Raw genomic sequence first — 56,216 nt, 5'->3', positions numbered from 1 at the left:
GCGCCCTGTCACCCGCGGAGTGGTGGCGATTGGGATCGATGCTCGCGGTGATCGTCGCCCTGCATCTGGTGGGCTGGGCCACCCTGGTGTTCGTCGTTGATCCGGCGCGACTCAGCGTGGGCGGCAAAGCGTTTGGCAACGCATTCGGCATGGGTGTCGGGATCACGGCCTACACCCTTGGCATGCGGCACGCCTTCGACGCCGACCACATTGCCGCGATCGACAACACCACCCGCAAGCTGATGAGCGACGGACGCCGCCCCCTTGCCGTTGGATTCTTCTTCTCGCTGGGCCACTCCACGGTGGTGTTCGTGCTGGCGCTGCTGTTGGCGACCGGCGTGCAGGCCGTCGCGGGGCCGGTCGAGGATGATTCCTCGGCGCTGCACCACTACACCGGGCTGATCGGCACAGGCGTCTCGGGCGTATTCCTGTATCTGATCGCGATACTCAACGTCGTCGTGCTGGTCGGCATCGTGCGGGTGTTCGCGCGTTTGCGCCGCGGGGACTACGGCCCCGAAAGCGGCCCACAGAAGATCGAAGCGGAACTGGAACGGCATTTGCAGAACCGCGGGCTGCTCAACCGGCTGCTGGGCCGCTTCACCAAGTCCATCACGAAGTCCTCGCACATGTACCCGGTCGGATTGTTGTTCGGCCTCGGGTTCGACACCGCCACCGAGATCGCACTGCTGGTGCTGGCGGGCACCAGCGCGGCCGCCGGACTGCCCTGGTATGCCATCCTGTGCCTGCCAGTGTTGTTCACCGCCGGCATGTGTCTGCTGGACACCCTCGACGGCTCGTTCATGAACTTCACCTACGGCTGGGCCTTTTCGCGACCGGCGCGCAAGATCTACTACAACATCACCGTCACCGGGCTGTCGGTCGCTGTCGCGCTGCTGATCGGCAGCATCGAACTGCTCGGTCTGTTCGCGGGCCAGCTGGGCTGGCGGGGCCCGTTCTGGGAATGGCTGGGCAGCCTCGACCTCAACACCGTCGGCTTCGTCGTCGCCGGCATGTTCGTGCTCACCTGGGCCGGCGCCGTGCTCGTCTGGCGCTACGGCCGCCTCGAAGAGAAGTGGGCATAGAGAAATGGGTGTAAACGTGCGCGGTTCGATCTGCGACGTCATGCCCGCCGCGGCCGCAGTGCTTGGGGTGCCAGAGGGGATCGACCGGTTGGGTCTCGCCGAATCCGTCGGCCCCGTCGATCGCGTGGCGCTCCTGCTGGTGGACGGGATGGGATGGCACCTGCTACCCGACTTGGCCGGCAGTGCACCGCTGCTCGCCTCGGTAGTCGCCGGCGGCGCTGGACTGCTGAGCGAGCTCGCGTGCACCTTCCCGTCGACCACGCCGAGCAGCCTGGTATCGCTCGGCACCGGCGCGCAGCCGGGCGAACACGGCATCCTGGGCTTCACACTCAACGTCCCGGGCACGGATCGGGTGCTCAACCACATCCGCTGGCGCGACGACCCGCCGCACACCGAATGGCAGCCGCTGCCGACCTGGTTCGAGCGGCTGCGACGATCCGGCGTCAGCGCCCGGGCGGTGCTGCCGGCGCCGTTCCTGGGCAGCGGCCTGACCGACGCCGCGTACGGCGGCGCCGATTTCCGGCCGACACAGCCGTCCGACGACTACGCCGGGCGGCTGGGCGACGAACTGGCGGCGGCGCCCGGGCTGGTCTACGGCTACACCGCCGACCTGGACACCGCGGCCCACGTGTTCGGCATCGGCTCGCCCCAATGGCACGAGGCGGCCGTGCGTGTCGACGCGCTGCTGACCCGCCTGGTCGAGACGCTGCCCCCCGACGCGGCGCTGCTGGTGACCGCCGACCACGGCGGCCTCAACGTCCCGCCGGAAGCGCGTGTCGACCTCGACACCGATCCGCGGCTGGGCGAGGGGGTGCGGGTTGTCGCCGGCGAGCCGCGGGTGCGCTACCTGCACACCGTGCCCGGCGCGGCGGACGACGTGCGGTCCGCCTGGTGCGAAGTGCTGGATAGCTGGGCCCAGGTGTACAGCCGCGAGGAGGCGGTGGCGACGGGGATGTTCGGCCCGGTCAACCCGGCGCACCTGCCGCGAATCGGCGACGTCGTCGTCGTCTGCACCGGCAATACCGCGGTGCTGGCCACCGGGCACGAGCCGCTGGAAACGGCACGCCTCATCGGTTTTCACGGCGGCCCAACACAGGCCGAAACGGCGATTCCGCTGATCACCTTCACAACCGACTAGCTGTCGGTGGCCAGTGCTAGACCGTAGGAATGGATAGCACCGAGCGCGGCGAACGATTCCGACAACTGCACACCGGCGACGAGGTGCTCGTGCTCCCGAATCCCTGGGACATCGGCACCGCTCGATTGTTCGCCAACCTCGGATTCCACGCGCTGGCGACGACCAGTGCCGGCCTCGCGTTCTCGTTGGGACGGCGCGACGGCGACGGCGCGGTCAGCCGGGACGAGACGCTCGAGCACGTGCGCACGATCGTCGATGCGACACCCCTGCCCGTGACCGCGGATCTGGAGAACGGCTTCGGGGAATCGCCCGAGACAGTCGCGGAGACGGTCCGGCTGGCGGGAGAGATCGGCCTGGCCGGGGCGTCCATCGAAGACGCGACATACAACCGTGACGAGCCCATCTTCACCCGCGGACTGGCGATCGAACGAATACAGGCCGCCGCGGAGGCCGCCCGCGCGCTGCCCTATCCCTTTACGTTGACCGCTCGTTCGGAGAACTTCATCCGGGGCCGTCCCGACCTCGACGACACTCTGTCGAGGCTGCGGGCATTCGAGGCCGCCGGCGCCGACGTGTTGTACGCGCCGGGCCTGCCCGACGAATCGGCGCTCCGCGCGGCGTGCAGCAGCGTCACGAAACCGTTGAACTACGTGGCCGGCTTCGGGTCGACCCGATTCACCCTGGCCCAGCTCAAGGACTTCGGGGTGCGCAGGGTGAGCATCGGCACCTCGTTTTGCCGCGCCGGGCTGAGCGCCGTCGTTCGAGCCGCGCGTGAGGTGCTGGAGCAAGGCTCCTTCGGCTATGTCGAGGGCATTGGTTCCGTGGCCGATTTCAACGAGCTCATCGACCCCGCCTAGAGCGGCGTGACGTAGGCGGAGCTGATGCCGCCGTCGACCAAGAACGTCGACGCGGTGATGAACGACGCGTCGTCACTGGCCAAAAACGCTACCGCGGAAGCGATTTCGTCGGGTTCGGCGAAGCGGCCCAACGGCACGTGCACCAGCCGGCGCGCGGCGCGGTCGGGATCCTTGGCGAAAAGCTCGGCCAGCAGCGGGGTGTTGACCGGTCCCGGGCACAGCGCGTTGACGCGGATGCCCTGCCGGGCGAATTGCACGCCCAGCTCCCGCGACATCGCCAGCACCCCGCCCTTGGAGGCGGTATAGGAGATCTGCGAAGTCGCCGAGCCCAGCACCGCGACGAACGACGCGGTGTTGATGATCGAACCGCTGCCCGCGGGCACCATGTGACGCAACGCCGCCCGGCAGCACAGGTACACCGATTTGAGGTTGACGTCTTGGACTCGTTGCCACGCCGGCAGCTCGGTGTTCTCGATCAGGTCGTCCTCGGGCGGCGAGATGCCCGCGTTGTTGAACGCGATGTCGACCGAGCCGTAGGTCGCCGCCGCGGTGTCGAACAGCGCGCTGACGTCGTCCTCGTCGGAAACGTCAACGGCCACAAACAAACCCGAAACCTCCTCGGCGGCAGCGGCGCCGGCGTCGCGGTCGACGTCGCCCACGACGATGGTCGCGCCCTCGGCGTGCATCCGGCGCGCCGCGGCCAAGCCGATCCCGCCGCCACCGCCCGTGATGACTGCGACCCGGCCCGCCAGCCGTCGGGTCAGGTCCATCAGCTCTCCTCCTTGATCGCGATGAATACGTTTTTGGTTTCGGTGAAGTGCAGCGGCGCGTCCGGGCCGAGCTCGCGCCCCAGCCCCGACTGCTTGAATCCGCCGAACGGGGTGTTGTAGCGCACCGACGAGTGCGAATTCACCGACAGGTTGCCGGATTCGACCGCGCGCGACACGCGCAGCGCGCGGGACAGGTCGTCGGTCCAGATCGATCCCGACAGGCCGTATGCCGTGTCGTTGGCCAGCGTGATGGCGTCGTGCTCGTCGTCGAAAGCCTGCACGGTGACGACCGGGCCGAAGATCTCGTCGGTGACGCTGCGGTCGGTGCGCTGCGGGGTCAGAACCGTTGGCGGAAACCAGAATCCGCGCCCGGTGGGTGCGCTGCCACGAAAAGCGACGGGGGCGTCGTCGGGGACATAGGAGGCGACCTTGTCGCGGTGCGCCGCCGACACCAGCGGGCCCATCTCGGTGTCGCGGGACGTCGGGTCCCCGACCACCACGCCTTGCACCGCGGGCTCGAGCAGCCCCATGAACCGGTCATAAATGCTGCGCTGCACCAGGATTCGGCTGCGGGCACAGCAGTCCTGGCCGGCGTTGTCGAACACCCCGGCCGGCGCGGTCGCCGCGGCGCGCTCCAGGTCGCAGTCGGCGAAGACGATGTTCGCGCTTTTCCCACCGAGTTCCAGCGTCACCCGCTTGACGTGGGCAGCCGCGGCGGCCATCACCCTTTTGCCGACCTCGGTGGACCCGGTGAACACGATCTTGCGAATGTCGGGATGAGTGACGAACCGCTCCCCGACCACCGCGCCCTTCCCCGGCAGCACCTGCAGCAGGTCTTCGTCCAACCCGGCCTCCACCGCCAGCTCACCGAGCCGGATCGTCGTCAGCGGCGTCCACTCCGCGGGTTTGACCAGAACGGCGTTGCCCGCGGCCAACGCCGGCGCGATGCCCCAGGACGCGATCATCATCGGGAAGTTCCACGGCGTGATCACCCCGACGACGCCCAGCGGTTCGTTGAAGGTGACGTCGAGCCCTCCGGCCACGGGAATCTGCTTGCCCGACAACCGCTCCGGGCTGGCGGCATAGTACGTCAACACGTCGCGAACATGGGCGGCTTCCCATTCGGCCGACGCGATGGGGTGACCGGAATTGGCGACCTCGAGCGCGGCCAGCTCGTCGAGATGGGCGTCGACCGCGGCGGCGAAGGCGCGCAGGCCGGCCGCCCGTTCCGCCGGCGACAGCCGCGCCCACCGCCGCTGGGCCCCCCGCGCCCGGCCCACCGCGTCGTCGACCGCAGCCGCATCGGCGTGCTGCACCGAGCGCAGCACTTCCTCGGTGGCGGGGTTGATCAGTTGAGTCATCTGCCGTCCGCGTAGGACCGCGCGGCGTCGACGACCGCCTTGAACAGCCGCAGGTCGCCCAGGGTCTGCTCCGGATGCCACTGCACCGCAAGGACGAAGTGATCGCCGGGCAACTCCAACCCCTCGACGACACCGTCGGCGTCCCACGCGCTGACCACCAGAGGATCACCCACCTTGTCGATGGCTTGATGGTGATAACACGACGCGTCGGTGGACTCCCCCATCAGCGCGGCCAGCCGAGTCCCCGGCACGGTCCGCACCGGCAGCGTGGTGAACACGGCGTTGCCGGCCCGATGCCGGGAATGGCCGAGCACGTCGGGCAGGTGCTGGTGCAGCGTGCCCCCGAACGCGACATTGAGCACCTGCGCGCCGCGGCAGATGCCCAGCACCGGGAGCCGTCGGTCCAGCGCGCCCCGCAACAGCGCGAGCTCCCAAGCGTCGCGCACGCTGCGCGGCGGGTCGGTGGTCGGATGCGGCGGCTGGCCGTAGGCGGCTGGGTCGAGATCGTAGCCCCCGGTGATCACCAAGGCGTCCAGGCTGTCCAGCGCCGCGCTCACGGCGTCGCCGTCGGCCGGCTGCGGCGGCAGCAACACCGCGACGCCTCCCGCATCGATGACGCCCTGAAAGTAGTCCGCGGGCAGATAGCCGGCCGGAACGTCCCAGATTCCCGCCTGCACCCGCTCCAGGTAGGTGGTCAGGCCCACCACCGGTCGCCTGGAGGCGGGTCGCTTAGAGGCGTTCAAAACCGCGCACCCTCTCCCAGTCGGTGACCGCCGCGTTGAACGCCGCCACCTCCACGCGGGCGTTGTTGAGGTAGTGCGTCACCACTTCGTCGCCGAACGCCTCGCGCGCCAGCGCCGAGGCCTCGAACAACGCGGCGGCCTCGGCCAGCGTCGCGGGCAGCCGGTGCAGGGCCTGGTCCTCGTAGGCGTTGCCCGCGCACGGCTCGGGTAGCTCCAGCCCTCGTTCGATGCCGGACAGCCCACCGGCTATCAGCGCCGCCACCGCGAGGTATTGGTTGACGTCGCCGCCCGCGACCCGGCATTCGACCCGGATGTTGCGGCCGTGGCCGACGACCCGCAGCGCGCAGGTGCGGTTGTCCAGCCCCCACGCCAGCGCGGTGGGCGCGAAACTGCCGTCGGCAAATCGCTTGTAGGAATTGATGTTCGGGGCGAAGAACAGGGTGAGTTCGCGCAGCGTGGCCAACTGGCCGGCGACGAAACTGCGAAACGTCGACGACATGCCGTGCGGCCCGGATTCGTCGGCGAACACCGCTTTACCTTTTTCAGGGCCGTCGTCGGCTCGCAGCGAAAGGTGGATGTGGCAGCTATTGCCTTCGCGCTCATCGTATTTCGCCATGAACGTCAGGCTCTTGGAGTGCTGGTCGGCGATTTCCTTGGCGCCGTTCTTGTAGACGGCGTGGTTGTCGCAGGTCACCAGCGCCTCGTCGTAGCGGAAGCCGATCTCCTGCTGTCCCTTGTTGCATTCGCCTTTGACGGCCTCGAAGCGTAGGCCCGCCCCCTGCATGCCCGACCGAATGTCGTGCAGCAGCGGCTCCATCCGCGATGAGGCCAATATCGAGTAGTCGATGTTGTAATCGCTGGCCGGGGTCAGCCCGCGGTAGCCGCCGGCCCAGGCCTCGCGATACGACTGGTCGAACACGATGAACTCCAGCTCGGTCGCGACGTCCGCGGCCAGTCCGCGCTTTCCCAGCCGGTCCAGCTGACGGCGCAGCACGGCGCGCGGCGAGGCGGCGACCGCGCCGCCGTCTGCCCAACACAGGTCCGCGAGGACCAGCGCCGTGGCGGGCAGCCAGGGCACCAGCCGCAGTGTGGTCAGGTCGGGCATCATCACCATGTCGCCGTATCCGGTGTCCCAGCTCGACATCGCGTAACCGGGCACGGTGTTCATTTCGACGTCGACGGCCAGCAGGTAGCTGCAGCACTCGGCGCCGTGGGCGGCGACCTCGTCGAGAAAGAGCCGGGCCGAGATCCGCTTGCCGACGAGCCGGCCCTGCATGTCGGTGAAGGCCACGATGACGGTGTCCACCTCATCGATCCCGACCAGTTGGTCCAGCGCGGCCAAGGACAACATGCGCGAGTCCGGACCGGCTACCAGGTGCTGGCGCGCAACACGATCTCGGCGGCCAACTGCGCGGTCGACTCCTGCGCGTTGCGCCGCCCGAGCAGATCCACGGTGCGGTATTCGGCGTACACGAAGCGCTGGCTGTTGCGGGCGACAGACCGCCCGCCAGGGGAGCTGACCAGAACGGTGGTGCCGATCTCCACCGGCGGGCAGTGTTCGTCGCGAATGACTCCGCTGGGGTCGGGCACCCGTGGATGCCCACGGTCGATGACGACCAGACCGGTGAACCGGCCCAACTTGGTCGCCGCGAGTTCCCAAGCCAGGTCGGCACCGGCGCGGTCGCCGACCACCACGGCCCACCCGATGCCCAGCGCGTCGAGGATGCCGACCACCGACTTGGGCGTCAGCCGAGGATCGAGGCCGACGACGACCGTGCGCAGCGAAGCGGTGTGCAGGCGCTCGCACACGGCGTCATACGCGGCGGGCGCCCGCTGTGCGTCGCCGAGTATGACGACGACGACGCCCTTGTCGGGACCGGCTACGCCAACAGGAACGGGAAACCCGTCGAGTGTGGTCATCATCGAGGGCACTCCCGCACGCTACAGGGAATCGGCCGGTATGCGCGAGGCTTGTACGGCGCTACGGCCGCAATGCGCTTGCGATGTGCGGTCGTCTCGGCGGGGGGCCGTCGAGCAGGCTGAGGACGGCATCGACGTCGAGATGCGATGCCAGCAGCCCGGCGATCAGATCCAGTTGGGCGTCGCGGCGTGCGGTGACGTCGGTGTCGGGGCAGACCGCGAATCCGCCGCGGCCGGCCGCGTCGGCGACGCGGGTAAGCCACGCGCGCCGGAAGTCGTCGTTGTCGAGCAGGCCGTGCCAGTGCGTGCCGAAGACCGCGCCGCGCACGATGCCCTGCGGTTCGCCGTCTTGCGCGAACCACGCGTCCTCGGCGCACCGGGACAGCCGCCCGTGATGAATCTCGTATCCGGTCAGCGGCCGTTGCCAGCGGCGCAGCGTCTTGGTCGGGGCGAACGCGACGTCGGCGTCCAGCAGCCCCAGCCCGGCGACCTCCCCGGCGCCGGACTCCACCGTGTCCTCGATGCACCGGCACAGCATCTGCAGGCCGCCGCAGATGCCCAGCACCGGCTTGCCGGCCCCGGCGTGGCGGGTGATCGCGGCGGCCAGGCCGCGATCGTGCAGCCAGGTCAGGTCGGCGACGGTGGCCTTGCTGCCCGGCAGCACGATCAGGTCGGTGTCCGCCAGGTCGGCGGGGTCGGTGACCCAGCGCACCAGCACGCCGGGCTCACACGCCAGGGCCTCGACGTCGGTGGAGTTGGAGATCCGGGGCAGCCGGACGGCGGCCACCCGCAGCCACTGGCCGCCGTGGGGCGGCGCGGGCGTGCCGACGACGCGATGGGCGACCACCGACAGCGAGTCCTCGGCGTCGAGCCAGAGCTCGTCGGTGTAGGGCAGCACCCCGTAGGTCGGGCGGCCGGTCAGGGCCAGCAGCTGCCGCAGCCCGGGTTCCAGCAGCGCCGGGTCGCCGCGGAATTTGTTGACCACGAACCCGGCGATCAGCGCCTGGTCGTCCGGTTCGAGCACGGCGACCGTGCCGAACAGATGGGCCAGTAACCCGCCGCGGTCGATGTCGCCGACCAGGATCACCGGCAGGTTCGCGGCCCTGGCCAGGCCCATGTTGGCCAAATCCGTTGTGCGCAGGTTAATTTCGGCCGGCGAACCGGCGCCCTCGCAGATCACCGCGTCGAATTCGTCGCGCAGGCAGGACAATTCGTCGAGCACGATGCCGGCGAGCCGGTCGCGATGCTCGATGTAGCCGGCCGCGCTGACGGATTCGGCCACCTGCCCGCGGATCACCAGCTGCGACGTGCGGTCGCCGCCCGGTTTGAGCAGGATCGGGTTGAACCGCACGCTGGGCTCCAGCCCCGCCGCCCGCGCCTGGATCGCCTGAGCCCGGCCGATCTCGCCGCCCTCGACGGTGACGACCGAGTTGTTGGACATGTTCTGCGCCTTGAACGGCGCGACCCGGATGCCCTTGCCCGCCAGCAGCCGGCACAGGCCCGCGACCACCACGGATTTCCCGGCGTCGGAGCTGGTGCCCGCGACGAGCAGCGCGCCGTTCAACGGGTCCTTACACCTGGGTCAGGATTTCGGCGCCGGTGTCGGTGACCAGCAGAGTGTGCTCGAACTGCGCGGTCCACTTGCGGTCCTTGGTGACCACCGTCCAGCCGTCGTCCCAGATCTCGTAGTCCAGGCCGCCGAGGTTGATCATCGGTTCGATCGTGAACGTCATGCCCTGCTGGATTTCCGTCGTGATCGAGGGTTGGTCGTAGTGCAGCACCACCAGGCCGTTGTGAAACGTGGTGCCGATGCCATGCCCGGTGAAGTCGCGAACCACGTTGTACCCGAACCGATTTGCGTAGGCCTCGATGACACGGCCGACGACCGACAGCGCGCGCCCCGGCTTGACGGCGTTGATCGCCCGCATCGTCGCCTCCTTGGTGCGCTCGACGAGCAGCCGGTGCTCCTCGGAGACGTCGCCGGCCAGGAACGTCGCGTTGGTGTCGCCGTGCACACCGTCGATGTAGGCGGTGACATCGATGTTGACGATGTCGCCGTCGGCGATCACGGTCGAGTCGGGGATGCCGTGGCAGATGACCTCGTTGAGCGACGTGCAGCACGACTTCGGGAATCCCTTGTAGCCCAGAGTCGATGGGTAGGCGCCGTTGTCGACCATGTACTCGTGCGCGATGCGGTCCAGCTCGTCGGTCGTCACCCCGGGCGCGACCGCCTTACCCGCCTCGGCGAGCGCGCCGGCCGCGATCCGGCCCGCGACGCGCATCTTCTCGATGACTTCCGGCGTCTGCACCCACGGCTCGGTGCCCTCCTTGGCGGTCGCCTTACCGACGTACTCCGGACGCGGGATGCGGTTGGGCACCGGCAGCGTCGGGGACAACACTCCGGGGGAAAGCGCGGTGCGAGCGGGCATGCAGCCAGCTTAACGATGCGCTTTCGGAGGTGCGTTCAACGAGCCGCCTGCAAATAAGCACTCTCGGCGAATTCGGCTCGCTAACGACGCCGCAGCAGGGAACGGCGCGGTCCGCGGATGATCACCGAACCGCATGTCACCCGGCCGGTCAGCACCACGTGCGGCGACCCCTCGGCCGGCGCGTCCCTGCGCCGGTCGGCGGCGCTGCCCACGTAGACCTCGACGTCGTCGATCGAGGCGCTGGCGCCGTCGGGCAGCCGCAGGTCCAGGGAGCCGAACTTCATGTCGAGTTCGATGACCACCACCGGCCCGGCGAACCGGGCCCGGGTGAGGTCGAGGTCGATCGATCCCAGGCGGCGCACCAGCGCCAGGCGGGTGGGCACCATCCATTCGCCGTGGCGCTTCAGGGAACCGGCCCAGCCCCGCAGCTCCACCCGGTCGGCCGCGGAGGTGACGATGGCACCCGGCCCGGGCAGGTCGCCGACCAGCTCGTCGAGCTCATGCTGGGTGCGCGCATAGGACACCCGCGACGAGCGCTGCTCGAACTCGCCGATGTCGATCAGCCCGAGCGCGACGGCGTTGTGCAGGCGCCGCATGGTGCCGTTGCGGTCGGCGTCGGACACGCGCAACGTGACCGTGTCGGGGCCGGTATCCGTCATGTTCGCAATTTACCGCTGTTGCGGCGGCGCGGACCCGGCGCGGGTGGCGATCGCAAGCGCGGCGTAGCGGGGCGCAGTGGGTCGCCACCATCGGATTAGGCGAGGAAGTCCCTCGGCAGCGACTCGAACATCACCTTGGTCATCCGGACCGCGTATTCGGAGCTGCCGCCCCCGACGATCAGCGAGGCGAACGCCAGATCGCCGCGGTACCCGGCGAACCAGGAATGCGATCCGCCCGGAAATTCGGCTTCACCGGTCTTGCCGTACACCTCGCCGCAACAGCCGGCGATCTCCTTGGCGGTCCCGTTGGTCACCACCAGCCGCATCATGGGCCGCAGCGCGTCGACCATCTTCGGGCTGATCGGGGTGTTGTCGCCGTCGACCGCCGTCTGCCGCCCGGCAATCAGCTGCGGCACGGGCGTCTTGCCGGCGGCGACCGTGGCCGCGACCAGGGCCATGCCGAATGGACTGGCCAGCACCTTGCCCTGGCCGAACCCGTCCTCGGTGCGCTCGGCCAGGTCCACCGTCGGCGGCACCGACCCGGTGACCGTGGTGATGCCGTCGACCTGGTAGTCGAGCCCGATCCCGTAGCGGGTGGCCGCCTGCGTCAGGCCCCGGGGCGGCATCCTGCTGCTCAGCTCGGCGAAGGTGGTGTTGCAGGAACTGGCGAATGCTCGCGACATCGGCACCACGCCGAGATCGAAGCCGCCGTAGTTGGGGATGGTGCGGTGCCCGATATCGATGTGGCCGGGGCAGCCCAGCATCGTGTTGGGGGTGGCCATGTCGCGCTCGATGGCCGCCCCGGCGGTGACCATCTTGAATGTCGACCCGGGCGGGAACAGGCCGGTGGTGGCGATCAGGCCGTCGGCGTCGGCCGCGCCGTTCTGCGCGATCGCGAGGATCTCTCCCGTCGACGGCTTGATCACGACCATCATCGCTTTGCCGCCGCGGGTGTCGACCGCGTGCTGGGCCGCGTTCTGCACCGCCCGGTCCAGGGTGATCGACACCGACGGCGCCGGCGTGCCTTCAACCTCGTGCAGCACGGCGACGTCGACATTGTTCTGGTTGACGCTGACCACCCGCCAGCCCGCCTGCCCGTCGAGCTGGTCGATGACCGCCTTCTTCACCTGGCTGATCACGGCCGGCGCGAAATGCGGGTCGGTGGGCAGCATGTCGGCCTGCGGCGTGATCACGATTCCGGGCAGCTTGCCGATCAGCGGGAAGATCTTGTCGTTGTCGGCGGGTTGCAGCGTCACCAGGTCGACCGGCTGGGTTGCCGAGCTGGCTTGCTCGGCCAGCAACTGCGGGTCGGTCAGCGAATTGTTCAGGGGCCGTAGCACATCGACGATCGCGTGCGCCGTCCCGATGAGGCCGGGCCCGGCCTGGGTGGCGTCCAGGGTGTAGTGGTACAGGTAGCCCGGCGCCAGCACGTCGCTGCCGCCGAGTTCGTTCACCGACGCGCGCCGCGGCGCATCGGCGCGCAGGGCGAACGTCTGATGCTCACCCAGCTTGGGATGCAGCCCGTTGGCGGCCCAGCGAACCTCCCAGCGACCTTCGTCGCGAGCCATTTTCAACTGGCCGTCGTACGCCCAGCTGCGATTCTTGGGCAGGTGCCAGGTGAACCGGTAGTCGACCGTGCCGGTGTCCTCGGCGTACTTCGAGGACAGCACCTGCGCGTCCAGGTGCGTCGCCTGCAGCCCGGCCCACGCGGCGTTCAGCGCTTCACGGGCTTCGTTGGGGTTGTCGCTGAGCTGGGCGGCCGACGCGGTGTCCCCGATGGCCAGCGCGCGGAAGAACTTCTCGGCGGCCGGGCCCGGGCCGTCGGGCCGCGGGGTGCATCCGGACATGGCGATCACCGCGACGAGCAGCACGCCTGCAACCAATGATGTCAGTGTGGTTTTTGTTGCCATCGGTACAGATGTTAAAGCGACGGCCTCCACACCGTCGCCGACACACCGAGACCCAACCGTTACGGGCCGCTCGGCGCCAGGTCCCCATGCCGAACGTGCGGCCAGCCGCACGTTGGGTGCCGAGCGTGCGGCCAGCCGCACGCTCGCATACAGCTAGTCCAGCAGCACGGTCGCGAAGGTGCCGACCTCGGCGAACCCCACCCTGGCGTAGGCGGCACGGGCCACCGCGTTGAAGTTGTTCACGTAGAGGCTGGCGATCCGCCCGCCGCCGACGATCACGGCGGCCACCATCGCGGTGCCGGCGGTGCCTATCCCCAGGCCGCGCCACTCCGGGTGCACCCACACCCCCTGAATCTGGCCGACCCCCGGGGACTGCGATCCCACTTCGGCCTTGAAGACGACCTCCCCGTGCTCGAAGCGGGCCCACGCGCGTCCCGCCGCGATCAGGCTCGCCACCCGACGGCGGTAGCCGCGACCGCCGTCACCGAGCCGCGGGTCGACGCCCACTTCGCCGATGAACATGTCGACGGCCGCCACCAGATACGCGTCCAGCTCCTCCGGGCGGACCTGGCGCACCTCGGTGTCGATCTCGCAGCTCGGGTGCGTCGTCAAGGCCATCAGCGGTTGGTGGTCGCGCACATCCCGCGCGGGACCCCATGCCGACTCGAGCCGCTCCCACATCGGCATTACCAGGCCGGCCCTGCCGACCAGCGACGAACACCGCCGCGTCCCGCTCATCGCCTCGTCGGCGAACGCCGCGAGGTCGGCCGGCCCGCCGCGCAGCGGGATCAGGTTGGCCCCGGCGAAGCACAGCGACTCCTCCACGCCGCGGCGGGTCCACAGCTCGCCACCTATCGAGTTGGGGTCGATGCCGTGATCCGCCACGCGCGCCGCGACCATGCACGACCCGACCGGGTCCTCTTCGAAGACCCGCCACACTGCGGCGGCGTCACGCACCACGGACACCCGCCGGTCGCCGATGAGGCGAAAGATGGGCGGAGCCGACATCTGGCGAACTCTCTGTGGTGCGGACCGAAGGCCGGTAAAGGCCCCTATCAGCTTACGGTCACAATAGGCGAACCGCTCGCGGTTGTGTCCGGTCCGTGATCGCTGTTGTTCTCGGACGCGAGCCGCATGGCCTCTTCGATCAGCGTCTCGACGATCTGCGCTTCGGGCACGGTCTTGATGACTTCGCCGCGAACGAAGATCTGGCCCTTGCCATTTCCCGACGCGACGCCGAGGTCGGCTTCGCGGGCCTCCCCTGGGCCGTTGACGACACAGCCCATCACGGCGACCCGCAACGGCACGTCGAGACCGTCCAAACCGGCGGTGACTTCGTTGGCCAGGGTGTAGACGTCGACCTGCGCGCGACCGCACGACGGGCACGACACGATCTCCAGCGAACGCGGCCGCAGGTTCAGCGACTCGAGAATCTGGATGCCGACCTTGACTTCCTCCACGGGCGGCGCCGACAGCGACACCCGGATGGTGTCGCCGATGCCCCGCGACAGCAGCGCGCCGAAGGCGACCGCGGACTTGATGGTGCCCTGGAAGGCGGGGCCGGCCTCGGTGACCCCGAGGTGCAGCGGGTAGTCGCACTGCGCGGCCAGCTGCTCGTACGCGGCGACCATCACGACCGGGTCGTTGTGCTTGACGCTGATCTTGATGTCGCCGAAACCGTGCTCCTCGAACAGGGAGGCCTCCCACAACGCCGACTCGACCAGCGCCTCGGGCGTGGCCTTGCCGTACTTCTCCATGAACCGCTTGTCCAGCGAGCCGGCGTTGACCCCGATGCGGATCGGGATGCCCGCCGCGCCGGCGGCCTTGGCGACCTCGCCCACCCGGCCGTCGAATTCCTTGATATTGCCCGGGTTTACCCGCACCGCGGCACATCCCGCGTCGATGGCGGCGAAGATGTACTTCGGCTGGAAGTGGATGTCGGCGATCACCGGGATCTGGCTGTGCCGCGCGATCTCGGCCAGCGCGTCGGCATCCTCTTGACGCGGGCAGGCCACCCTGACGATGTCGCAGCCCGCCGCGGTCAACTCGGCGATCTGCTGCAGGGTGGTGTTGACGTCATGGGTCTTGGTGGTGCACATCGACTGCACCGAAATCGGATTGTCACTGCCGACCCCGACGTCGCCCACCATCAGTTGCCGCGTCTTGCGCCGGGGGGCGAGCGTGGGCGCCGGCGCGTCCGGCATGCCCAGGCCAACGGTCACTTGTATGCCTTCTCTCTACTGGAAGATCCGGATCGGGTTCACGACATCGGCCGTCACCGTCAGCAGCATGTAGCCGACCACGAACACCAGGACCACGTATGTCGCCGGCATCAGCTTGAGATAGTTCACCGGCGCGGCCGCGACCATGCCGCGGGCGGATCGGATGCTGTTGCGGATCTTTTCGAACACTGCGATCGCGATGTGGCCGCCATCGAAGGGCAGCAGTGGCACCAGGTTGATTGCGCCCAGGATGAGGTTCAGCTGAGCCAGGAAGAACCAGAACGCCACCCACAGCCCGTGGTCGACGGTGTCGCCGCCGACGATGCTGGCACCCACGACGCTCATCGGTGTCTGCGGGTCACGCTGTCCGCCGCCGATGGCGTGCACCAGCGCACCGACTTTCGTGGGTATCGCGGCCAGCGCCTTGCCGACCTCTACGGTCAGGTCGCCGGTGAAGGTGAAGGTGGCGGGGATCGCGGAGATCACTCCGTAGTGCATGGGCGCGGACTTGACGGCGCCCACCCCGATCGCGCCCACCGTCGACGCCTGAGGTTGACCGCCCTGCCCGTTGGTCAAGAAGCGTTGAGTGGGCGTCACGTCGACGTAGGTGGTAATCGTGGTGCCGCCACGGTCGACGACGACCGGAACGGTGCCATGCAATTTCCGCACCGCGGCGGCCATGTCCTCGAAGTTGGCCACCGGGGTGTCGCCGACCTTGACGACGACGTCGCCGGCGCGAATGCCGGCCAGCGCCGCCGGCCCGGGCCCGGTGCAGGCGCCGATCTTGCCCGGCGCCGTTTCCGGTGCGACACAAGCGGTTTCGCCGACGACGGCCCGGGTGGGCGGGTGCAGGTTCGGCAGCCCCCACACCAGTGCGATGCCGTAGATCAGCACCATGCAGATGACGAAGTTCATGCCCGGGCCGGCGAACAGCACCGCGACACGCTTCCAGGTCGCCTGCTTGTACATGGCGCGGTCGGCTTCGTCTGGTGCGAGATCCTCGACCGGGGTCATGCCGGCGATGTCGCAGAAGCCGCCCAGCGGAGCGGCCTTGACGCCGTACTGGGTTTCGCCGCGCCGCGTCGACCACAAGGTGGGGCCGAAGCCGACGAAAAACCGGCGCACCTTCATGCCGGTGGCGCGCGCCACCCACATGTGGCCGCATTCGTGCAGGGCCACCGAGATCAGGATGGCGAGCGCGAACAGCGCAATGCCGATTGCGAACATCATCGGGCTGCTAGGACCTTTCTGACTGCGCGCTGCGCTCGCTCACGTGCCCAGCGCTGCGCGTCTAGTACGTCATCCACGGTAGCGGGTGCCTCGCCCAAGTGGGGGGCCCATTGGTCCGCGGCGTGTAGCACGTCGGCGATCGTTCGCACGATCGCGGGGAATCCGATCCGGCCGTCGAGGAACGCCTCCGCGGCCTCTTCGTTGGCCGCGTTGTAGACGGCGGTCATGCAGCCGCCGGTCACCCCGGCGTGCCGGGCCAGCTCGACGGCCGGGAAAACGTCGCTGTCCAGCGGCTCGAATTCCCAGGTCGAAGCGGTGGTGAAATCGCAGGCGGGCGCGGCGCCGCCGACCCGCCGGGGCCAGCCCAACGCCAGCGAAATCGGCAGCTTCATGTCCGGGGGGCTGGCCTGGGCGATCGTCGAGCCGTCGACGAACGTGACCATCGAATGCACGATCGACTGGGGGTGCACCACGACCTCGATGCGGTCGTATGGGATGCCGAACAGCAGGTGAGTCTCGATGAGTTCGAGCCCCTTGTTGACCAGCGACGCCGAGTTCAGGGTGTTCATCGGTCCCATCGACCAGGTCGGGTGGGCGCCGGCCTGCTCGGGGGTGACGGCCTCGAGCTCGGCGGCGGCCCAGCCGCGAAACGGCCCACCCGAGGCCGTGAGCACCAGCTTGGCGACCTCGTCGGGGTCGCCCCCGCGCAGGCACTGGGCCAGCGCGGAATGCTCGGAGTCGACGGGCACGATCTGACCCGGTCGGGCCGCCCGCACGACCAGCGGCCCGCCCGCGACCAGCGATTCCTTGTTGGCCAGTGCCAGGCGCGCGCCCGATGCCAGGGCGGCCAAGGTCGGACGCAGACCCAAGGCCCCGACCAGCGCGTTGAGCACGACGTCGGCCTCGGTCTCCTCGACCAGCCGGGTGACCGCCTCGGGACCGCTGTACGGGATGTCACCGGCGCGCTGCGCCACGCGATCGTCGGCGATGGCGATGTTGGTGACCCCGGTCTCGGCGCGCTGGCGCAGCAGGGTGTCCACGTTCGCGCCCCCCGCGGCCAGCCCGACCACCTCGAAGCGGTCCGGATTGGCGGCGATGACTTCCAGCGCCTGGGTGCCGATCGAGCCGGTGCTGCCCAGCACCAGCACCCGCAGGCGGCCCTGGGCGTTTCCGTCGGTCGCTGAGGCGCTTGCCGGCTCGGTCACCCATTCATTGTGCCCCGCGCCCCGATGCCCGCGGGGCCTCGCGTGTGCCAGAATCTCGGTTTGAGAAAGCATCCGATCCGAAAGGGAATCGCCGTGGCCAGTACCGAGGTGGAGCACTTCAACGGCGTCGACCCCGCCGAGGTGCCGTCCGCGGCGTGGGGGTGGAGCCGGATCAACCACCGCACCTGGCATGGCGTCGGGATATTCGCGGTGATATTCCTGCTCGCGATGCTGCGCGGCAACCACGTCGGCCACGTCGAGAACTGGTTCCTGATCGGGTTTGCCGCACTGACGCTCTTCGTTCTGGTGCGCGACCTGTGGGGCCGCCGGCGCGGCTGGATCAGGTAGGGCTCGAAAAGGGTTTCAGCGCCGCGCCCGCCGGTACCAGGCGCCGACGAGCGCGCCGGCGAGCAGCACGAGCAGCGCGCCAGGCCACGGCCATCCGCCGTGCTGATGGACCCAGCCGGCCAGCAGACCCTGCAGGCGCCCGGCCGCGCCGATCACCGCGTCGTGCGGATTCGCCCGGCCGTTGAACAGGCGCAGCTCGTAGACGCCGTAGTAGGCCACGTACAGGCCGACCACCACCAGCAGCGCGCCACCGATCCGGTTGACGAAGGGCAGGATCCGCCGCATACGGTCGGCCAACGCCGAACCGCCCAGGGCCGCGGCGATGGCGAGCACGCCGACCACCGACGTCAGGCCCGCGACGTAGGCCAGGTAGATCGCCACGCCGGTGACAATCGATCCACTGCGAAAGCCCGCCCCGGTGACGGCCAGGAACGGGCCGACGGTGCACGACAGCGAGGCGATCGCATAGCTGACGCCATAGCCGTACATGCCCACCAGCCACGACCCCTGCCGCGCGTTCGGCGCCCACCGCGGGCCCATCGCCCGCGGCGTCAGCGCCGTCAGCTCCCGGCCGGACAGTAGCCAAAACCCAAGGGCGACAAGCACGATGCCGATCGCGACCGTCCCGTAGGGCAGGTAGCGCTGCACCGTAGTGGCCGCCGATATGGTCAGCGCCCCGAACACTCCGAACACCGTCACGAAGCCGAGCGCCATCCCGGCGGTGGCGGCCACGGCGCGGCCGATCGGCGCCCATGACCCGGCCGCCGGCGACGGCGCACCGGGGTGCTGCCCGCGCACCACCAGAAGGAGATACGCGGGCAGCATGGCAAACCCACACGGGTTGAGGGCCGCAACCAATCCGGCGGCGAAGGCCAGACCTATCAGGCCCTGGTTCACCGGGTCAGTGCGTCAGCGCGGCCACTCGGCCCGCCAGCTCGTCCTGTGGCATGGCCGCGGTCGGATTGTTGACGAATGTCGAGCTGCCGTCGGCCCGATAGAACACATAGGCCGGCTGCCAGGGCACGTTGTACCGGGCCCAGATCGCGCCGTCGGCGTCATTGAGATTGGGGAAGTTCAAGTTGTACTTGGACACGAAATTCTGCATCGCGCCGACATCCGAGTGGGCGGCGATGCCGACGAAGGCGACTCCCGGATTGGCGGCCGCCACCTGGCCGACGCCGGGAGCTTCGGCGTTGCAGAACGGACACCACGGCGTCCAGAACCACAGCACCGCCGGCCTGCCCTGCAGACTGGCGCCGTTGAACGGCGCACCGCCTAGCGTGGTTGCGCTGAATTGCAGGCGCTCGTCGGCGGCCTTCGCGTGCGGCGCCTCGGCCAGGCCGAATATCAAGGCGGCGGCAAAGACCGCTGCGGCGAACAATCTGAGCGGGGAGAACAGGCGAATCATGGCACACCTCATTTGCTGGCTTATGTCTTAAAGACGCGCGAGGAGTCAGCGCGGTTCAGGCTGCGCGGCGAGCTGACCGCACGCGGCGCTGATCTCCCGGCCGCGGGTGTCTCGCACGGTGCATGACACTCCCTTCGATCGGATGCGTCTTACGAACTCCCGCTCCACGGCCTTCGGGCTGGCGTCCCAATCGCTGCCCGGCGTCGGGTTGAGTGGAATGAGGTTCACGTGCACCAGTGGCCCGAGGGCCCGATGCAGCCGCTTGCCGAGCAGGTCGGCTCGCCAGGGCTGGTCGTTGACGTCGCGGATCAGCGCGTATTCGATCGATACCCGCCGGCCGGTGGCGTCGGCGTAGTGCCGGGCCGCGTCGAGGGCCTCGCCGATCTTCCAGCGGTTGTTGACCGGCACCAACGTGTCGCGCAGCTCGTCGTCGGGGGCGTGCAGCGACAGCGCCAGCGTCACGCCCAGCCCCTCGTCGGCGAGCTTGCGGATCGCCGGAACCAGACCCACCGTCGACACCGTCACCGCTCGGGCCGAGATGCCGAAACCGTGCGGCGGCGCCTCGACGACGCGGCGCACGGCGGCCAGCACCCTGGCGTAGTTCGCCAGCGGCTCACCCATGCCCATGAAGACCACGTTCGACAGCCGCTGGTCGCCGAAGTCGTCGCGCAGCGCCGCCGCGCCAGCACGCACCTGCTCGAGGATCTCGCCGGTCGACAGGTTGCGCGTCAGCCCGCCCTGACCCGTCGCGCAGAACGGGCACGCCATGCCGCAGCCGGCCTGCGACGAAATGCATATCGTGTTGCGCTGCGGATAGCGCATCAGAACCGACTCGATCGTGGCGCCATCGATCGCCCGCCACAACGTCTTTCGGGTCTGGCCGGCATCACAGGTGACCTCGGTGACCGCGGTGAGCAGCGTCGGGAACATCGTCTCGGCGATCCGATCACGCACCGCCGCCGGGAGGTCGGTCATCTGTCGCGGGTCGGCGATCAGGCGGCCGTAGTACTGGTGCGCGAGCTGCTTGGCCCGAAACGCCGGCAAGCCCAGCTCCGCGACGGCCGACGCGCGGCCGGCCGCGTCGAGGTCGGCCAGGTGCCGCGGCGGCCTGCTCGGCCGGGGCTCGTCGAAAACCAACTGTTGGACCATGACCCGTCCAGTATCGGCCACGCCGCGGGCTGCGGAACCTGGGGAAGCACCCAGGGAAGAACCTAGGGCAGCAGCGTGAGCACGGCCCACGCCGCGGCGGCCGACGGGAGCACGCCGTCGAGGCGATCCATCAGGCCGCCGTGACCGGGTAGCAGCCGGCCCATGTCCTTGATGCCGAGGTCGCGCTTGACCTGCGACTCCACCAGATCGCCGAGGGTGCAGGTGAGCACCAGGAGAACGCCCAGCAGCGCGCCGATCCACCACGCTTTGCCGGCCAGGAAAGTCACGGACAGGGTCGCGGCGGTGACGCCGCAGACCAGCGAGCCGGCCAGCCCCTCCCAGGATTTCTTCGGGCTGATCGCCGGGACCATCGGGTGCTTGCCGAACAGCACCCCCACCGCGTACCCGCCCACGTCGGAGGCGACGACCGTCGCCATCAGGCAGAACACCCGCCCCGCGCCTTCCTTCGGGTGATAGACCAGCAGCGCGGCGAACGAGGCGAACAGCGGCACCCAGACGGCCAGGAAGATCGTGGCCGACGCGTCCCGAAGGTAATGCGACGACGGCGGACCAGCGGACTGATCAGGGGACCTGCTCTTGTCGTGCATGAACAGCCGCCAGAACATGCAGGCCACGACCATGGCCCCGAAGCCGGCCAACGCGCCCCGGGCGCCGTACGGCCACGTCAGCCAGACGGTGACCTGGCCGCCGACCAGCAGCGGGATGACCGGAATGACATAGCCGGCCTCGCGCAGCCGCCGCACCACCTCGTGGCTGGAGAGCAGAATCGCCCCGGCGCACAGCACCACCCAGTAGCGCGGCGCGAAGAAGAGCGTCCCGACGACGAGTCCACCGGTGAACAGCCCCACCGCGATCGCGGCGGGCAGGTCGCGGCCGGCCCGGGACGTCTTCTTCGCCGGCTGCGGGATGGTCTTGCCCGCCCCACGCGCCGGCTCCTCGGGCGGGATGCCTGCGGCGGCGTAGTTGGACGACACGGGGTTCGTTGCTGAGCGGCCGCTAGACCTCCAGCAGCTCGCCTTCTTTGTGCTTGACCAGCTCATCGATCTGGGTGACGTATTGATGGGTGGTCTTGTCCAAATCCTTTTCGGCGCGGCCCACTTCGTCCTCGCCGGCCTCGCCGTCCTTGCGGATGCGGTGCAGCTCTTCCATCGCCTTGCGGCGGATGTTGCGCACCGACACCCGGGCTTCCTCCCCCTTGTGCTTGGCCTGCTTGACCAGCTCGCGGCGGCGCTCCTCGGTGAGCTGCGGCACGGCCACCCGGATCAGGGTGCCGTCATTGGTGGGGTTGACCCCGAGGTCGGAGTTGCGGATCGCGGTCTCGATGGCGTGCAGCTGATTGGCCTCGTAGGGCTTGATGACGACGAGCCGCGCCTCGGGGACGTTGATGCTCGCCAGCTGCGTGATCGGCGTGTTGGTGCCGTAGTAGTCGATGACGATCCGGTTGAACATGCCCGGGTTGGCGCGACCGGTTCGGATGGTTGACAAGTCGTCGCGGGCTACGGATACCGCCTTCTCCATTTTCTCTTCCGCGTCGAAGAGAGCCTCGTCAATCATCGCGTCTTCCCCTCAAGTGGTGACCAGCGTTCCGATCTTCTCACCAGCGACCGCCCGGGCGATATTGCCACTGGTCAGCAGGTTGAATACCAGGATCGGCATGCCATTGTCCATGCACAGGCTGAAGGCGGTCGCGTCGGCCACGCGCAGCCCGCGGTCGATGACTTCGCGGTGGCTGATCGCGGTGAGCAGCTCGGCGTCCGGGTTCTGCCGGGGGTCCTCCGAGAACACCCCGTCGACCGCCTTGGCCATCAAGACGACTTCCGCGCCGACCTCCAGCGCCCGCTGGGCGGCGGTGGTGTCGGTGGAGAAGTACGGCAGCCCCATGCCGGCGCCGAAGATCACGACCCTCCCCTTTTCCAGGTGGCGCACGGCGCGCAACGGCAGGTACGGCTCGGCCACCTGGCCCATCGTGATCGCGGTCTGGACCCGGGTCACGATGCCTTCCTTCTCCAGGAAGTCTTGCAGCGCAAGGCTATTCATCACGGTGCCGAGCATGCCCATGTAGTCCGACCGGGTGCGCTCCATGCCGCGCTGCTGAAGCTGCGCGCCGCGGAAGAAGTTGCCGCCACCGATCACCACGGCGACCTGCACTCCGTCGCGAACGACCTCCGCGATCTGGCGGGCCACCTGTGCCACGACGTCGGGATCCAGGCCCACCTGCCCGCCGCCGAACATCTCGCCACCGAGCTTGAGCAACACTCTCGAATACTTCGATCGGCCCATCGGTACACCGTTGGCGCTGGTTGGCTCGGGGTCCGTCATCACACTCCTCGCATGACAGTGCCATCCCGGACGACCTCACCCGGAACGGCATTTCACATCCTGCCTCATCGCAGCACAATGCGGCATGGGCGGGGTGCATTATCTGGTCAGTTGCCGCCCGGTTGCCCGCGCGAGCGGGTCGATGTTTGAGCATCCCGCGGCAGGGGGAATCCGCATCCTTGCGGGCGAAATCGAGGTCTTGAGAATAAGGACCGGACCCGCGCTGACCGGGCCGACCGTTTGCGGATCGGCATTGGGCGTGAATCGCCCAAACAAGTACGCCACTGAGGAGGAATCATTCATGGCGGACACCAACAAATCCGGACCTGCCGAAGCCGTCAAGGGCGTCGTCGAGGACGCCAAGGGACGCGTCAAGGAGGCCGTCGGAGCCGTATCGGGTCGAGATGACCTCACCCGCGAGGGCCAGGCCCAGCAGGACAAGGCCGAGGCCCAGCGCAACGCGGCCAAGAAGGAGGCCGAGGCCGAGGCGGCGCGCAGCAGCGCGCAGGTGGCCGAGGAACGGCAGAAGTCCAACCAGAATTAGCGGCTTGTTTCCGCGGATGGGTCCGGCCCGGTTTCACGGGCCGGGCCCGTCGACTTTCTCCGGGCGCTCGCCATTGCCGCCCGGCCGGGAAATTAAGGTGGCATAGTTCTGCGTTGAGGCGGGTATTCAGCGCTGCGCTGGCGGACATCTCCATGGGAGGTGCCTACGGGTTCCATGACAGAACTGTCATGAATTTTGGAGATGTCTTTGGACGTACTACTACTCACCGATGCCGACGATTTCGAATCGGTATTACCGACGCTGAGTTCATTCGCACACAGCATGCGGCGCGCGCCGCTGGGCGATCACATTGACGGGCAGTGCGAAAAGGCCGACGTCGCGATCATCGATGCGCGTACCAACCTCACCGCGGCTCGCACCGCCTGCCGGCGCCTCACCGCCAGCGCGCCGGGCACCGCGGTGCTAGCCGTCGTCACCCCGGCAAACGTCGTCACCGTCGACGTCGACTGGAATTTCGACGACGTGATGCTGCCGGCGGGCAGCGCGGACGAGTTGCAGGCGCGGCTGCGTCTGGCGGTCAAACGCCGACGCAGCGCGGTCGACGGCATCCTGCGGTTCGGCGACCTCACGCTGCACCCGGCGAGTTTCACCGGGTCGCTGGCGGGCAGGGATCTCGGTCTGACGCTGACGGAGTTCAAACTGTTGAATTTCCTTGTGCAGCATGCGGGTCGGGCGTTCAGCCGCACCCGGTTGCTGCACGAGGTGTGGGGATACGACTGCAACGGCCGGGTCCGTACGGTCGACGTTCACGTGCGGCGACTGCGCGCCAAGCTCGGAACCGAACACGAATCGATGGTCGACACCGTGCGCGGTGTGGGCTACATGGCCGTGACGCCGCCGCATCCGGAATGGATCGTCAACGAACCGGCGACGCTGGGCCCGATCTCGACGGGCGCTCAAGCCTGACCCCAAATGCCCTGTCCCGCATGAACTTTTGCGTGACCGGTCACGCGAAGAGCGGCAGTGCGCGCTTGCGCGCCAAGGCGTCCATGCCCTCCTGGATGCTGTCCTCGACCTCGCGGTACTTGCGGTCGACGTAGTCGTCGTCGTCGGCGCGCGCCGGGTCGCGGTCCAGTTCGACCACCGGCATGAACCGGGTCCTGATCTTGGCCGGCAGCGGCAACTGCGGAAGCGCCGCGGGCGCGATGCCCCAGGGCAGCGAGACCGCCAGCGGAAACACCTTGAGCCGCAGCAGGCGGTCGAGTTGCAACACCTTCGACAGCCGGTCGCCGCGGATCAGCACGGGCATCGCGTCGGCGCCGCCGACGGTGGCGATCGGCACGATCGGCACGCCGGCGCGAATCGCCATCTTCACGAACCCTGTGCGCCCCGCGAGGTTGGCATGATCACGCTCGGTCCACGGGCGCAGCGAGTCCACTTCGCCGCCGGGCCACAGGGCCACGTCACGCCCCTCGGCCAATGCGGTGGCGATCGCGTCGGGGGCGGCCGGAAGCACGCCCATCGAGCGGAAGTAGCGCCCGATAAGCGGAATCGCCATCAATGCGTCGTGCGCGGTGCCGTGCAGTGGGCGGTCCTGTCCGAAGCGGCGCCACCATTGGATACCGACGGTCCACGCGTCCCAGACGAATGGCGCGCCCGAATGTATGCCCACCAGCAGCGCCGGCGGCGCGGGGATGTTCTCCCAGCCGTCGACCTCCATGCGGAACCAATAGTCGACCAAGACGTTCCAGAAAAACTTCTGGCGCTGCAGCGACGTTTCGTCCTGCCCGCCGAGGTCCCATTCACCGGCGCGCTTGGCCAGCCAGCCGCTGAGTCCGCCGTCCTGCTGGCTGCGCCGCTCGTCCATGGCTACCTGCGCCCGCTTTGCGTGGAGCTTTGCTTGCGCACGTACTTCCGTTGGTCTGTGGTCGGGATTACTCATGGGTGTCGGGTACCCGATTCGTGCGCGTGGGATTCGCCGTCATGCAAATCTCCCCGCGCCATCGGGGTGGCGCGGGGAGATAGTTGCAACCGGATCAGGTGTGCGGCGCCGGAGCGGGCGGCGCACCCGGTGCCGGGCTCGCGTTCGGCGGTGCGCCAGGCGAGGATCCGCCGGGCACGTTCGACGTCCACATCAGGACGTCCTGCAGTCCGTCGTTGTAGACGACGCCGTTCGGGGGCGCTCCGGTCACGTCAAAGTACAGCGTGCCGGTCGATTCGCTGCCCTGCGGGATCGGCGCCGGGTTCAGGCTGCCCGGGGCCGCGACCTTGTCGATCACCCGGTAGTTCTGGCCGTTGGGGCCGCGGGCGATGAAGTCGTTGACCATCGGGGTAACGAGCCCGCTGTCCGACCTGGCGGTGATGTCCGCCTGGTAGAGCGTCCCTTTAGGCGTGTAGCCGGGAATCGCAACGTTGCTCGGTTGCAGGTTGCTCACGGTGTAGTTGGTGATCAGGGGCCCGTCCACGAGTTGTTCGCTGGTGCCGAAGCCCTGGATGTTGGGCGGCGCAGCGGAGGCGGTCGCTGCGGCGAAAACGCTTGTCGCCGCAATTCCCCCGGCGGCAATAGCCGTCTTTACAGCAGTCTTGCTGACCTTCATGCTCAATTTCCTTTCGTGTCGATGTCACTCCCCTTGGACAGGTCGCGACAACCGCTGGCAATTCGCATAACCCATTTGCCGCATCGCTAAACGGGGCTGCCCGCAAATTTCCCCTTATGCGGATCGATTACCAGCGCGAATGGGCTGCCATTCTTTGGTGCCGCTTTGCGCCGCAGCCCCTTTCGATGCGAACCACAGAATTAACAGCGGCACCAGAATCATCAGTAAGCGAGTGATTAGCGGCCAACCACGCGGGTAGCCGCAGCGGTATGAGTTTTACTGCACAGCAACAGAGCCCACCCGGGGTGCAGGCCCGGATGGATCCGGTCCCCGATTGCGGCGAAACCAGTTACCACGGCTCGGGAAAACTCACAGGCAAACGGGCGATCGTCACGGGAGGCGACAGCGGAATCGGGCGCGCCGTCGCGATCGCGTTCGCGCGGGAGGGCGCCGACGTCCTCGTCTCCTACCTCAATGAGCACGATGACGCGCGCGACGTCGCCCGCTATGTCGAGGACGCGGGGCGCCGGTGCGTGCTGGTTCCAGGCGACCTCTCCGACGCGGCTCACTGCCGGACGGTGGTCGAGCGGGCGGTCAAAGAATTCGGCGGCATCGACATCCTGGTCAACAACGCCGCCTACCAAATGATGCACAAAAACCTCGAAGAGATCAGCAACGAAGAATGGGATTACACCTTCCGGCTCAACGTCGGTGCCTATTTCTACCTCGCGAAGGCCGCGCTGCCGCACATGCGCCCCGGGTCGTCGATCATCGGCAGTTCCTCGGTGAACTCCGATAGCCCAAACCCCACATTGGCGCCCTACGCGGCGACCAAGGCGGCGATCGCCAATTTTTCGGCCAGCTTGGCTCAACTGTTGGGCGACAAAGGAATCCGCGTCAACAGTGTGGCACCCGGCCCCATCTGGACGCCGCTGATTCCGTCGACCATGCCCGCGGAAAGCGTGGAATCCTTCGGTGACAACGTGCCACTCGGCCGTGCCGGCCAGCCGGCCGAGCTCGCCCCCATCTACGTGCTTTTGGCCTCCGATGACGCGAGCTACATTTCCGGTGCCCGGGTCGCCGTGACGGGCGGCCGGCCAATTCTGTAGATCCGGTCGCTGCCGGCCTGCGACATATGTCAATATCATTGACATGGGTCAGATCGAAGACGCCCCACTCGGTTACCTGCTCTACCGGGTGGCGGCGGTACTGCGACCGGAGGTCTCCACGGTGTTGGGCCCGCTCGGGCTGACCCTGCCCGAATTCGTTTGTATGCGCATCCTTTCGATTAACCCGGGCCTGTCCAGCGCGGAATTGTCCCGCAACACCAACGTCACGCCGCAGGCGATGAACACCGTGCTGCGCAGGCTGGAGGAGCTCGGCGCGGTGGCCCGGCCGGAGTCGGTGTCCTCCGGGCGGGCATTGCCGGCCACGCTGACCGCGTCGGGCCGCGCCCTGTTGAAGCGCGCGGAGGGGGCAGTCCGGGTCGCCGATTCGCGCATCCTGGCCAAGCTGACCGCGACCCAGCAGCGCGAGTTCAAACGGATGCTCGAAAAGCTCGGATCCGACTGAGTTACGCGGCCCCGTCGGGGTCCTGGATCCGCACCCACGGCCGCGCCTCTTCGAGTTCGTAGGCCAGCTCCAGCAGCAGCGCTTCCTGCCCCATGTCGGCGGCCAGCATCATGCCGGCGGGCATGCCACCCGCGGTCTGCGCCAGCGGCAGCGAGATCGCCGGATCGCCTGTGACGTTCTGCCACGGCGTGAACGCAACCCAGTCGATCAGCCGCTGCATCAGCTGCTGGTAGTCGGTCGGCGCGAGGTAGCCGACCCGCGGCGTTTCGTCGGCGACCGTGGGCGTGAGCACCGCGTCGTAGTTGCGGAAGAACTCCGCGCTGCGCCGTCGCATCCTGCGCAGGCGCATGATCACCGCAGGTAACCGGTGCAGATTGCGGCTGGTGTGACGGTCCAGCCCCAGCGTCAGGGCGTCCAGCCGGGTGCGGTCGAATGTCTTGCCGAACAGCCGCCGCCCGGCGCGCACCTGCGCCAGCGCCAAGAATCCCCAATACAGCACGAAGTCGTCCGAGAACCCGGCCGGGGCCGGGGTCTCGTCGATGTGTTCGACACGGTGGCCCAGTTCCTCGAGCAGGCTGGCCGTCTTCAGCGTCAGCTCGCGGAGCTGCGGGCTGCACTCGCGGTGCACCGAACGGGTCAGCACGGCGATGCGCAGCCGCTGCCTGCCGGGACCCGTGACGTCCCCCACCGGCGGCAGCTTGGGGTTTCGCCAGACGCGCTCGGCCTCCCGATAGAACGCGGCGGTGTCACGCACCGAGCGGGTCAGCACGCCGTTGGTGACGATGCCTACCGGCATCCGGCGCAGCTCCGGATCGAGCGGCAGCCGACCGCGCGACGGCTTCAGCCCGACAAGTCCGTTGCAGGAGGCCGGAATTCGGATGGAGCCGCCGCCGTCGTTGGCGTGCGCGATCGGCACCACACCCGCGGCGACGAACGCGCCCGACCCCGACGACGAGGCACCCGCGGTGTAGTCGGTGTCCCACGGGTTGCGCACCGGCCCCAGCCGGGGATGTTCGGCGGACGCGCTGAACCCGAACTCCGACATCTGCGTCTTGCCCAGCGCTGTCGGCCCGGTGGCCAGATACAGCCGGGTGAACTCGCCGTCGGCGACGGCGTCGAACGGCGTCCAGGCGTCGGCGCCGCGCATCGTCGGTAGGCCGGCGACGTCGACGTTGTCCTTGATGAACGTCGGGACACCGCTGAAAAAGCCCGTCGCAGGAGACGCTGCCGCGGTGGCCCGCGCCTGCTCGAACGCCTTGTGCGCCAAGCCATTCAGGACCGGATTGACGGCTTCGGTGCGGGAGATGGCGGCCTCGATGACGTCGGCCCGGCTGACCCATTCGGCGCGGATGGCGGCGCCGAGGCCGACCGCGTCGAGATCGCCCAGGGCATCATCGCCGAAAGCGTGCACGCGTTGCATAACAGTGACGCTATCGGTTTCGTGCTGGCCGGCTAGGCCTGGCCCACCTCGAAGCGGACGAACCGCGTCACCGTGACGCCGGCCTCGTCGAGCAGCGCCTTGACGGTCTTCTTGCTGTCCGACACCGACGGCTGCTCGAGCAGCACCGCGTCCTTGAAGAAGCCGTTCAGCCGGCCCTCGACGATCTTGGGCAGCGCCTGCTCCGGCTTGCCCTCGGCCTTCGCGGTCTCCTCGGCGATGCGGCGTTCGCTGGCAACCACGTCTTCGGGCACGTCGTCGCGGGACAGGTAGCGGGCCTTGAGCGCGGCGATCTGCAACGCGACCGTGTGTGCCGCGTCGGCGCCATCGCCGGTGTACTCGACGAGCACGCCGACCGCGGGTGGCAGGTCGGCCGCGCGCTTGTGCAGGTAGGTCTCGACCTTGCCGTCGAAGTACTGCACGCGGCGCAGTTCCAGCTTTTCGCCGATCTTGGCCGACAGGTCCGCGATGGCCTGCTCGACGGTGGTGTCGCCGATCTTGGCGGCTTTCAGCGCGTCGACGTCGGTGGCCTTGGCGGCCAACGCCGCGCCGACGACCTGGTCGGCGAGGGCCTGGAACTCGGCGTTCTTGGCGACGAAGTCGGTTTCCGAGTTGAGCTCGATCAGCGCGCCGTCCTTCGCCGCGACCAGGCCCTCGGCCGTGGCCCGCTCGGCGCGCTTGCCGACGTCCTTGGCGCCCTTGATCCGCAGCGCCTCGACCGCCTTGTCGAAGTCGCCGTCGCTGTCGGCCAGCGCGTTCTTGCAGTCGAGCATGCCGGCACCGGTGAGCTCCCGGAGCCGCTTGACGTCGGCGGCGGTGAAGTTCGCCATATCAGCCTTCCGTGGGGGTTGATTCGGTTGCACCCGCAGCGGCGTCGTTGCCCGCGGAGGGGGTGGCAGCCGGGGTGGCACTGGCCGTCGCCGAGGCCAGCAGTTCCTGCTCCCATTCGGCGAGCGGCTCGGCGGCGTCCGCCTCCGGCTTGCCGTCACCGCGACCCACGCCGGCACGGGCCTGCAGGCCCTCGGCGACCGCGGACGCGATCACCTTGGTGAGCAGGGCGGCCGAGCGGATCGCGTCGTCGTTGCCCGGGATCGGGTAGTCGACCTCGTCCGGGTCGCAGTTGGTGTCCAGGATCGCGATCACCGGGATGCCCAGTTTGCGGGCCTCGCCGACGGCGATGTGCTCCTTGTTGGTGTCGACGACCCAGACCGCCGACGGGACCTTGTTCATGTCGCGGATGCCGCCCAGGCTGCGTTCCAGCTTGTTCTTCTCCCGCGTCAGGCCCAGGATCTCCTTCTTGGTGCGGCCCTCGAAGCCGCCGGTCTGCTCCATCGCCTCCAGCTCCTTGAGGCGCTGCAGCCGCTTGTGCACGGTGGAGAAGTTGGTGAGCATGCCGCCCAGCCAGCGCTGGTTCACGTACGGCATGCCGACGCGGGTCGCTTCGGCGGCGACCGATTCCTGCGCCTGCTTCTTGGTACCGACGAACAGCACGGTGCCCCCGTGGGCGACGGTTTCCTTCACGAATTCGTACGCCTTGTCGATGAAGGTCAGCGTCTGCTGCAGGTCGATGATGTAGATGCCGTTGCGGTCGGTGAAGATGAACCGCTTCATCTTGGGATTCCAGCGACGGGTCTGATGCCCGAAGTGGGTGCCGCTGTCAAGCAGCTGCTTCATGGTTACAACAGCCATTACGGCCAGTCCTTTGTGTCGGTTGTCGCCCGGCGTCGGGTGAAGCCGGGCCCTGGTGCCTGCTGAGATGCCGAACCCTTAGTCGGGACCGCTCGGCATCCGGTTGTTGCGCAGACACGCGAAGTCAGCCCGTTTACACGGACCGCGGGAAGCAGTTTACACCGTTCAGCCAGGTGCTTTGTCCACAGCGCTGACTGGCCCGATCTTGGGTGTAGCGCTGAACTGCACGAGTGCGGTGGATGGCGCTGATCGCGACCCTGGCCCTGGTCACCGCGGTGCCAGCGGCCGCCGACGACGTGCGGTTGGATTGGCCGCTGCGGCCGCCGCCGGCGGTCTCGCGGGGATTCGACGCCCCCTCACCCGACTGGAATCCCGGGCATCGGGGGGTGGACCTGCCCGGCGCCCCTGGCCAGCCGGTCTACGCCGTGGGTGAGGCGACCGTGGTGTTCGCGGGGCTGCTGGCCGGGCGGCCGGTGGTGTCGCTGGCCCATCCCGGCGGATTGCGCACCAGCTACGAGCCGGTCCGGGCGGCCGTGCGGGCCGGCCAGCCGGTGACGGCGTCGACGGTGCTGGGCGAGCTGGTGGCCGGACACCCCGGCTGCCGGGCCGCGGCGTGTCTGCATTGGGGCGCGATGTGGGGTCCGGCGTCGGGCGCGCGCTACGTCGATCCGCTGGGCCTGTTGAAGTCGACCCGCATCCGGCTCAAGCCGCTGGACGGCTAGTCGCGCGTTCGAGTGTGCTTCTGTGGCGCCCTGGACGCATACCGGGCGCCGTCGGTGCACACTAGGCCCGCGGGTGGGCCTGGTCGTGCACCGCTCGCAGCCGGGACACCGCGACGTGGGTATACAGCTGGGTGGTCGCCAGGCTGGAATGGCCGAGCAATTCCTGGACGACGCGCAGGTCGGCCCCGCCTTCGAGCAGGTGGGTGGCCGCGCTGTGGCGCAGTCCGTGCGGCCCCATGTCGGGGGCGCCGTTGACCGCGGCGACGGTCTGGTGCACGACCGTGCGGGCCTGGCGCACGTCGAGCCGGCGGCCCCGCGCGCCGAGCAGCAGTGCTGGCCCGGACTCGGCGGTGAGCAGGGCCGGACGCCCGTGATCCAGCCAGGCCCGCAGCGCGTCGGCGGCCGGCACCCCGAAGGGCACCGTCCGCTGCTTGTTGCCCTTGCCGAGGACCCGCACCAACCGCTGCCCGGTGTCGACGTCGTCGATGTCCAGCCCGCACAACTCGCTCACCCGAATACCGGTGGCGTACAACATCTCGACGATCAGCCGGTCCCGCAGCGCCAACGGATCACCTTGCTGCGCACCGGATTTCGCGGCGGCCATGGCGTCCAACGCCTGATCCTGGCGCAGCACGGCCGGCAGCGTGCGGTGCGCCTTGGGCATTTGCAGCCGGGCGCCGGGGTCCGTGGTCAGCAGGCCGCGCCGCGTTGCCCATGCGGTGAACGCCCTGACCGCCGAGGTGCGACGGGCCAGGGTCGTGCGGGCGGCGCCGGCGCTGGCCGCCCCGGCCAGCCACGTCCGCAGCACGGGCAGGCTCAAGCCGTCCAGGCCGATGCCGCGTCCGTCCAGGAATTCGAACAACGAGCGCACGTCGCCCAGGTAGGCGCGACGGGTGTGCGCCGAGCGACCGCATTGCAGCGCAAGGTACTCGTCGAACTCCTCGAGGATCGCCTGCATTCCCCCACGGTCGCAGGCGCGCCCGCCGCCGCTTAGTCGACGCGCCGCAGCGTGTCCGGGGTGAGATCTTTGAGCGTGGGATAGCCGTCGACGGCCATGATCAGGTCCGCTTCGGCCAGCAGCGTGCGCAGCACGTGCACCACGCCGTCGACGCCGCCGAGCGCCAACCCGTAGGCGTACGGGCGGCCGACGCCCACCGCGGTGGCGCCCAGCGCCAGCGCCTTGATGACGTCGGCGCCGCTGCGGATGCCGGAGTCGAACAGGACCGGCAGGCCGTCGGCCGCCTCGACCACCGCCGGCAGGCAGTCGATGGCGGGCAGGCCGCCGTTGGCTTGGCGGCCGCCGTGATTGGAGCAGTAGATGCCGTCGATCCCGCCGTCCCGGGCGCGCCGGGCGTCGTCGGGGTGGCAGATGCCCTTCACGAGCAGCGGCAGCTCGGTCAGCGAGCGCAACCACGCCAGGTCATCCCAGGTCAAAGCGTTTCCGAAGAGCTGTATCCAGCGCAGCACGGCGCCCTGCGGGTCCTCCTCCGGCGGCCGTTGCAGGCTGGCGCGGAAGACCGGATCGCTGGTGTAGTTGGCCAGGCAGTGGCCGCGCAGCTGCGGGAAATTCGACGTGCTGAGGTCGCGCGGCCGCCACCCGGTGACCCAGGTGTCGAGCGTGACGACGATGCCCTTGAAGCCCGCCGCCTCGGCGCGCTGCACCAGGCTGGCGGCCACGTCGCGGTCGGTCGGTGTGTAGAGCTGAAAAAACCCGGGCGTGTCGCCGAGGGCGGCGGCGACGTCTTCCATCGGGTCGACGGTCAGCGTCGAGGCGATCATGGGCACGCCGGTGGCCGCGGCCGCGCGTGCGGTGGCGAGGTCTCCGTGGCCGTCCTGGGCGCACAGCCCGATGACGCCGATCGGCGCCATGAACAGCGGGGCGGGCAGGGTCAGGCCGAACAAGTCGACGGACAGGTCGCGCTGGGCGGCGCCGACGAACATGCGCGGGTAGAGGCCCCACCGTTCGAAGGCCTCGCAGTTGGCGCGCTGGGTTCGTTCGTCGCCGGCCCCGCCAGCCACGTAGGACCAGATCGAGGGCGGCAGTGCTTTTTCGGCCTTGGCTTCCAGCTCGGCGAAGACCATCGGCAGCTTCGGTGCCACTCCCGCCAGGCCCTGCAGGTAGATCTCGTTCTGATAGTCCCCGAAGTGGGGTGGCGGTGCCACCGCTAAGCCCCGGCCTCTCCCCCGGCCTCAGTCTCGGCCAGTTCCTTCTTCCATTGCCGGAACGTCTCTTCGGTGCGGCCGCGCCGCCAATAGCCGGAGATCGATGACGCCCACGCCGCGTCGACGCCGCGCTCTTTGCGGATGTAGGGACGCAGGTTGTGCATCACCGTCTGGGCCTCGCCGTGGACGAATACGTGCACCTGCCCGGGCAGCCATGGGGTGGTGGTGACCGCCTCGATCAGCGGCGCGTGATCGCCGGCGCGGTCCTCGGGAACCAGGTCGGCGCGCCCGCCGCGATAGACCCAACTGACTTCAACGGAATCCGGTGCGGTCAAAGGGATTTCGTCCTCCTGGCCGGCTACCTCAATGAAGGCCTTGCCAACCGCATTGGCGGGCAACGCTTCTAGGGCGGCGGCGATGGCGGGCAGCGCGGACTCGTCGCCGGCCAGCAGATGCCAATCGGCGGCGGGGTCGGGGGTGTAGGCGCCGCCGGGACCCATCAGGTAGATCGGCTGGCCGGGCTGGGCCGCGGCCGCCCACGGGCCCGCGACCCCGTGTTCGCCGTGCACCACGATGTCGATGGTGATCTCGCGGGCCGCGGGGTCGACCTGGCGAACGGTCATGGTCCGTACCGAAGGCCTTTTCTCCGGCGGCAGGTCGGCAAAACTGTCCAGCGTCAACGGCTGCGGCAGCGGGGCCACGTCGACATCGTCTGCGACGAACGCCATCTTGACGTACGAGTCGGTGAACTTGCTGGGAACGAAGGTCTCGAAAGACCTGCTGCCCAGCACCACCCGCACCATGTGCCGGGTGAGTTGCTTGGTACCGACGACTTCGAAGCTCTGCAGAGGCCGACCCGCCACTTATCCTCCTGTTCAGACCCGACCCTCGTCGACTATACGAGTCGCGTCGTCATCGCGGCCTGGCCGCCACCGGCGCGGACGATGCGCCACCGTCCCTCGCGGCGCTCGGCGAAGCCGGCCACCTCGAGCATCGCGAGCGGCCCGAGCACCTGCTGGGGCGCCAGTCCGGCCGCCACGGCGATCTCGTCGACCGTGACGACGCCGCGGCCCGGTAGTGCGTCGTATACCTGACGCTCGGCCTCGCCCAGCCCGTCCAGCGCCGTGGTGGGCCGCGGCTCCTCGGATGCCAACTCACCGATGCGACCAACCAGTTCGACGATGTCGTCGGCCCGGGTGACCAGTTCCGCGCCGTTGCGCAGCAGCGCATGGCATCCGGCCGACGCCGACGACGTGACGGGCCCTGGCACGGCGGCCACCACCCGTCCCAGCGCCCGCGCCCAGGCGGCGGTGTTCGCGGCGCCACTGCGCAGGCCCGCTTCGACCACCACCACCGCGCCGGCGACGGCGGCCACCAGACGGTTGCGGGTCAGGAACCGGTAACGGGCCGGGCGCACACCCGGCGGGTACTCGGTGAACAGCAGCCCGTGCTGACCGATGCGATGCAGTAACGCCGAATGCCCAGCGGGATAAGGAACGTCGAGCCCGCCGGCCAGCACCGCCACGGTGATGCCGTCGGCCGCCAGCGCCGCGCGGTGCGCCGCACCGTCGATGCCGTAGGCCCCTCCCGAGACGACGGCGACGTCCCGCTCGACCAGCCCGGCCGCCAAATCCCCCGCCACGTGTTCGCCATACGTACTCGAGGCTCGGGTTCCGACCACGGCGGCCGCCCGGCACGCCACCTCATCCAGACGCGCAGGACCAAGCGCCCACAACACCATTGGCGGCCCGCCGCGCGGACGAGCGCCGGCGCCGCCGAACGCCGCCAACGCGAGCGGCCACTCGTCGTCATCGGGCGTGATCAATCGTCCGCCGCGACGCGCGAGCAGCTCGAGATCGCCTGTGGCCAGGTCTATTTCGCGCCTGGCCTCGGTGTGGCGCGCCAGGTCGTCGTTGACCAGGCCGCGTCGGACCCGGTCGGCCGCCTCCTGCGGGCCCACGCATCGCACCAATGCGGCCAGTTCCGGACAGGGCGGCTCAGCCACCCGCGACAGGTAAGCCCACGCGGACAACACCGGATCGGTCATCGCTGCATCCCCGGTTGCCGAAAACTCAGCGCGGCGGCGACTTCGTCGAGCCCGGGCGAGCTGCGGCCGGCCAAGTCGGCCAGGCTCCACGCCACGCGCAGGGTGCGATCCAGGCCGCGGATGGAAAGCAGCCCACGATCGAGCGCCGTCTTCAGCGGGTCCATCGCGGCGTTGCCGGGGCGAAACTTTCGCCGCAACAGCGTCCCGCTGACTTCGGCGTTGGTGCGGAATCCGTGTGGGCGCCAGCGCTCGGCGGCCGCGTCGCGCGCCGCTGCGACCCGCCGGCGAACCTGCGCCGTCGATTCGCCGTCGGTGACCGAGATCGCCCCGGCGCGCACCGCGTGCATCTGCACCCGCAGGTCGACGCGGTCCAGCAGCGGCCCGGACAGCTTGCCCAGATAGCGCCGCTTGGCCGCGGCAGCGCAGATGCAGTCCTGCGGATCGGCCGGCGCGCACGGACACGGGTTGGCGGCCAACACCAGCTGGAAGCGGGCGGGATAACACGCCACCCCGTCGCGGCGTGCGAGGCGAATCTCCCCGTCCTCCAACGGTGTTCGCAGCGCTTCGAGCGCGCTGACGCTGATTTCGGCGCATTCGTCCAGGAACAACACCCCGCGATGCGCCCGGCTGACCGCGCCGGGGCGGGCCATCCCCGAACCCCCGCCGACCAGCGCCGCGACCGTCGAGCTGTGGTGCGGCGCCACGAAAGGGGGCCGGGTGATCAACGGGGTATCCGCCGTCAGCAGCCCGGCCACCGAGTGAATCGCGGTGACCTCCAGGGACTCATCGTCCGACAGCGGCGGCAACAGTCCCGGAAGCCGTTGCGCCAGCATCGTTTTGCCCACGCCTGGCGGCCCGGTCAGCATGAGGTGATGCGCACCGGCGGCCGCGACTTCCACCGCGAACCGCGCCTGCGCCTGTCCGATCACGTCGGCCAGATCCGCCGTGGGCTCCGGGTCCGTGGTCCCGGCGCTGATCCTGGGGTCCAGGCCGCCGGAGCCGCCGAGCCAGCCCTGCAGTTGCCGCAGCGTGCGCACGCCCCAAACGTCGATCCCGTCGACCAGGCTGGCCTCGGCCAGGTTGTCCACCGGGACGACGACCGCCGGCCAGCCGTCGCGTTTGGCCGCCAGCACGGCGGGCAGCACCCCGCGCACCGGGCGCACCCGGCCGTCCAGCGACAGCTCACCGAGCAGCACCGTCTTCTCCAGCCGCTCCCACGGGTGCTTGCGCTGCGCGGACAGCACCGCGGCCGCCAGCGCGATGTCGTAGACCGATCCCATCTTCGGCAGCGTCGCAGGTGACAGCGCCAGCGTGAGCCGGGACTGGGGCCATTCATTGCCGCAATTGGTGACCGCCGCCCGGACCCGGTCGCGCGACTCCTGCAGGGCGGCGTCGGGCAGCCCGACCAGGTACACGCCCGGCAGGCCGGAGGAGATGTCGGCCTCGATTTCGACTGTGGTGCCGTCCAATCCGCGCACCGCGACCGAGAACGCCCGCCCCAGCGCCATCAGCCGATTCCCTGCAGGTGGGTGATCTCCGGGGTGCGGCGGCGCCCGACCCGCACGCCGATCACGTCGATGCGCAGCGCCGCCCAGCGCTCACCCTGGCCGGCCAGCCACAGCCCCGCCAGCCGCCGCAGCCGCCGGGCCTTCCGCTCGGTGACCGCATAGGCCAGGCCGCCGTAGCCGTCGCCGGTCCGGGTTTTGACTTCGACGAACACCAGCGTTCGGGTGGCATCGTCGCACGCGATCACGTCGAGTTCGCCGTAGCGGCAACGCCAGTTGCGGGCCAGGATCCGCAATCCCATCCCCGCCAGATGATCCACGGCGAGCGCTTCGCCCATAGCTCCCAGCTGGGCGCGGGTCAGAGTCGTTTCGGTCGTCATGCGGCCAACCTGCCCGGCGGCTCCGACATGACACGACCGAGGGCCCGCCGAAACGCGCGGTTATCCCCAGTCCCCGGTCTATCCCCAGGCGGTCTCAGGTGATCCGGTCGGCCCGGGTGTAGACATTCATCGAGTCCTGCCGCAGGAACGCCACCAGCGTGAGGCCGGACTCCTCGGCCAGCGAGACCGCCAGCGATGACGGCGCCGACACCGCGGCGAGCACGGGAATCGCTGCCATCACGGCCTTTTGCGTCAACTCGAACGACGCCCGCCCGCTGACCAGCAGCACCGTCGCGCTCAGCGGTACCCGGTCGTGCTCGAGCGCCCAGCCGATGACCTTGTCGACCGCGTTGTGCCTGCCGATGTCCTCGCGCACGGCCAGCATGGCGCCGTCCACACCGAACAACGCCGCGGCGTGCAGCCCCCCGGTGCTCGCGAAAACCTTTTGCGCGGAGCGGAGTTGGTCCGGCATCGCCTTGAGCGTGGCCGCGGCCACGCTCGCCGGATCCGAGCCGGGGGAAAACCGGCCCATCACCCGCACCGCTTCCAGCGATGCCTTTCCGCAGACCCCGCACGACGACGTGGTGTAGAAGTTACGGGTGACGTCGAGGTCGGGTGGCGCGACGCCGGGGGCCAACGTGACGTCCAGAACGTTGTAGGTGTTTTCGTCGTCATGCCCACCGCAGTAGCGAATGGTCACCACGTCCTCGCGGCGCCCGATGATTCCCTCGGTGAGCAGAAAGCCTTGCGCGAGTTCGATATCCGAGCCGGGCGTGCGCATCGTCACGGTCACCGGGGCGCCGTTGACGCGGATCTCCAACGGCTCCTCGACGGCGAGGGTTTCCGGCCGGGTGGTCGCCCGATCGGCGCTGAGATGCCTGACCCGCCGCCGCGCGGTGACGTGCCCCACTACGTCGCCGGCTCCAACCGGACGATGATCGCCTTGGACACCGGGGTGTTCGACTTGGCCGCGGTGTGATCCAGCGGAACCAACGCGTTGGTCTCCGGGTAGTACGACGCGGCGTTGCCGACCGGGGTCGAATAGCCCACCACCAGAAAATCCTTCGCGCGCCGCTCCTGTAACTGATCGCCGGAGGTCCACTCCGACACCAGGTCGACGCGCTGCCCCTCCTCCAGGCCCAACGCCGAGATATCCAAGGGATTGACGAACACCACGCGACGGCCCCCCTTCACGCCGCGGTAACGGTCGTCGAGCCCGTAGATCGTGGTGTTGTACTGGTCGTGGCTGCGCAGCGTCTGCAGCACCAGTCGGCCCTGGGGCACCGGCACCCACTGCAACGGGTCCGCGGCGAAGTTGGCTTTGCCTGTGCTGGTGCGGAATTCGCGAGCATCGCGGGGCGGGTGCGGCAGCTGGAATCCGTCGGGCTGGCGCACCTTGCGGTTGTAGTCGGCGCAGCCGGGGACCACGGCGGCGATCGCGTCGCGGATGGTGTCGTAGTCGGCCGCGAACCGCTCCCACGGCACCGGATGCGCCGCGCCGAGCAGCCTGCGGGCCAACTGGCAGATGATTTCCACCTCGCTGCGCACCTGGTCGCTCGGCGGGTGCAGGCTGCCACGGGACAGGTGCACCATCGACATCGAATCCTCAACCGAGACAACCTGTTTCCGTCCTCCGCGGATGTCACGGTCGGTGCGGCCGAGCGTCGGCAGGATCAGCGCGGTGCTGCCGTGCACCAGGTGGCTGCGATTGAGTTTGGTCGAAATCTGCACCGTCAGAGCGCAACTGCGTAGGGCCGCCTCGGTGACGGCGGTGTCGGGGGTGGCCGACGCGAAGTTGCCGCCCATGCCCACGAACACCCGGGCCCGCCCGTCGCGCATCGCGCGGATCGCGGCGACGGTGTCGTACCCGTGCTTGCGCGGGCTGCTAATGCCGAATTCGCGGTCCAGGGCGGCCAGGAACTGCTCGGGCATCTTCTCCCAAATGCCCATCGTGCGGTCGCCCTGCACGTTGGAATGCCCGCGCACCGGGCACACTCCGGCACCCGGCTTGCCGATCATGCCGCGCAGCAGCAGCAGATTGGTGATCTCGGCGATGGTGGCCACGGCGTGGGTGTGCTGGGTCAGGCCCATGGCCCAGCACACGACCGTCCGCCGCGACGCCATCAGCATCTCGGCCACGCGGTCGAGCTGCTCCCTCTCCATGCCGCTGGCGGCGAGCACGGTGTCGAAGTCGATTTCCAGCGTCCGGCGCCGGTACTCGTCGAATCCCGCGCAGTGCGCGTCGACAAAAGCACGGTCGATGACGGTTCCCGGGGCGCGGTCGTCGGCCTCGAGCAACAACCTGCCCAGACCAGCGAACAACGCCATGTCGCCGCCGAGTCGGATCTGCACGAATTCGTCGGCGATCGGGACGCCTTGCCCCACCAGCCCGTTCACCTTCTGCGGGTCCTTGAACCGGATCAACCCGGCCTCGGGCAGCGGGTTCACCGCAATGATCTTGGCGCCGTTGGCCTTTGCCTTCTCCAGCACCGAGAGCATCCGCGGGTGATTGGTGCCGGGGTTTTGTCCGGCGATGACGATCAGGTCGGCCTGCTCGACGTCGTCGACGGTGACCGATCCCTTCCCGATGCCGATCGACTCGGTCAGCGCCGAACCCGAGGACTCGTGGCACATGTTGGAGCAGTCGGGCAGGTTGTTCGTGCCGAAACAGCGGACCAGCAGCTGGTAGCAGAAGGCCGCTTCGTTGCTGGTGCGGCCCGACGTGTAGAACACCGCTTGGTCGGGATCCTCCAGCGCCTGGAGCCGTTCGACGATCAACTCATACGCGTCGTCCCAGCCGATCGGCCGGTAGTGATCGTCCCCGGGCCGCAGCACCATGGGCTGGGTGAGGCGTCCCTGCTGGGACAGCCAATACTCGGGCTTGGCCGACAGCTCCGCCACCGAGTGTCGCGCGAAAAACTCCGGCGTGACGGTGCGCTTGGTCGCCTCTTCGGCGACGGCCTTGGCGCCGTTCTCGCAAAACTCGGCCAGCTTGCGCCCGCCCGGCTCCTCCGGCCATGCGCAGCCGGGACAGTCGAAACCGTTGCGCTGATTGAGCCGCGCCAGGGCCGCCGCGGTGCGCAGCGCGCCCATCTGCTCGAGCCCCCGCTGCAGCGAGACCAGCACCGCCCGCATGCCCGCCGCCTCCCGTTTGGGGGGCGCGACGGTCACCGCGTGTTCGTCGTAGTCGGCGGGGATGTCGCCGGACGCCGGACGGTGCAACCTCACGAAATCAAACTACATTGACCCGCTCTCACACCGCCTTCACACCGACCCAGCGAGCTCCGCCAAGGTCTCCGCCGCGGAGTGCACCGGCCGCCAACCGAGTTCCTTTTTCGCCTTGGCGGTGTCCATCACCACCGACGTCCGGGCGACGTGCAGCCACTCCAGCATCGACGGGGCGAACGGCACCCGCGAAATCGCCGCGGACGCCGCCGACGCGGCGGCGGCGGGCACCCGTATCGGCCGGCCCCCGAGCGCCTTCGCCACCTCGGACACCGTCACCAGGCCGTCCGCGGCGATGTTGTACGCGCCTGGCGGCGTCGGAGCGGTGGCCGCGAGTGCGATCGCGGTGGCGACGTCGTCATGGTGGACCAATTGCAACGGGAAACCGGGATCCGGCACAACCGGTTTCAGCGCCGGCACCATCTTGGTCACCGCGCGAATCGGACCGGGCAGCCGGTTCCACGGCATCGCGTCGGCCAGCGCGGGCGCGTTGGGTCCGGCGACGATGCACGGCCGCAGGATGAATACCTCGAGCGACGAGTCCCGGGTGATCTCGGCGAGCAACGCCTCACACGCCGCCTTCTGCGCGGAGTAGTAGTGCTCGGGTGACCCGCGCGGGGGCACGTCTTCGGTGAGCGGGACGGGATTGTCGGAGTGGTAGCCATAGGCCGCGACCGAGGAGGTATACACCAGGCGCCGCGACCGCACGCTGTTGACCGTCGCCTCGAAAACGTTGCGCGCGCCCTGCAGGTTGATGCGCTCGCTCTCCTCGCGCGACCCCATGATGAGGAACGCCAGGTGGACCACCACATCGGCCTGCGCGACCAGCGCGTCGACGGCCTCACGGTCGAGGATGTCGCCCTGCTGGTAGGTGGTCTTCACCCAGCCGCGCGACGACGGGTCGAACGGCCGCCGCGCCATTCCGACGATTTTCTCCACCGCGGGCTCACGCTCCAGCGCCGTCACCGCGGAGATGCCGATTTCGCCCGTCGGCCCGGTCACCGCAACCGTCATTCCCACCACAGGTCTCTTCCCGGGGGAGGGGCAGCCAAACCGTGACCGCGAAAATCGCAGGTTGTCGCCGCGGTTTCCGTGCCGCAAGCCAGTGAGAGCTGCATTTCGATGGGTATACGTACGGGCGGCGCAGCGTCGCATCTGTGGCGCTGACCCGCAGCTGGGGACCGCCGGTACCCCCAGAACGCACACAGCGTGTCGAGCTCGTGTCAGAACCCGATAATCTACGGCCACTGACGCGGGTCGAATAGACGACACCGCCGGAAATGAGGCACAACATGGCAGATGAATCAATGGCCGACGCGGCGCCGCCCGGCGCGGAGAAGGCCGACCCCGCGACCGTCTTCGCGGCGCTTGCCGAAATCATTTACCAGGGCTCGGACGCCTCGCAGATGTACGCGGCCATCTGCGTCGCCGCGACCCTGGCCATCCGCGGCTGCGACCACGCCAGCCTGTTGGTCCGCGAGAACGACCGCTACGTCACCGTCGGCGCCAGCGACCGGCTCGCGCAGCGGATCGACGAGCTGGAACGACGCGCCGGCGACGGCCCGTGCATCGATGCCATCGAGGAGGAAACCCCGCAGATCGACCCCGACCTCACCACACCGTCGCTGTGGCCAAAGCTCGCCTCGGTTCTTGTCGAGGAGACCCCGGTGCGTGGCGCGATGGGCTTCCGGCTGCTGGTCAACAAGCGCAAAGGGGCCGCGCTGAACCTGTTCAGCGACACACCCAACATGTTCGACGCCGAGTCCGCCGGACGGGCGGCGGTGTTGGCGTCGTTCGCCAGCGTGGCCATCAACGCCATCGCCAAGGGCGAGGACGCCGCCAGCCTTCGACGTGGGCTGCTCAGCAACCGCGAAATCGGCAAGGCGGTCGGCATGTTGATGCTGCTGCACGAGATGACCGAGGACGAGGCGTTCGAGCTGCTGCGGCGCCATTCTCAGGCGCTGAACATCAAGCTCGCGGAAGTGGCTCGGGCGGTCATCGAAAACCGCGGTCAGCTGCCATCCAACGGCCAGACAGGTCCAGATTGAGCTATTCGGGCAGCCGCAGTTCGGGCTTTTCGACCTCTTCGATGTTGACGTCCTTGAAGGTGACCACACGCACCTGCTTGACGAACCGCGCGGGACGGTACATGTCCCACACCCACGCGTCGGATAGCCGCAGCTCAAAGTAGACCTCGCCGTCGGCGTTGCGCGGCACCATCTCCACGCTGTTGGCCAGATAGAAGCGCCGCTCGGTTTCCACCACGTAGCTGAACTGACCGACGATGTCCTTGTATTCGCGGTAGAGCGAGAGCTCCATCTCGGTTTCGTACTTTTCGAGATCCTCAGCACTCATCTGCGACTCATCTACTCAGACGTCCTTTTCCCGGCAATCCTGGTCCCCATCTTTCCTCACGAATATTCGCCGCCCAAGTCCGGTAGGTCCGGTTTACACTCCGCCACCACCCGGCCGTTTGACCCGTTCGCCACCCGGCGCACGTTGATGAACGAGTAGCGGTGCTCGGCGCACGGACCCAGCCGGTTCAGCGCCAGGCTGTGCGCGGGCGTGCCGTAGCCCTTGTGCTCGGCGAACCCGTAGCCGGGGTGCACGGCGTCCATCGCGACCATCAGCCGGTCGCGGCTGACTTTCGCCAGCACGCTGGCCGCGGCGATACAGGCGGCGGCCGCGTCCCCGCCGACCACCGGCAGCGACGGCATCGGCAGCCCGGGCACCCGAAAACCGTCGCTCAGCACATAGCCCGGACGCACCGACAGACCGGCGACGGCGCGGCGCATGCCCTCGATGTTGGCCATGTGCACGCCGCGCCGGTCCACTTCGACCGACGGGATGAACACCACGTGGTAGGCCACGGCGTAGCGGCAGATCAGGGGAAACAGCTTCTCCCGCACCTTTTCCGTGAGCTTTTTCGAATCGTCAAGCGCGGCAAGGCTTTCCAGCCGGTTCGGCCCCAGCACGCAGGCCGCCACCACCAGCGGGCCCGCGCAGGCGCCCCGGCCGACCTCGTCGACCCCGGCCACCGGCCCCAGGCCGCTGCGGTGCAGCGCCGACTCCAGGGTTCGCAACCCCGACGACTTGCGGATCACCGTCCGCGGCGGCCAGGTCCGAGTCATATTCGGAGCCATGGCTACTGACTCTGTTGGGGGTTCACCGAACCCACACCGCCCCATCGTGACGGCGGCCAGACGATGAACCTGGCCTTGCCGATGACATTGGGTACCGGCACCGTCCCCGACATCGGGTCACCGGTGCACAGCACCCCCCGAAGCGCGTCGGCCGGAACGCTGGTGCAGTGGGCGCGCGAGTCCGCCGAGTGCGTGCGGTTGTCCCCCATCACCCACAGCCGGCCCTGCGGGACGGTGACCGGCCCGAACTCGCTGCCCAGGCATGGGTACACCGACGGGTCGGCCATCATCGTGGACGGATCCAGGTATGGCTCCTTGAGCGGTTTGCCGTTAACCGTCAACCCGGTGTCGGCCCGGCACTGCACCGTTTGCCCCCCGACCGCGATGACGCGCTTGACCAGGTCGTTCTCGTCGGGCGGCACGAAACCGATGAACGACAACGCGTTCTGGACCATGCGCAGCGCGGCGTTGGGAGAACGGATCGACTTGTAGCCGACGTTCCACGACGGCGGTCCCTTGAAGACGATGACGTCGCCGGGGTGCGGCGCGCCGAAGCGGTAGCTGAGCTTGTCCACCATGATGCGGTCACCGACGCAGCCCGTGCAGCCGTGCAGCGTCGGTTCCATGGATTCCGACGGGATCAGGTAGGGGCGCGCCACGAACGTCAACATCACGTAGTAGAGGACGATCGCGATCACCGCCAGGATCGCGAGTTCGCGCAACGCCGACTTCTTCTTCGGCTCCGGCTCGACCGCCTCGGGCGGCAAGGGGGGCTTTGGTGCCGCCGGGGGCTCGAGCCCGTCGGCGGGCGCCTCCGGGTCGCGGGTGGAGACCTTCGGCTCTGACTGACCAGGGTCGGACTGGGGCTCGGGTGCGTCCGGGGTATCGGTCACGAGATCAGCGTAGCCAGCGCGGATTGCGGCTTTGGCAGACCTGGGCGCACCGGGTCAGCGCTTCTCTTTGATCTTGGCCTTCTTGCCGCGGAGTTCACGCAGGTAGTACAGCTTGGCGCGGCGGACGTCGCCACGGGTCACCACCTCGATGTGGTCGATGTTCGGCGAATGCACCGGGAAAGTCCGCTCGACGCCGACGCCATAGCTCTCCTTGCGCACGGTGAACGTCTCGCGGATGCCGCCGCCCTGCCGGCGGATGACCACGCCCTTGAATACCTGGATGCGCTCCTTGGCGCCCTCGATCACCTTGACGTGCACGTTGATGGTGTCGCCCGGGCCGAAGACCGGGAGGTCGTCGCGCAGCGACGCCTGGTCGACGAAGTCCAGCCTGTTCATGGTGAGAAGACACTTCCTCGGGGTCGCGGCCTGGGGCAGCTGCCCACACGTGTGAGCCGGCCGCCAAGCCGATGGGTGTTCGGGCTTCCGGGCGTATCTCGCAGCGGGCGGGAAAGGTCCGGGCCGCTGATGGCTGCGAGACAACTGGTCAATTGTGCCAGACGGTTCGCGTGCATTGAAAATCACAGGTAAACCCGCGGTTCACAACGCGCCGAAATCGCTGGTGAATGGTACACATGACTCGGGTCAAAACGCGCTAGTCGAACCGCAACCTCAGCGTGATGCCCGGGCAGACGGCGATGCGGCCCGCCCACACGAACGTTTTCCCAGACGTCCGGAGGAGACCGATGCGCGCACGGCCGCTCACTGTGCTCACCGCCCTGGCGGCGGTGACACTGGTGATCGCCGGGTGCGACGAGGCAATCGTCGCGGCGAAGGTCTCCACGAAGGCGGCCAGCCGGCCGGCATACAGCACACCCGATCGCCCGGCGCAGCCCCCGCAGCAAGCCGAACTCATGCGGGACGTCGGCTCGATGCCGGCGCCACCGCGGGCGCTGCCCGGCTCCGGGTTCGACGGACTGCAGGCGCGGATCCAGCAGGCGAACGACGAAGCCGCCGCCGCCGGCGCCGCCCTGTCGGTGGCCATCCTCGACCGCAAGACCCATCAACTGGTCTCCAGCGGCAACACTCAGATCGTCGGCACCGCATCGGTGGCCAAGCTGTTCATCGCCGACGATCTGCTACTGGCCGAATCCGAGGGCAAGACCGTCCTGTCCCCGGACGACCGCCAGGCGCTGGACGTGATGTTGCAGTCCTCCGACGACGGCGCCGCCGAGAAATTCTGGGGCCAGGGCGGCGGGGACGCCATCATCACCCAGGTCGCGGGCCGCTACGGACTTTCGTCGACCACCCCGCCCAGCGACGGGCGCTGGTGGAACACGATGAGCTCGCTGACGGACCTGGTCCACTACTACGACGTCCTGCTCGACGGCTCGGGCGGGTTACCGGCCGAGCGCGCCAAGATCATCGTCAACGATCTGGCGCAGTCCACCCCGAACGGAATCGACGGCTACCCACAGCGATTCGGTATTCCCGAGGGTCTGTACGCCGAATCGGTGGCGGTCAAGCAGGGCTGGATGTGCTGTATCGGCAGCGCATGGGTGCATCTGTCGACCGGAGTGATCGGCGCGGACCACCGCTACGTCATGGTGGTTCAGTCGCTGCAGACATCCGATGACACCACCGCGCGCGACACGATCACCCGTGCGGTCAAGACGATATTTCCCAACGGGCGAATCGGATCCACCCGCACCGATTAGTCGCCGGACAGGTCGGGCCGGCGCTCCCGGGTCCACTGCTGCGAAACCTCGCGACGCCAGGCGGCGACGCGCGCATGATCGCCGGACAGCAGGACGTCGGGAACGTCGAGGCCACGCCAGCTCGGTGGCCGGGTATAGCTCGGCCCCTCCAAGAGCCCCTCGAGTTGCGGCGAATGCGAATCCTCGCGGTGTGACGCGGGATTGCCCAGGACGCCGGTCAGCAGCCGCAACGCCGCTTCGATCATCACGACGGCCGCCGACTCGCCGCCCGGCAGCACATAGTCGCCGATCGAGACTTCTTCGACCCGCATCCGGCGGCCGGCATCCTCGACGACCCGCTGGTCGATGCCTTCGTAGCGGCCGCAGGCGAACACCAGGTGCGCCTCGCCGCTCCAGCGTTGCGCGGTGGCCTGCTTGAACAATGTGCCCGCGGGGGTGGGGACGACCAATAGTGTGTCGTCAGAACAGATTTCGTCGAGCGCTTCGCCCCACACGGGCGCCTTCATCACCATGCCCGGACCGCCGCCGTAGGGCGCGTCGTCGACCGAACGATGCACATCGTGGGTCCACCGCCGCAGATCGTGCACCCGCAGGTCGACCAGACCCGACTCGATCGCCTTGCCCGGCAACGACTGTCGCAGCGGGTCGAGATACGCCGGGAAGATCGTCACCACATCGATGCGCATGACTACCCCAGCTCCAGCAGGCCCTCGGGCGGGTCGATCTCGACGACACCTGTGCCCGGGCCGTCGTTCACCGACACCGACGTGACGATCGCGCCGACGAACGGCACCAACACTTCCCCGTCGTCATCCCGTCGTACCGCCAACAACTCGCCCGCCGCCGTGTGCAGCACCTCGGTAACGACGCCGACGTCGTGCCCCGTCGTCGTCCGGACGCGCAGGCCCTCGAGCTGATGGTCGTAGTAGGTGTCCGGCTCGTCGATCGGCGGCAGGTCGTCGGAATCCACCACGAACAGGTTGCCGCGCAACGCCTCGGCGGCGTCACGGTCGTCCACGCCGGTCAACCGCACGAGCAGCCGTCCGCCGTGCTCTCGGACGTCGGCGACGACATAGCTGCGCTCGGGGCCGTCGCCTCGAGATTGCCTGGCGCGCAACGTAACACCGGGCGCAAACCGGGCGGCGGGATCGTCGGTGTGGACCTCCACCACCACCTCACCGCCGATGCCGTGCGCTTTGACGACGCGCCCGACGAGCAGCTCCATGAGCAGCGCTGCCCTACTGGTCGGTGTCCACCACGTCGACGCGGATACCGCGGCCACCGATGCCGGCGACCAGCGTGCGCAATGCGGTCGCGGTCCGTCCCCCCCGACCGATCACCTTGCCCAGGTCGTCGGGATGAACGTGTACTTCGACGGTTCGGCCGCGCCGACTGGTCACCATGTCCACCCGAACATCGTCGGGGTTGTCGACGATCCCGCGGACCAGATGCTCGACGGCATCCACGACGACGGTGCTCACGTCAGTCAGCTTTCGGTGGTCGGTTCGGACTGCTCGCCGCCGCCCTCGGCCGGCGCCTGAGCCTTCTCGGCTTCGGGGCTGGCTTCGGCGCTGGGCTCAGCGCTCGTCTCGGGAGCGGCCTCGGCGGCGGGCTCAGCGCTCGTCTCGGGCGCGGGCTCGGCGGCCTTGGCGGCCTTCTTGGCCGGGGCCTTCTTCTTCGGCTTCGCGGCCTCGGTGGTGGGTTCGCCCTCGGCGGCGGCCAACGCGGCGTTGAACAGCTCGAGCTTGCTGGGCTTGGCCGGCTTGACCTTCAGGCGACCCTCCGCGCCGGGCAGCCCCTTGAACTTCTGCCAGTCGCCGGTGATCTTCAGGAGTTTGAGCACGGGCTCGGTGGGCTGGGCGCCCACGGAAAGCCAGTACTGGGCACGCTCGGAGTTGATCTCGATGAGGCTCGGGTCTTCCTTCGGGTGGTAGCGGCCGATTACCTCGATCGAGCGGCCGTCGCGCCGCGTGCGTGCGTCGGCGACGGCGATTCGGTACTGGGGATTGCGGATTTTGCCAAGCCGAGTGAGCTTGATCTTCACAGCCATGGTTAAGCGAGTTCTCCTGTGTGTGTCACGCTGCAATTCAGCGAGCCGGGCGGACTGCCCGGATCCGGTTTTGCCTCGCGTGTGTGACCGCCCAACGGCCGTAGTCGCGGGGCGGACAGCCGCCCATTGTGCCAGAACGCGGTCCCCCGGCGGAAATTCGCCTACATCACCTTCTGGAAGGTCTTGGTCTCCACCCGGCGCGTCATCCGCCAGCCCTCGGGGGTGCGCACAAACTCGTCGTCGTACCACAGGCCGCAAAACAGCACCTGCTCTTGTTTTGTTTGGGGGTCGCCGGGCAGCACCATCGGGTTGAAGCAGATCACCCGAGACGACGCGGTGTCCCCGTCGATGCGCACCGAGAAGTTGCCGAGCATGTGCGCATACACCGGGAAGGTCGGCAACACTTCGGACAGCCACTTCTTCACCTCGGGGTAGCGGCCATCGATGCCGCCGAGCTCGCGGTAGTCGATGTACGCGTCGGGGGTGAAGACCTTGTCCAAATCGTCGAAGCGGCGGTTGTCGATGGCGGTGGAATAGTCCACCAGCAGCTGCTGGATCTCGAGGCGGTCGGAAATTTCGGCCAGGCTCAACATGCCTTGATTCAACACCGGAGCCCGACGGCCAGCTACGCGAGATCGATGACCGCCGCACGGCACGCCGCCCACGCGGGCGAGGCCACATCGATCAGCGCGTAGTGATCGGTGCCGGGGAGCGTCAGCAGCCGGGAGTCGTCGCCGGCGTGCCGAGCCGCCGCGACGAAGCGTTGCGACTGCCCCAGTGGCACGTCGCCGTCGTCGGTGCCGTGCACGCAAACCGAAGGAACGCCCATCGGAAGCAGTGCGCTGGGGCTGGCCAGCGAGCGGTCAGCGTCGCTCCCGGGACCGAGGAAGTCGCGAACCGCTCCGGCGCCCAGGTCCTCCTCCAGCGCCAGCGCCAGGTCCAGGACCCCCGCCTGGCTGACGAAACCGGTCAGCGGCACGAGGGGCGAGGCCCCGGGCGCGCCGGCGGGCAGCGACCCCCGGCCGGCCAGCCAGCCGGCAAGCTGACCGCCCGCGGAGTGCCCGATCGCGACCACCCGCGACAGGTCGAGGCGGCCCGCCGCCAGGTTCTGGCCGGTCGCGGCCAGCAGGTCGACTGCGGCGGCGACGTCGAGGCAGGTGGCCGGCCAGCCACCGCCCCCGCGATCCGGGTCCTCGCCCACCCTGCGGTATTCGATGTTCCAGGCGGCGAAGCCGTGCCGCGCGAGATCCTCGGCCAGCTCGGAGGCCAGGTCGGCGCCGTAGGCCGTCCGCCAGAACCCGCCGTGGACGACGACGGCAACCGGCCAGGGACCCGGGCCGTCGGGAAGGCTGAGCACGCCGTACTGGCTCGGATGGGTGCCATAGCGCACGAGCGTCACGCGCAAACGTGTCCTACGACGGGCGGGGAGTCCCGTCCAGGCAATCGATCAGGTAGCTGACCCCGGCCGAGCCCCCGGTGCCCGGGCCGTCCCCGATGAAACGGCGGACCGCGTCCACGTGGCCGAGCCGCCAGCGGGTGAGGCCGGCGATGAACACGTCGAGCTGCGCGTTCAAGTGCAGTTTCTGCCGGCGGCTAGCGCTGTCGCCGGCGCGCCGATCGGCGGTGATCTCCAGCAGCCCCGCCACGGGAGCGTGGTCCGCGCCCGTCAGCAAGGTCGCGAGCTGAGGGGACTGTGCCGCGCTCACGCCCTGTAAGTGCGGCCGGAACCGGTGGAAGTCGTCCACCGCGAGATGTTCCAGGGCGCCCTGCGTCGTGAGCGTCAGCTCCAGCACGGCGTTGGCACGCTTCAAGCGATCGATCGCCTTGTCGAAGTCCCCCCGGCGAGCGGCCTCGAGCGCGACCTCGAGGTCCGCGAGGATCTGCGAAACCCACAGCTCAGAGACTTGGTGGATGATCAGGAAGAATCTCTCGTCGCCCCAGGCGGCGGGGTCGCCGTCGGCGAACAAAGGCCGGACGGCGTCGAGCAGGCCGTCGAGGTGCAGGTAATCAGCGTAGGTGAGCCTCTTGCCCCCGGCAGTTCGCTCGGCCTCGCCGCCGTCATGGTCCGAAAGACCACTGGCCGGGCATACCGCGGGAATTACGTTCACCGAACCGGCATGCGTAGCCCACCCGTTACTCCCCATGTCTGGCACCGTACCCGAGCATTTGCCCGCCGGGGCCGTATTCCGCGATGTCGTTGTCTGGCTCGACCCAGAGCGAAAGCGCTCAGGGGCCCCCTGCGCGCAGACCCTCAACCCCCGTGGCTCGGGCCATTTTGGGGCGCCGGTTTGCTGCGACGAGCCGCATCAGGAACGAGGGCTGCATTAGCCGGCCCGGTGGGTCGACAAAGTGCTGCACCCGCAGGAGCGCTTCGGTGACCGCCGGATCGTTGGCTGCGGCTGCCTGCACCTTCTCCGAGTGCCAGTTCATCAAGCGCCGTAGCGCCCGACGCCAACCATCTGCGTGTGACACGGCGAAATCGTTGAGACGGTTCCCCCGCCAAACGGGGGCGATCTGCTTGGCAGCCGCCTTGAAGAATCGCCGACTGAGGTCGCCGTCGCGATCGGCCAGGCAGTCTCGAAGCGCGACGGCCTGCAGCGCAGCCATGGTCATGCCCTGCATGTACACCGGGTTGAAGCTGCAGATCGCGTCGCCGATCACCAGCAGCCCCGCCGGGAATTGGCGCAGTTTGTCATAGCGCCGCCAGGTGCTGGCCGGGTATCGCTGCGCGGACACCGCACCGAGCGGCTCGGCGGCCCGCAGCGCGTCGATCAGAAAGGGCGGCGCGAATTCCGCGGCGCAGTCGATGATGCCGGGCAGGTCGTCGGGCAGTTCGTAGCCGTCGATGCCGAACAGGGTCAAAATCCAGGTGCCATGCTCGTAGGCCACCACCACCACGCCGACCGGTCGGTCGGGCGTGAGGCCCACCGAGATGGCGTTCTCGTCGAGCATGCCCGGGGGAATGCGCAGAAATTGGCTGGCGTAGCTCAGCTGCACCGGGTAGCGCTGCTCGACGGGTCGCTCGTAGCCCAGGTTGTCGAGGAACGCCGGCATGCGCGCGGCCCGGCCCGTCGCATCGACCACCATGTCGGCATCCAGCACGGTTTCCGCACCGGTGTCACGGTTGACCACGCGAACGCCGGTCACCCGATGGGCCTGGCCCGCGATCGGCTCGACGACGTCATGGGCCTCCAAAAACGTCAGGTTCGCGAGGGCGCGGACACGTCGCCTGACGTGGGCCTCCAAAAAGGGCCGGCTCGGTTGATAGATGAAAAGCGCTGCCGGGTCGGCAAATTCGCCGGAGAAGTCGAGCTCGTGCCGGCCCAACTGAACATAGGCACGCGATTGGTCGTTGTCGAGGACGATGGCGCCATCGGCGACAAGTTCGTCGAGCAGGCCGGGGAACAGCTCGCTCAGGGCTCTCGACCCGGTGCTCAGTAGCGCATGAAAGTGCCGTCCCTGGGGCACGCCTCGGCGCTGCTCGGCGCCGTCGGGCAGCCGGTCGCGCTCGACAAGCGTCACCGTTTCGTAAAAGTCCGATAGCACTCGAGCGGCCAGCAGCCCGGCCATACTCGCGCCGCAGACAACGGCTCGCTGTCCGAGCTTGCTCATCGCCGCTCCCCTCCTTCCACGCAAGTATGGCTTCTGTATGGCCTCTGTATGGCATAGAAGTAGAACAATGGGCGAGGCAATTCGGCTGACGGACGGGCGCACGATCGGATACGCCGAGTACGGCAACCGAGACGGGCAGGCGCTGTTCTACTTTCACGGCGATCCCGGTTCTCGGCTCGAGGCAAGGTTTTTGGCGCGGGCCGCCGAGGACGCCGGCGTTCGGCTGCTCGGCGTGGATCGCCCGGGCATGGGGCTCTCGACCTATCAACCCCGGCGCCGGCTGCTCGACTGGCCCGACGATGTGGCCGAGCTTGCCGACCGGCTGAGTATCGAGCGGTTCTCGGTCGTCGGGGTCGCCAGCGGTGGACCCCACGCGGCGGCGTGCGCCTACCGGATTCCGGGCCGGCTCAACGCCTGCGGCCTGGTCTCCCCCCTCGGCCCCTTCGGTCCGGCCAGGGCCCTGTTGTCCAGGTCGATACCGTGGGTCGTCACCCCGCTGACGTCTCGCTTGTTCGCCGACGCCGAGCGTGGTCAGCGACGGCTGCGGCGCCTGGCGCGCGGCTGGGTCGAACCGGACCGGCTGGTCCTCGACCAACCCGGGGTCGCCGAGCTCATGGCCGCCGTGCTGGCCGACGCGTTCCGGCAAGGCCCGCGCGGCCCCGCCCGCGAGGGCGCGATATTCGGGCACCCGTGGGGTTTCTCGTGGCGCGACATCGAAATGTCCGAGGTCTACCTCTGGCACGGCGAGCTCGACCGCTCGGTGCCGATCGGCGTGGCCCGCGCGGTCGCTGCCGAGCTACCGCACTGCACGGCCACCTACTACCCCGACGAGGGACACATCTCCCTGATCGTCAATCGCGCCGGCGACCTTGTGGCCGCCCTCACCGGTGGCGGATCACACGAAGGCGGCGCGCAGTAGACCCCGAGTCGGCTCCAACTTCCGTCGCAGCCCGTGATTCCTTGCGTAGCTGGGTTATTCGTCGGTGAGCGCCGTGCGCACCAGGGTGGGGGTTGGCTGTGCTCGAACTGTTCGAGTTCACCGGGACCGCGGTTCGTGATCCCGGTGACGATTGCCGGGTTGCCGTGCGCGACTCGCAACCACCACCATCGCGCCCCGCGCGCGGCGGAATTCGACGTTAATCGCCGGGTCCGCATCGTGGGCGAGCGCACGTAGCGCCGACAGGCTATAGGCGCGTAGTGCGCTGATTACCTCGTCGTGTATTAGCGGCAATAGCGCAGCAAACGGCAGCGTCAGTGCCAGCATCATCAAGTGGACCGGTGCTGACGGCCTGTGGGCGTCAATGATCAACAACTTGTCTGCAGCGCGGGTCCCTTCGGCGAACACCCGGGAGGCCAGTGCAGGCGGCAAGTGATGCAACGACAACGCAAACACTGCGAGGTCGTACTCCCCGTCTTGCGCGTCGATTGCCGTGGCATCCATTTCGCGCACCGTGGCGCGGGGGTGACTGCCGACGTCACTGGCGGCGATGGCCGCCACAAACGTGGGATCGATGTCGGTCACTGTGACCTGAGCGGTGGGATGAATCTCCAGCAGCTTGCGGGACAGCCCGCCGTGACCGGACCCGAGTTCTAAGACCTTGGGAGAGGAGATATCGGCCACCTCATCAAGCGCCATACGGGCGCCCGTCGTGTGCAGGGCAAACAACCGTTCGACCCTGTCAAGCGAGCGAATCACCCTGCGCTTAAGTTTGTCGACATCGTCGCGATCCAGGTATTCCAGCCGGTTGGTCTGCAACCGCCGGTCCAGCCAGGAGGCGTCAGGCCCGCCCCGGGGCATGGTCGCGATGTCGCGAGCCGGCTCGTCGATGTTCGCCATGGTGGGTGCCTCCTTATGATGGGCGGCTTGCCTCGATCAATTGATCGATCAGGTAGTCGACGCCGGCGCTGCCGCCGGTGCCTCGGTTTCCGCCAATGAAGCGGCGGACTGCGTCCACGTGAGCCAGCCGCCACCGCGTCAGGCCGGCGATGAACACATCGAGCTGCGCGCCCAGTTGCAGTTTCTTTCGGCGGTCGCCGCCGTCGTCGTCGCGCCGATCGGCGGCAATCTCGAGGAGGCCCTTCACCGGAGCGTGTCGAACGCCCCGCAGCAAGATTTCGAATTGCGCCGACTGTGCCGCGCTCACACCCTGTAATCGAGGCCGGAACCGATGGAAGTCATCCACCGCAAGATGTTGTAGGGCACCCTGTGTCGTCAACACCAGTTCGAGCACGGCGTTGGCACGCTTCAAGCGTTCGATCGCCCTGTCGAAGTCCGCCAGGCGGGCGGCCTCCAGCGCGACCTCGAGATCGGCGAGGATCTGCGAAACCCACAGTTCGGAGGTTTGGTGGATGATCAGGAAGTATCTTTCGTCGCCCCAAGCGCAACGGTCGCCGTCTGCGAACAAGGGCCGCACGGCGTCGAGCAGTTGGTCGAGGTGCAGGTAATCGTCGTAGCGCAGCCTGCTCGTATCTCCCGGCTTCGGTTCGGCCGCGATGTCGGCAGGAGCCAAGCCTCCCCCACCGCTTCGCACATGCGCGCAGATGCCGCCGAGGGCGTCAAACCACAACCGGCTGAGCTGGGTGACCTGCTCGCGATCCAGGGCCGATGGCGCCCACGTCCACTGGACGTGCAGTTGCGGGCCGGCGTCGGTGTCGACGGTGATGGCGTTGACGGCCGCGGTGTGCGCCAGCGGCATGGCGCGGCCGGCGGCGCCGCTGTCGGTGAACGACGATCCCCAATAGCCGATCCGCCAGACTTCACCATCGGCCGAAGCATCGAGCACCGGTACACCCAGGCGTCCCAGGTAGTTGAACCCGATCGGCGGGTCGGGCCCGGCCAGATCAACATCGGTGTTCAGATAGCGCAGCAGCCCATAGGTCAGGGGCTGGGGTAGCGCACGAAGTTGCGCTGTAGCGTCCTTGATCACCAGGCCCAGTGCTGATTCGCCGGCCGTCACGTGTGTCCAAGGCAGCCCGCCGACCGTCAACGACACCGGGGATTTGGTGGTGAACCACCCCACGGTGCGCGACAGGTCAACATCGGGGGCCAGCTCCTCGTCGCGTCCGTGGCCCTCGACGTCGATGCCGATCGGGGTGTCGCCGGTGCCCAAAAACTCCGCCCACGCCAAGGCGAACGCGATCAGCAGGATCTCGTGCACCCCGGCATCACACCCGACGGGCACCTCGCCGAGCAGCGTGCGGGTGGTCTCGACATCCAGCGACGCCTCCATGTGCTCAGCCGTGACAAACGTATCGACGTCGGGGTGAACCGCGGGCAGCGCGGGAGGGATCGCCACGACCTCCCTCCAGGCGTCCGCTTGGCCCACGACTTCCGGGCAGCGCGCGTACTCGGCCAGCAGCGACGCCCAGCGGGCAAACGATGTCCCCGCCGCGGGCAATACCACTTGCCGGCCCACCCGGTGTTGACTCCAGGCGGTGTTGAGGTCATCCAGCAATATCCGCCACGACACCACGTCGACGGCCAGATGATTCACGATCAGCGCCAATTGGCGGGTGGAAGCGACCCACAGCGCGCTGAGTACCGCCCCGGCGGCCGGATTCAACCGAGATTGCGCCTCCGCCAGCGCCTCGTCGGACCACACGTCCACCGAGTGCAGGCAATCGCTCGCATCCACCGAGCCCGCGCCGGGCACCTCCAGAGACCAGCCGCCAGCGACGTCGTCGTCGACCCGGAGCCGCAGCATGGCATGCCGATCCAGCAAGGCCTGCAGCATGACCACCACGTCGGCCTCGCTGACCCCCGAGGGGGCCTGCAACAACGCCATCAGATTGAACTGCTCAACCGGGCCGTGAACACTTTGCAGCCAACGCATGATCGGGGTAGCCAACACCGGCCCGACACCCTCGTCGATCGGGCCGGCCGCACCGTCGGCAATTCCAACCACCCGGGCCAGCCGGGCCACCGTCTGCTCGACGAAAATATCGCGCGGCCTGCACATCAGGCCGGCGGCACGGGCCTGCGCCACCACCTGCATCGACGAAATGCTGTCTCCGCCGAGGTCGAAGAAGGAGTCGTCGATGCTGACGTGGTCGTGTCCGAGTGTGTGGGCGTAGATGGCGGCCAGGATTTGTTCGGTGGGGGTGGTGGGGGCGCGGTAGGCGCTGGTGGTGTAGCAATCTCGGTTGAATCCGGCCGCCGGGGCGGTACTCAGCGCGCTGTGGGTCCTGT

Annotated in this window: 58 protein-coding genes and 1 pseudogene (1 of these 59 running past the window's edge); 12 read left to right on the top strand and 47 right to left on the bottom strand. The window is 68.7% G+C overall.

Translation table 11 applies throughout. The features are described 5' to 3' along the window. The 3 genes in view from A5744_RS18735 to A5744_RS18725 are tightly spaced (at most 29 nt apart) and all read left to right on the top strand, a layout consistent with a single transcriptional unit that may run on beyond the window. Window positions 1-1,082, top strand: partial view of a HoxN/HupN/NixA family nickel/cobalt transporter gene (locus A5744_RS18735; RefSeq protein WP_076063917.1) — the 3' portion only. Its footprint begins 25 nt before the window's first position; the window shows 1,082 of its 1,107 coding nt (coding positions 26-1,107); the start codon falls outside the window, past its left edge; its stop codon occupies window positions 1,080-1,082. A 16-nt stretch (window positions 1,083-1,098) separates the two neighbouring features. Further along, window positions 1,099-2,220: a nucleotide pyrophosphatase/phosphodiesterase family protein gene (locus tag A5744_RS18730; protein WP_076063919.1), complete on the top strand. Its 1,122-nt coding sequence runs from the start codon at window positions 1,099-1,101 to the stop codon at window positions 2,218-2,220. 29 nt (window positions 2,221-2,249) lie between these two features. Next, window positions 2,250-3,077, top strand: coding sequence for an isocitrate lyase/phosphoenolpyruvate mutase family protein (locus tag A5744_RS18725; protein WP_076063556.1), 828 nt, complete (start codon window positions 2,250-2,252; stop codon window positions 3,075-3,077). Here A5744_RS18725 and A5744_RS18720 read toward each other — a convergent pair. The 13 genes from A5744_RS18720 to dxr all read right to left on the bottom strand — a co-directional run bounded on the left by A5744_RS18720 (window position 3,074) and on the right by dxr (window position 17,526). Further along, window positions 3,074-3,850, bottom strand: a complete 777-nt coding sequence (locus A5744_RS18720; protein WP_170874541.1) for a 3-oxoacyl-ACP reductase — start codon at window positions 3,848-3,850, stop codon at window positions 3,074-3,076. The two genes, A5744_RS18725 and A5744_RS18720, sit on opposite strands and share 4 nt — an antisense overlap. Continuing rightward, on the bottom strand, window positions 3,847-5,208 hold the full coding sequence (locus tag A5744_RS18715; RefSeq protein WP_076063553.1) for an aldehyde dehydrogenase family protein: 1,362 nt from the start codon (window positions 5,206-5,208) through the stop codon (window positions 3,847-3,849). Before A5744_RS18715 ends, A5744_RS18720 begins: the two co-directional genes overlap by 4 nt. Next, entirely contained in the window at window positions 5,205-5,951 is a 747-nt protein-coding gene (locus A5744_RS18710) for a gamma-glutamyl-gamma-aminobutyrate hydrolase family protein (protein ID WP_240563107.1), read from the bottom strand. Before A5744_RS18710 ends, A5744_RS18715 begins: the two co-directional genes overlap by 4 nt. Next, window positions 5,938-7,302 carry a glutamine synthetase family protein gene (locus A5744_RS18705; protein WP_076063551.1) on the bottom strand — a complete coding sequence of 455 codons (1,365 nt, stop codon included), beginning with the start codon at window positions 7,300-7,302 and terminating at the stop codon, window positions 5,938-5,940. Before A5744_RS18705 ends, A5744_RS18710 begins: the two co-directional genes overlap by 14 nt. A gap of 17 nt (window positions 7,303-7,319) precedes the next feature. Further along, the gene (locus A5744_RS18700) at window positions 7,320-7,874 is read right to left on the bottom strand and encodes an alpha/beta hydrolase (RefSeq protein WP_076063550.1); all 555 of its coding nucleotides are present in this window, start codon (window positions 7,872-7,874) and stop codon (window positions 7,320-7,322) included. 58 nt (window positions 7,875-7,932) lie between these two features. After that, window positions 7,933-9,435: a cobyric acid synthase gene (locus tag A5744_RS18695; RefSeq protein WP_076063548.1), complete on the bottom strand. Its 1,503-nt coding sequence runs from the start codon at window positions 9,433-9,435 to the stop codon at window positions 7,933-7,935. A 7-nt stretch (window positions 9,436-9,442) separates the two neighbouring features. Beyond that, window positions 9,443-10,300 carry a type I methionyl aminopeptidase gene (gene map / locus A5744_RS18690; RefSeq protein ID WP_076063546.1) on the bottom strand — a complete coding sequence of 286 codons (858 nt, stop codon included), beginning with the start codon at window positions 10,298-10,300 and terminating at the stop codon, window positions 9,443-9,445. 80 nt (window positions 10,301-10,380) lie between these two features. Beyond that, on the bottom strand, window positions 10,381-10,959 hold the full coding sequence (locus A5744_RS18685) for a DUF1707 domain-containing protein (RefSeq protein WP_076063545.1): 579 nt from the start codon (window positions 10,957-10,959) through the stop codon (window positions 10,381-10,383). Between the two features lie 95 nt (window positions 10,960-11,054). After that, window positions 11,055-12,869 (bottom strand): penicillin-binding transpeptidase domain-containing protein, encoded by a 1,815-nt coding sequence (locus tag A5744_RS18680; RefSeq protein WP_076063542.1) that lies wholly within the window; start codon window positions 12,867-12,869, stop codon window positions 11,055-11,057. A gap of 153 nt (window positions 12,870-13,022) precedes the next feature. After that, the gene (locus A5744_RS18675; RefSeq protein WP_076063540.1) at window positions 13,023-13,877 is read right to left on the bottom strand and encodes a GNAT family N-acetyltransferase; all 855 of its coding nucleotides are present in this window, start codon (window positions 13,875-13,877) and stop codon (window positions 13,023-13,025) included. A 47-nt stretch (window positions 13,878-13,924) separates the two neighbouring features. Further along, window positions 13,925-15,091: a flavodoxin-dependent (E)-4-hydroxy-3-methylbut-2-enyl-diphosphate synthase gene (ispG, locus tag A5744_RS18670; RefSeq protein WP_076063538.1), complete on the bottom strand. Its 1,167-nt coding sequence runs from the start codon at window positions 15,089-15,091 to the stop codon at window positions 13,925-13,927. 15 nt (window positions 15,092-15,106) lie between these two features. Continuing rightward, entirely contained in the window at window positions 15,107-16,321 is a 1,215-nt protein-coding gene (locus tag A5744_RS18665) for a M50 family metallopeptidase (protein WP_076063537.1), read from the bottom strand. After that, window positions 16,318-17,526 (bottom strand): 1-deoxy-D-xylulose-5-phosphate reductoisomerase, encoded by a 1,209-nt coding sequence (dxr, locus tag A5744_RS18660; protein WP_240563106.1) that lies wholly within the window; start codon window positions 17,524-17,526, stop codon window positions 16,318-16,320. The genes A5744_RS18665 and dxr overlap by 4 nt, the downstream gene beginning before the upstream one ends. Before the next feature lie 93 nt (window positions 17,527-17,619). Here dxr and A5744_RS18655 point away from each other — a divergent pair, with 93 nt between their 5' ends. Next, window positions 17,620-17,874 (top strand): DUF2631 domain-containing protein, encoded by a 255-nt coding sequence (locus A5744_RS18655; protein WP_076063534.1) that lies wholly within the window; start codon window positions 17,620-17,622, stop codon window positions 17,872-17,874. Between the two features lie 15 nt (window positions 17,875-17,889). On the opposite strand, the gene A5744_RS18650 is transcribed toward A5744_RS18655, so the two are convergent. The 6 genes from A5744_RS18650 to pyrH form a co-directional block, all read right to left on the bottom strand. Beyond that, complete coding sequence (locus tag A5744_RS18650) at window positions 17,890-18,771, bottom strand: cytochrome c biogenesis CcdA family protein (RefSeq protein WP_076063532.1); 882 nt, start codon at window positions 18,769-18,771, stop codon at window positions 17,890-17,892. 4 nt (window positions 18,772-18,775) lie between these two features. Then, window positions 18,776-19,282: a protein disulfide oxidoreductase gene (locus A5744_RS18645; RefSeq protein ID WP_139329422.1), complete on the bottom strand. Its 507-nt coding sequence runs from the start codon at window positions 19,280-19,282 to the stop codon at window positions 18,776-18,778. Between the two features lie 45 nt (window positions 19,283-19,327). Continuing rightward, the gene (gene rlmN, locus A5744_RS18640; RefSeq protein WP_076063529.1) at window positions 19,328-20,431 is read right to left on the bottom strand and encodes a 23S rRNA (adenine(2503)-C(2))-methyltransferase RlmN; all 1,104 of its coding nucleotides are present in this window, start codon (window positions 20,429-20,431) and stop codon (window positions 19,328-19,330) included. Between the two features lie 62 nt (window positions 20,432-20,493). Beyond that, window positions 20,494-21,399, bottom strand: coding sequence for a phosphatidate cytidylyltransferase (locus A5744_RS18635; protein ID WP_076063914.1), 906 nt, complete (start codon window positions 21,397-21,399; stop codon window positions 20,494-20,496). A gap of 49 nt (window positions 21,400-21,448) precedes the next feature. Continuing rightward, on the bottom strand, window positions 21,449-22,006 hold the full coding sequence (frr, locus tag A5744_RS18630) for a ribosome recycling factor (protein ID WP_076063527.1): 558 nt from the start codon (window positions 22,004-22,006) through the stop codon (window positions 21,449-21,451). A gap of 12 nt (window positions 22,007-22,018) precedes the next feature. Next, entirely contained in the window at window positions 22,019-22,771 is a 753-nt protein-coding gene (pyrH, locus tag A5744_RS18625) for a UMP kinase (RefSeq protein WP_076063525.1), read from the bottom strand. A gap of 301 nt (window positions 22,772-23,072) precedes the next feature. Between pyrH and A5744_RS18620 the strand changes: the two genes are divergently transcribed. Together A5744_RS18620 and A5744_RS18615 are read left to right on the top strand one after the other, a co-directional pair. Further along, a complete protein-coding gene (locus tag A5744_RS18620) occupies window positions 23,073-23,315 on the top strand; it encodes a CsbD family protein (RefSeq protein ID WP_076063523.1) in 243 nt (80 codons plus the stop codon). Between the two features lie 201 nt (window positions 23,316-23,516). Then, entirely contained in the window at window positions 23,517-24,242 is a 726-nt protein-coding gene (locus A5744_RS18615; RefSeq protein WP_076063521.1) for a response regulator transcription factor, read from the top strand. 40 nt (window positions 24,243-24,282) lie between these two features. On the opposite strand, the gene A5744_RS18610 is transcribed toward A5744_RS18615, so the two are convergent. After that, window positions 24,283-25,218 carry a lysophospholipid acyltransferase family protein gene (locus tag A5744_RS18610; protein WP_076063519.1) on the bottom strand — a complete coding sequence of 312 codons (936 nt, stop codon included), beginning with the start codon at window positions 25,216-25,218 and terminating at the stop codon, window positions 24,283-24,285. Window positions 25,219-25,312: 94 nt separating this feature from the next. Beyond that, window positions 25,313-25,873 (bottom strand): MPT63 family protein, encoded by a 561-nt coding sequence (locus A5744_RS18605; RefSeq protein ID WP_076063517.1) that lies wholly within the window; start codon window positions 25,871-25,873, stop codon window positions 25,313-25,315. 269 nt (window positions 25,874-26,142) lie between these two features. On the opposite strand from A5744_RS18605, the gene A5744_RS18600 reads away from it, so the two are divergent. Next, the gene (locus A5744_RS18600; protein WP_076063516.1) at window positions 26,143-26,982 is read left to right on the top strand and encodes a glucose 1-dehydrogenase; all 840 of its coding nucleotides are present in this window, start codon (window positions 26,143-26,145) and stop codon (window positions 26,980-26,982) included. A gap of 43 nt (window positions 26,983-27,025) precedes the next feature. Beyond that, a complete protein-coding gene (locus A5744_RS18595; protein ID WP_076063514.1) occupies window positions 27,026-27,445 on the top strand; it encodes a MarR family transcriptional regulator in 420 nt (139 codons plus the stop codon). Between the two features lies 1 nt (window position 27,446). Here A5744_RS18595 and A5744_RS18590 read toward each other — a convergent pair whose 3' ends face one another. From A5744_RS18590 to rpsB, 3 genes are read right to left on the bottom strand one after another with little or no spacing between them, the layout of a single operon-like run. Continuing rightward, on the bottom strand, window positions 27,447-28,865 hold the full coding sequence (locus tag A5744_RS18590) for an amidase (RefSeq protein WP_076063512.1): 1,419 nt from the start codon (window positions 28,863-28,865) through the stop codon (window positions 27,447-27,449). Between the two features lie 32 nt (window positions 28,866-28,897). Beyond that, a complete protein-coding gene (gene tsf / locus A5744_RS18585; RefSeq protein ID WP_076063510.1) occupies window positions 28,898-29,713 on the bottom strand; it encodes a translation elongation factor Ts in 816 nt (271 codons plus the stop codon). Window position 29,714: 1 nt separating this feature from the next. After that, on the bottom strand, window positions 29,715-30,572 hold the full coding sequence (gene rpsB, locus A5744_RS18580) for a 30S ribosomal protein S2 (protein ID WP_076063508.1): 858 nt from the start codon (window positions 30,570-30,572) through the stop codon (window positions 29,715-29,717). A 239-nt stretch (window positions 30,573-30,811) separates the two neighbouring features. Between rpsB and A5744_RS18575 the strand changes: the two are divergent. Further along, a pseudogene (locus A5744_RS18575) lies at window positions 30,812-31,285 on the top strand (M23 family metallopeptidase); the annotation flags it as partial. 70 nt (window positions 31,286-31,355) lie between these two features. Here the strand turns inward: A5744_RS18575 and A5744_RS18570 are convergent. The 9 genes from A5744_RS18570 to A5744_RS18530 form a co-directional block, all read right to left on the bottom strand. After that, complete coding sequence (locus A5744_RS18570) at window positions 31,356-32,252, bottom strand: tyrosine recombinase XerC (protein WP_076063505.1); 897 nt, start codon at window positions 32,250-32,252, stop codon at window positions 31,356-31,358. A gap of 32 nt (window positions 32,253-32,284) precedes the next feature. Then, complete coding sequence (locus A5744_RS18565) at window positions 32,285-33,457, bottom strand: lactate 2-monooxygenase (protein WP_076063503.1); 1,173 nt, start codon at window positions 33,455-33,457, stop codon at window positions 32,285-32,287. A 2-nt stretch (window positions 33,458-33,459) separates the two neighbouring features. Continuing rightward, window positions 33,460-34,320 carry a siderophore-interacting protein gene (locus A5744_RS18560; protein ID WP_076063501.1) on the bottom strand — a complete coding sequence of 287 codons (861 nt, stop codon included), beginning with the start codon at window positions 34,318-34,320 and terminating at the stop codon, window positions 33,460-33,462. Between the two features lie 32 nt (window positions 34,321-34,352). Further along, window positions 34,353-35,504: a DNA-processing protein DprA gene (gene dprA, locus A5744_RS18555; RefSeq protein WP_076063500.1), complete on the bottom strand. Its 1,152-nt coding sequence runs from the start codon at window positions 35,502-35,504 to the stop codon at window positions 34,353-34,355. Beyond that, the gene (locus A5744_RS18550; RefSeq protein WP_076063498.1) at window positions 35,501-37,012 is read right to left on the bottom strand and encodes a YifB family Mg chelatase-like AAA ATPase; all 1,512 of its coding nucleotides are present in this window, start codon (window positions 37,010-37,012) and stop codon (window positions 35,501-35,503) included. The genes dprA and A5744_RS18550 overlap by 4 nt, the downstream gene beginning before the upstream one ends. Next, window positions 37,012-37,389: a YraN family protein gene (locus tag A5744_RS18545; RefSeq protein WP_076063496.1), complete on the bottom strand. Its 378-nt coding sequence runs from the start codon at window positions 37,387-37,389 to the stop codon at window positions 37,012-37,014. The genes A5744_RS18550 and A5744_RS18545 overlap by 1 nt, the downstream gene beginning before the upstream one ends. 94 nt (window positions 37,390-37,483) lie before the next feature. Continuing rightward, window positions 37,484-38,299 (bottom strand): formate dehydrogenase accessory sulfurtransferase FdhD, encoded by an 816-nt coding sequence (gene fdhD / locus A5744_RS18540; RefSeq protein WP_076063494.1) that lies wholly within the window; start codon window positions 38,297-38,299, stop codon window positions 37,484-37,486. Further along, window positions 38,299-40,617, bottom strand: a complete 2,319-nt coding sequence (locus A5744_RS18535) for an FdhF/YdeP family oxidoreductase (RefSeq protein WP_170874532.1) — start codon at window positions 40,615-40,617, stop codon at window positions 38,299-38,301. The genes fdhD and A5744_RS18535 overlap by 1 nt, the downstream gene beginning before the upstream one ends. A 36-nt stretch (window positions 40,618-40,653) precedes the next feature. Further along, window positions 40,654-41,634, bottom strand: a complete 981-nt coding sequence (locus tag A5744_RS18530; RefSeq protein WP_076063911.1) for an NAD-dependent epimerase/dehydratase family protein — start codon at window positions 41,632-41,634, stop codon at window positions 40,654-40,656. Window positions 41,635-41,906: 272 nt separating this feature from the next. Here A5744_RS18530 and A5744_RS18525 point away from each other — a divergent pair, with 272 nt between their 5' ends. Next, the gene (locus A5744_RS18525; RefSeq protein WP_076063493.1) at window positions 41,907-42,662 is read left to right on the top strand and encodes a GAF and ANTAR domain-containing protein; all 756 of its coding nucleotides are present in this window, start codon (window positions 41,907-41,909) and stop codon (window positions 42,660-42,662) included. A gap of 1 nt (window position 42,663) precedes the next feature. Here the strand turns inward: A5744_RS18525 and A5744_RS18520 are convergent, their stop codons facing one another. From A5744_RS18520 to rplS, 4 genes are read right to left on the bottom strand one after another with little or no spacing between them, the layout of a single operon-like run. After that, window positions 42,664-42,969 carry a DUF2469 domain-containing protein gene (locus A5744_RS18520; RefSeq protein ID WP_007171389.1) on the bottom strand — a complete coding sequence of 102 codons (306 nt, stop codon included), beginning with the start codon at window positions 42,967-42,969 and terminating at the stop codon, window positions 42,664-42,666. A 56-nt stretch (window positions 42,970-43,025) separates the two neighbouring features. Beyond that, window positions 43,026-43,745, bottom strand: a complete 720-nt coding sequence (locus A5744_RS18515; RefSeq protein ID WP_076063909.1) for a ribonuclease HII — start codon at window positions 43,743-43,745, stop codon at window positions 43,026-43,028. Between the two features lie 14 nt (window positions 43,746-43,759). After that, the gene (gene lepB, locus A5744_RS18510) at window positions 43,760-44,650 is read right to left on the bottom strand and encodes a signal peptidase I (RefSeq protein WP_076063491.1); all 891 of its coding nucleotides are present in this window, start codon (window positions 44,648-44,650) and stop codon (window positions 43,760-43,762) included. Window positions 44,651-44,704: 54 nt separating this feature from the next. Further along, window positions 44,705-45,046 carry a 50S ribosomal protein L19 gene (gene rplS, locus A5744_RS18505; RefSeq protein ID WP_076063490.1) on the bottom strand — a complete coding sequence of 114 codons (342 nt, stop codon included), beginning with the start codon at window positions 45,044-45,046 and terminating at the stop codon, window positions 44,705-44,707. Window positions 45,047-45,393: 347 nt separating this feature from the next. On the opposite strand from rplS, the gene A5744_RS18500 reads away from it, so the two are divergent. Further along, window positions 45,394-46,365 carry a hypothetical protein gene (locus A5744_RS18500; RefSeq protein ID WP_076063488.1) on the top strand — a complete coding sequence of 324 codons (972 nt, stop codon included), beginning with the start codon at window positions 45,394-45,396 and terminating at the stop codon, window positions 46,363-46,365. Here the strand turns inward: A5744_RS18500 and trmD are convergent. The 8 genes from trmD to A5744_RS18460 all read right to left on the bottom strand — a co-directional run bounded on the left by trmD (window position 46,362) and on the right by A5744_RS18460 (window position 52,027). Then, on the bottom strand, window positions 46,362-47,051 hold the full coding sequence (gene trmD, locus A5744_RS18495; protein WP_076063486.1) for a tRNA (guanosine(37)-N1)-methyltransferase TrmD: 690 nt from the start codon (window positions 47,049-47,051) through the stop codon (window positions 46,362-46,364). The two genes, A5744_RS18500 and trmD, sit on opposite strands and share 4 nt — an antisense overlap. A 2-nt stretch (window positions 47,052-47,053) precedes the next feature. Beyond that, window positions 47,054-47,590: a ribosome maturation factor RimM gene (gene rimM / locus A5744_RS18490; protein WP_076063484.1), complete on the bottom strand. Its 537-nt coding sequence runs from the start codon at window positions 47,588-47,590 to the stop codon at window positions 47,054-47,056. A 13-nt stretch (window positions 47,591-47,603) separates the two neighbouring features. Next, window positions 47,604-47,846, bottom strand: coding sequence for an RNA-binding protein (locus A5744_RS18485; RefSeq protein WP_003878715.1), 243 nt, complete (start codon window positions 47,844-47,846; stop codon window positions 47,604-47,606). 5 nt (window positions 47,847-47,851) lie between these two features. After that, complete coding sequence (gene rpsP, locus A5744_RS18480) at window positions 47,852-48,415, bottom strand: 30S ribosomal protein S16 (protein ID WP_076063483.1); 564 nt, start codon at window positions 48,413-48,415, stop codon at window positions 47,852-47,854. Between the two features lie 161 nt (window positions 48,416-48,576). Further along, a complete protein-coding gene (locus A5744_RS18475) occupies window positions 48,577-49,008 on the bottom strand; it encodes a nuclear transport factor 2 family protein (protein WP_076063908.1) in 432 nt (143 codons plus the stop codon). Window positions 49,009-49,040: 32 nt separating this feature from the next. After that, window positions 49,041-49,814 carry a prolyl oligopeptidase family serine peptidase gene (locus A5744_RS18470; protein WP_240563105.1) on the bottom strand — a complete coding sequence of 258 codons (774 nt, stop codon included), beginning with the start codon at window positions 49,812-49,814 and terminating at the stop codon, window positions 49,041-49,043. Window positions 49,815-49,827: 13 nt separating this feature from the next. After that, window positions 49,828-50,559 (bottom strand): tryptophan 2,3-dioxygenase family protein, encoded by a 732-nt coding sequence (locus A5744_RS18465; RefSeq protein WP_083662669.1) that lies wholly within the window; start codon window positions 50,557-50,559, stop codon window positions 49,828-49,830. An 82-nt stretch (window positions 50,560-50,641) separates the two neighbouring features. Further along, window positions 50,642-52,027, bottom strand: a complete 1,386-nt coding sequence (locus tag A5744_RS18460; protein ID WP_076063478.1) for a hypothetical protein — start codon at window positions 52,025-52,027, stop codon at window positions 50,642-50,644. A gap of 67 nt (window positions 52,028-52,094) precedes the next feature. Between A5744_RS18460 and A5744_RS18455 the strand changes: the two genes are divergently transcribed. Next, complete coding sequence (locus A5744_RS18455; protein ID WP_170874531.1) at window positions 52,095-52,946, top strand: alpha/beta hydrolase; 852 nt, start codon at window positions 52,095-52,097, stop codon at window positions 52,944-52,946. A 117-nt stretch (window positions 52,947-53,063) separates the two neighbouring features. Here A5744_RS18455 and A5744_RS18450 read toward each other — a convergent pair whose 3' ends face one another. Both A5744_RS18450 and A5744_RS18445 read right to left on the bottom strand, forming a co-directional pair. After that, window positions 53,064-53,864, bottom strand: a complete 801-nt coding sequence (locus A5744_RS18450; protein ID WP_076063474.1) for a class I SAM-dependent methyltransferase — start codon at window positions 53,862-53,864, stop codon at window positions 53,064-53,066. 13 nt (window positions 53,865-53,877) lie between these two features. Beyond that, window positions 53,878-56,216 (bottom strand): tryptophan 2,3-dioxygenase family protein (locus tag A5744_RS18445; RefSeq protein ID WP_240563104.1); only part of this gene is annotated, 2,339 nt, incomplete at its 5' end.

This window comes from Mycobacterium sp. IS-1264 (genome assembly GCF_001954195.1).
Classification (GTDB): domain Bacteria; phylum Actinomycetota; class Actinomycetes; order Mycobacteriales; family Mycobacteriaceae; genus Mycobacterium.
Note: the sequence above shows the minus strand (reverse complement) of the source record. Positions and strands in the feature narration are given on the sequence as shown.

Coding starts and splice junctions, on each gene's coding strand:
- A5744_RS18570 (WP_076063505.1), bottom strand. CDS start 32,252: ATGCAGGCGATCCTCGAGGAGTTCGACGAGTACCTTGCGCTGCAATGC.
- frr (WP_076063527.1), bottom strand. CDS start 22,006: ATGATTGACGAGGCTCTCTTCGACGCGGAAGAGAAAATGGAGAAGGCG.
- A5744_RS18525 (WP_076063493.1), top strand. CDS start 41,907: ATGGCAGATGAATCAATGGCCGACGCGGCGCCGCCCGGCGCGGAGAAG.
- A5744_RS18545 (WP_076063496.1), bottom strand. CDS start 37,389: ATGACGACCGAAACGACTCTGACCCGCGCCCAGCTGGGAGCTATGGGC.
- dprA (WP_076063500.1), bottom strand. CDS start 35,504: ATGACCGATCCGGTGTTGTCCGCGTGGGCTTACCTGTCGCGGGTGGCT.
- A5744_RS18520 (WP_007171389.1), bottom strand. CDS start 42,969: ATGAGTGCTGAGGATCTCGAAAAGTACGAAACCGAGATGGAGCTCTCG.
- A5744_RS18665 (WP_076063537.1), bottom strand. CDS start 16,321: ATGATGTTCGCAATCGGCATTGCGCTGTTCGCGCTCGCCATCCTGATC.
- A5744_RS18715 (WP_076063553.1), bottom strand. CDS start 5,208: ATGACTCAACTGATCAACCCCGCCACCGAGGAAGTGCTGCGCTCGGTG.
- tsf (WP_076063510.1), bottom strand. CDS start 29,713: ATGGCGAACTTCACCGCCGCCGACGTCAAGCGGCTCCGGGAGCTCACC.
- A5744_RS18450 (WP_076063474.1), bottom strand. CDS start 53,864: ATGGCGAACATCGACGAGCCGGCTCGCGACATCGCGACCATGCCCCGG.
- pyrH (WP_076063525.1), bottom strand. CDS start 22,771: ATGACGGACCCCGAGCCAACCAGCGCCAACGGTGTACCGATGGGCCGA.
- rplS (WP_076063490.1), bottom strand. CDS start 45,046: ATGAACAGGCTGGACTTCGTCGACCAGGCGTCGCTGCGCGACGACCTC.
- A5744_RS18550 (WP_076063498.1), bottom strand. CDS start 37,012: ATGGCGCTGGGGCGGGCGTTCTCGGTCGCGGTGCGCGGATTGGACGGC.
- A5744_RS18605 (WP_076063517.1), bottom strand. CDS start 25,873: ATGAAGGTCAGCAAGACTGCTGTAAAGACGGCTATTGCCGCCGGGGGA.
- A5744_RS18595 (WP_076063514.1), top strand. CDS start 27,026: ATGGGTCAGATCGAAGACGCCCCACTCGGTTACCTGCTCTACCGGGTG.
- A5744_RS18675 (WP_076063540.1), bottom strand. CDS start 13,877: ATGTCGGCTCCGCCCATCTTTCGCCTCATCGGCGACCGGCGGGTGTCC.
- A5744_RS18615 (WP_076063521.1), top strand. CDS start 23,517: ATGTCTTTGGACGTACTACTACTCACCGATGCCGACGATTTCGAATCG.
- A5744_RS18475 (WP_076063908.1), bottom strand. CDS start 49,008: ATGTTGAGCCTGGCCGAAATTTCCGACCGCCTCGAGATCCAGCAGCTG.
- A5744_RS18725 (WP_076063556.1), top strand. CDS start 2,250: ATGGATAGCACCGAGCGCGGCGAACGATTCCGACAACTGCACACCGGC.
- A5744_RS18620 (WP_076063523.1), top strand. CDS start 23,073: ATGGCGGACACCAACAAATCCGGACCTGCCGAAGCCGTCAAGGGCGTC.
- A5744_RS18680 (WP_076063542.1), bottom strand. CDS start 12,869: ATGGCAACAAAAACCACACTGACATCATTGGTTGCAGGCGTGCTGCTC.
- A5744_RS18645 (WP_139329422.1), bottom strand. CDS start 19,282: ATGATTCGCCTGTTCTCCCCGCTCAGATTGTTCGCCGCAGCGGTCTTT.
- rpsP (WP_076063483.1), bottom strand. CDS start 48,415: ATGGCTGTGAAGATCAAGCTCACTCGGCTTGGCAAAATCCGCAATCCC.
- A5744_RS18500 (WP_076063488.1), top strand. CDS start 45,394: ATGCGCGCACGGCCGCTCACTGTGCTCACCGCCCTGGCGGCGGTGACA.
- rimM (WP_076063484.1), bottom strand. CDS start 47,590: ATGGAGCTGCTCGTCGGGCGCGTCGTCAAAGCGCACGGCATCGGCGGT.
- A5744_RS18590 (WP_076063512.1), bottom strand. CDS start 28,865: ATGCAACGCGTGCACGCTTTCGGCGATGATGCCCTGGGCGATCTCGAC.
- A5744_RS18685 (WP_076063545.1), bottom strand. CDS start 10,959: ATGACGGATACCGGCCCCGACACGGTCACGTTGCGCGTGTCCGACGCC.
- A5744_RS18700 (WP_076063550.1), bottom strand. CDS start 7,874: ATGATGACCACACTCGACGGGTTTCCCGTTCCTGTTGGCGTAGCCGGT.
- map (WP_076063546.1), bottom strand. CDS start 10,300: ATGCCCGCTCGCACCGCGCTTTCCCCCGGAGTGTTGTCCCCGACGCTG.
- rlmN (WP_076063529.1), bottom strand. CDS start 20,431: ATGGTCCAACAGTTGGTTTTCGACGAGCCCCGGCCGAGCAGGCCGCCG.
- rpsB (WP_076063508.1), bottom strand. CDS start 30,572: ATGGCTGTTGTAACCATGAAGCAGCTGCTTGACAGCGGCACCCACTTC.
- A5744_RS18465 (WP_083662669.1), bottom strand. CDS start 50,559: ATGGGGAGTAACGGGTGGGCTACGCATGCCGGTTCGGTGAACGTAATT.
- A5744_RS18600 (WP_076063516.1), top strand. CDS start 26,143: ATGAGTTTTACTGCACAGCAACAGAGCCCACCCGGGGTGCAGGCCCGG.
- A5744_RS18515 (WP_076063909.1), bottom strand. CDS start 43,745: ATGACTCGGACCTGGCCGCCGCGGACGGTGATCCGCAAGTCGTCGGGG.
- A5744_RS18460 (WP_076063478.1), bottom strand. CDS start 52,027: ATGAGCAAGCTCGGACAGCGAGCCGTTGTCTGCGGCGCGAGTATGGCC.
- A5744_RS18705 (WP_076063551.1), bottom strand. CDS start 7,302: ATGTTGTCCTTGGCCGCGCTGGACCAACTGGTCGGGATCGATGAGGTG.
- A5744_RS18455 (WP_170874531.1), top strand. CDS start 52,095: ATGGGCGAGGCAATTCGGCTGACGGACGGGCGCACGATCGGATACGCC.
- trmD (WP_076063486.1), bottom strand. CDS start 47,051: ATGCGCATCGATGTGGTGACGATCTTCCCGGCGTATCTCGACCCGCTG.
- A5744_RS18610 (WP_076063519.1), bottom strand. CDS start 25,218: ATGAGTAATCCCGACCACAGACCAACGGAAGTACGTGCGCAAGCAAAG.